This is a genomic window from Agathobaculum sp. LCP25S3_E8, from assembly GCF_052117165.1.
In the GTDB taxonomy this organism is placed as follows: domain Bacteria; phylum Bacillota; class Clostridia; order Oscillospirales; family Butyricicoccaceae; genus Agathobaculum.
Genome location: NZ_JBQKJR010000001.1, coordinates 1 through 56,162 on the forward strand (window position 1 = coordinate 1; position 56,162 = coordinate 56,162).

The following is a 56,162-nucleotide window of genomic DNA, read 5'->3' on the forward strand; positions in this document are numbered from 1 at the left end:
ATCCTCGGATTTCTGCTTGACAAAGGTCTGGCCACCTACGTCATCAATCCGCTGCACACCAACCTTTACCGTAAAAGCCTCAGCCTTCGCAAAACGAAGACAGACCGTGTTGATGCACGAACCATTGCGACTATGCTCATGTCTGATGTGGACCTCAAGTCCTACACGGACACAGCATACCACAATGAGGAACTGAAGTCACTCACAAGATACAGATTCGATAAGGTTAAAGAGAGGGCTAAGCTAAAGCAATCTGTTTCTCGTTTGGTTACCATCTTGTTTCCTGAACTGGAAAAGTTGGTTCCAACTCTCCACATGGCCTCTGTTTACGCACTTCTTAGCGAGTTTCCAGGAGCCAAGCAGATTGCAGGTGTTCATCTGACTCGGTTGAAGACACTCCTGAAAGAAGCATCCAGAGGGCACTACGGACGGGATATGGCAACGGAACTTCGAGATGCTGCCAGACTCTCTGTTGGCTCTGTTATGCCCGCTAAATCTCTGGAGCTACAGCATACCATCCGGTTGATTCGGGAACTGGATGCGGAAATTGACGACATTGAAGCGGCCATTCAGATTATGATGGATGAAATTCATTCTCCCATTACAACCATCCCCGGCATTGGCATTCGCATGGGCGCTATGATCCTGGCCGAGATTGGTGACTTCTCTCGCTTTGATTCTCCGGATAAGATTTTGGCCTATGCCGGTATGTCGCCGTCTACTTACCAATCCGGACAACTCTCCTTATCCGGGACTTACTCGCACATGGAGAAACGCGGCTCCAGATATCTGCGCTATGCGATCTACAACGCTACTAAATACGTTTGCCTTTGGGACCCAACCTTCTCTGCCTATCTCGCCAAGAAGCGAGCCGAAGGCAAGCACTACAACGTAGCGATTTCTCATGCCGCCAAAAAGCTGGTGCGCCTTATCTACGCCATGGAGAAGTCCCAGAGACCCTATGCCGCAGCATAACCTCGTTGCTTTCATAGTTCTGCGGAGGCGTCCTAACGGACGTCAGCTTTGCTATACCTTTTTTGATCCGTCTACGTTTTTTGCCAATCCACATTTTTAGCCTTGACTTTTAATAGTTAGTCTTTCGGTATCTTCAGTATATACTTTAATTTTATTAAAGTCAATCTTTCATTTTATTTTTATCAAAAAGAAAACCACCTCTTTTCAAGGTGGTTTCTTTACGCTTATTCCTGCCGTTTTTGAAAGGCCAGCCGCTCACCGCGTCCATTTTCCAAATCAATCAGTCCACAATAGGTGTAACCCAGTCGCTGGAGCAGCCGCTGCATCGGCTTGTTGTCACGATGCGTGTCAATGCGGATATTGCCGCACTGCTCCAGACACCACTCCAGACAGTACGCCGCCGCGCCGCGGCCCTGCTCGGCTGCCGCGATACGATGCACCACGCCGTAGGGCGCGTCATCCAGCCACGCGCCCTCTCGAATCACCCGATAGGTCGGCTCGCCCGCCGTGGAAAAGCAAAACGTCGCTGCGATACGTCCATCCTGTATACAGACATAGCTGCACCCCGCCGCAATATCCTCCTCTAACATTTCGCGTGTGGGCGTATGGTCGCCCCACTGGTTGGGATTGCCGTTTTCCGCCATAAAACGACGCGCACCCGCAAAAATCTCAAGCAGCACCGGCAAGTCGGATAGCTGCGTGTGTCGTATTTCCATGGTTATAACTCCTTCAGCCACTCCGCGCACAATGTCTGCCACCGGGCCAGATGCCGGTCCGGACGGCGGCCGCGCGCCGGGTCGTAGGTTTCAAAATCCGCCAGCGCCAGCCCGTGCACCCCATGCGGAAACAGATGCACCTCATGCGATACGCCCGCTTTGCGCAGCGCGGCTTCCAACAGCAGCGTATTTTCGACCGGCACGGTCGCGTCGGTCAGCGTGTGCCATAAAAATATCGGCGGCGTGTCCGCATCCACCAGTTTTTCCAGCGAAAACACCTGCTGTCTCGCGGTATCCTCCCCCGCCAGACGCACAAAACTGCCGCGATGGGCATATTCGCCCGCAGTCACGACCGGATACCCCAGCACCGCCGCATACGGCCGGTGTTTTGCAAGGTTGGTGCCTGCGTCAAACCACTCCGGCTTGTTCCAAACCGCCGCCAGCGTACCCGCCAGATGCGCACCCGCAGAAAATCCGCCGACCGCGATGCGGTTTGCATCTACATCGAAGCGCGCCGCGTTCTCCCGCACCCATGCAACTGCTGCGGACAGCGTGTGCACCGGCTGCTTGCCAAGCGGCGCATCCGTGCAGTCATATTCCAGCACAAACGACTCGATGCCGTCCCGCGCAAACGCCCGCGCAACCGGCGCGCCCTCCCGAATCGAGCAAAATTCATAGCCGCCGCCCGGACAGAGCACCAGTGCAAGCTTTTTCTCCCCAGCGGCCACGCCGAAATGAGTCAAAACGCCGCGCGGCAGCTGTACCTGTTCCATCATGCACTGCCTCCTTCTTTGCTGCTGCGCTTACACATTATATCGGTTGCGGATATCAATCCGCGCCAAGATGCGCTCGTTTTCCGGTTTTTCTCCTACCAGCAAATAGTCAAGCAGCAGCTCCACCGGCCGCACACCCTGCAAATGCGCGTCCTGATCAATCAAGAAGTCAATCAGGCCCGCGCGGATGTTTTCCGCGTTGACCTCGGACAGGTCATGACAAATCAAATGCACCTTTCCCTGTAATCCCAGTTCGCGCAGTGCGTCGCATGCGCCAATCTGTCCGTTGACTGAAACATACACACCGCGCAATTGCGGATGCTCCTGCACCGTTCGGCATACAATATCATGGGCAAGCTGCTGATCGTCCCCGCAGGTCTCGGGCGGCAGCAGCTTCAAATCCGGAAAATGCGACGCGGCTTCGTCACAAAAGCCCTCTACGCGCTGCCGGTGCGACAGGTTGTTTTCCTGTCCCGCCACAACCAGCACCTCGCCGCCGCCGGCAAGCAGCAGATTCATCAACCCTGCGCAGGCGCGTCCGCAGGCATAATTATCCGATCCGATATAGCACAAGCGGCCGGATTCCGATAAATCCGTGTTAAACGTGACCACCGGCATCTCACCGGACAGCGACCGCAGACGCGCACGCACCGCGTCATCCTCTACCGGCGTTACCGCAAGGCCGTTCACGCCTTTCTCAACCAACTCGTCAATCGCGTCGAGCTGACGCGAAGCGTCTACCCCCTCCAGCGGGCGCAGCAACACCTCCGCGCCCTCGCTTTTCAAGCGCGCACAGGCGCGGCTGGCTTCCTCATATACCATATGCATAAACATGGTTTCCACCGACTGTACAATCACACCGATTTTAATCGGATGCTTTGCCAATGCCAGCATCCTGCCCGCTCGGTTGGGCCGGTATCCCATTTCCACCGCGATACGCCGCACCCGCGCGGCCACCTTGGGGTCTACCCGTCCGCGGTTGTTCAGCGCACGGTCCACCGTGCCGCGCGAAACGCCTGCCAGCGCCGCGATTTCCGCCAATGTAACTGCCATTCCCTCACTCCTGTTCTTCCATCCCACTCCGGAAAATCCATCCGGTTGCGCCAGTGTATCACATCCGGCTCATACTCCCGCCCAAGGCCGCCGCTATCTCATCGCATGCTGCCAGCAACGGACCGCGCAGCAAGCCGATGCGCTCATCCGACATGCGGCTGATTGGCGCGGAAACCGAAACTGCATAGGACGCACGGCCGCGATAGTCCGGAATCGCAGCGGCAATGCAGCGCACACCCAACTCGTTTTCCTCATCATCGAGCGCATAACCCAGTCGGCGCACTCGCTCCAACTCATGGAAAAAGGCATCCTCGGACACAATGGTATGCGCAGTCCACGGCTTAACGTCGCTCTCCTGCCAGAGGGCATGCACCTCGCTGTCCGGCCAAGTGGCAAGAATCGCCTTGCCCACTCCCGTACAATACAGCGGCCGGCGCATGCCGATACGCGAAAACATGCGAATCGCACCGCGGTCGCTTTCCACCTTATGAATATAAACGATGTCGTGCTCCTCCTGCATCACCAGATGCACCGTCTCCTCGGTTTCCCGGCTTAAACGCTCCATCGGCAGGCGCGCACGCTCCACCACATCCAAATTGTCCATGATAAAACTGCTCAGTTCGCACAAACGCATGCCGGCGCGATAAATACTGGTCACCGCATCACGCTGCACATAACCGCGCGTGCACATGCTCGACAGCAGACGGTGCACCGTGCTCTTGTGCAGGCCGGTTTCGGCCGACAACGCGCCGATGCTCATTCCATTCCTGCTCTTGCACAGCAGCTCCAGCAAATCAAACGCACGGTCGAGCGACTGCACAGATGAGGATTCTGCCATAACGAGGCCCCTTTCGTTCCACATTATAAAACTTTGTTCCATTTTAATGTATTTTCACCAAAAAAACAAGGGAAACTTTGCACAGATTGTTTGTGAAAAACTCTTGCAATCTGACGGTAAAGTTTTATAATAAAAGCATCAAAGAAATTTATGAAACGGCATTTCATAATATGAAACACGGAGGAAGATCGCAATGAATGAAATGGAAAAAAAAGTTCAGTCCATCGGCGTTGTGCCGGTCATCAAGCTCAACCATCCCGAGCGTGACGCAATCCCGCTGGCTAAGGCCCTGATTGCAGGTGGCGTGCCGGTAGCGGAGGTTACCTTCCGTGCGGCAGGCGCGGCCATCGCCATCAAGGCCATGCGTGAGAATTTCCCGGAAATGCTGGTCGGCGCCGGCACAGTGCTCACCACCGCGCAGGTTGACGAAGCCATGGCTGCCGGTGCCCAGTTCATCGTGACCCCCGGCATGGACCCTGAAATCGTTGCTTACTGCCAGAAGGTCGGCATCCAGATCTTCCCCGGCTGCACCACCCCGACCGACTATCACACCGCCTACAAGTTTGGTCTGGAAGTGCTCAAGTTCTTCCCCGCCGAGCAGTCCGGCGGTATTGCCAAAATTAAGGCCATGAATGCACCGTTCCCGATGTTTAAGATTATGCCGACCGGCGGCATCTCGCTGAAAAACCTCGCGGACTATGTCAAGAACCCGGTCATCGCTGCCTGCGGCGGCTCGTATATGGTTACCGCTGACCTCATCGACAACGGCAAGTGGGACGAAATCACCGAGCTGTGCAAGAAGTCGGTTGAGATCGTGAAAGAGGCGCGCAATGGTTAAGTATTCACTGGCACACATCGGCATCAATGCTGCAAACAAGGAAGAGGCGCAAAAAGCTGCCGAGATGTTCCAAACCCTGTTCGGTTTTGCAGTCAAAGAGGGCAACAGCTCCTTTTTTGCCGGCGACATCGAACTGATGAAGGAACCGTATATGGGCAAAAACGGCCACATTGCCATTGGTACGCCGGATGTTGCGGCGGCCAAAGCCGAGTTGGAAACACGCGGCTTTTCCTTCAACGACGCCACCGCCAAATACAAGACAGACGGCACCCTGAATGCAATCTATCTGTCGGATGAAATCTGCGGATTTGCGATTCATCTGGTCGGCAAACAATAATCATAAAAACACGGAGGAAATCACATGAAAATCGTTACTTTCGGCGAGCTGATGGTTCGTCTGCAGCCGTACAACTACGAGCGTTTTGTACAGGCTGACCACCTGGAGTTCACCTTCGGCGGCGGCGAGGCCAACGTTGCCGTTTCGCTGGCCAACTACGGTCTGGACGTGGCTTACGTCACCAAGCTGCCGACACACGCAATCGGTCAGGCAGCTGTCAACTCCCTGCGCCGCTACGGCGTCGACACCAGCATGATCACCCGCGGCGGCGACCGTGTCGGCATCTACTACAACGAGAAGGGCGCATCCCAGCGCGGCTCGGTCTGCATCTATGACCGCGCGCACTCCGCTATTCAGGAAGCGACCACCGCTGATTTCGATTGGAACAAGATTTTTGAGGGCGTGGACTGGTTCCACTTCACCGGCATCACTCCGGCGCTCGGTCCGAATGTGGTGGAAATCTGCCGCGAAGCCTGCCAGGCTGCCAAGGCGCACGGTGTGAAAATCTCCTGCGACCTGAACTACCGCGGCAAGCTGTGGACCCGCGAGCAGGCGCGCGAGGCCATGACCGAGCTGTGCCAGTATGTGGATGTATGCATCTCCAACGAAGAGGACGCCAAGGACGTATTCGGCATCGAGGCCGGGGCGACCGACATTTACGCAGGCGAAATCAACCGCGAGGGCTACAAGTCGGTTGCCAAGCAGCTGGCGGACAAGTTCGGCTTTGAGAAGGTTGCCATCACCCTGCGTGAGTCCCACTCCGCATTCGACAACGGCTGGAGCGCCATGCTGTACGATGTTGCGTCCGACGAGTACTGCTTCTCCAAGAAGTACGAGCTGCACATCATCGACCGTGTCGGCGGCGGCGACTCCTTCGGCGGCGGCCTGATTTACTCCCTGCTGACCGGCAAGACCACGCAGGAAGCGGTCGAGTTTGCGGTTGCGGCTTCCGCACTCAAGCACTCCATCGAGGGCGACTACAACATGGTAACCGTTGCCGAGGTTGAGAAGCTCGCCGGCGGCGACGGCTCGGGCCGTATCCAGCGCTGATTTTTTCTGCAAGCCTTTCCGGCTTTGCCGGAATTGCCATCATATTGATAACCATTCCTATCCTACAAACGCAAAACACCCGTGCCCTCTCCACGCACGGGTGTTTTGCTGTCTGTTTGAAAAAAGTTCCGCAGAATATTGCAAGATGTTGGATTTTCTTCTTGACATACATACAAAACCTGCGTATAATATATTTTGTCGTCAGAATCTGTTGACAGACATTTTGATGGGGGCGTAGCTCAGCTGGGAGAGCGCCACACTGGCAGTGTGGAGGTCATGAGTTCGATCCTCACCGTCTCCACCAAATCAATACAATCCGAACCTTTATCCAATCGGAGATGGGTTCGGATTTATTGTTTATATCGAGGAAATTGAAGATTGGTAAACGCAAAAGCGGGAGGACTGCCGAATATGGCAATCTTCCCGGTTCGTTTATGTAGAATCTTTCGCCGCAGCTTCTTTTTTCTCTTTCCATTCGGCAAATGCCCGCTTGCCCTCATCGCTTTCATAATACTTCTGAATCACCGGCAACAGACTCTTTGCCAGAGACTCATATACAAACTCTGGAATCTCAGCGGAGTTAACATCATTCACATCATAGCAGTTCTTTTTCTTCATTCTATTCCTCCCTTCACGGCGCACAGGTGCTTTTTTGGCGCGGATGAGTAAAGATATGCCCCTCAGCGTTTGCGTCTCTTGTGGAGCATAAAATATCCTATTTTCGACCTTTATCCTGACAGATTTTCGCCCGCCTCCTTCGGGCGGATCAGCTTTGCGTTGGACGGGTAATTGAGCGTGATCAGCGCTGGCTTTCCAAGGCCCTGTTTCTTTCGGTAGATCAATCCGCTATATTCCAATTCTCGGAATATGCGTGTAACACACTGCCGACTTCGATGCAGTTTCTTCTGTGCCTGTTCTACGGTGAAGTAGAGACGGATTGTGCCGTCTGCCTCTATGAATCCGTTAACCTTTGAAATGCTGGCTCTGTCCAGCATAAGCGCATACAGCACCTTTGCATCGTTGGATAGATCCGCAAGGCTGTCCTCCATAAGAAACCGTGGGAACGGTATGTACGATGCCGAAAGGCTCTCTGTAGTAAATCGTAAAAAATTCTGTGTCATTGTGACCTCCTATCCCATCCTATCCATCAAAAAACGGTATTGATTGGATTGATGGATGACTCTATTGAGCGTTAGTTTATTTCTTATTGATTTGGGTATGAATTTCATCCTCTGTGAATGTTCGGAAAACCGACGTCCGGAAATCCAATAACGGTGCGCTCCGGAGCGTCTGGTTATCCACCTTCTGAAAATCCGGTGACGGGAAATCCATACACGGATAATCCCGTTGTGGTCATAGTTCCGCCCTTTGCGACTGCTTGAGTATTTCCCAAATTTCACACTGTTTCGCTTTCAACTCGACGATATCATCCGGATAGAAATGCCCTGTCTGATTGATACGGCGGCAGATCTGGTTGATGTTTCCTGCAACTCGGCTGACGGCAGCAGCCAGTTTCTTTTGCTCGGTGTAATCCACTTTGATGATATAGCCGTCGATCGCCATCTTGCGTAGATAGCCTTGGAGAAAAACACAAGGGGCAATACAGCTGTAATCCTATTCTTGAATGGAATTCCGCTGAACTATTTTGCTACATCTATGCAAACGACTTGATTTTAAATGAAGCATATAAGAAAGGTAACAGAAGAGCAGGATGCTTAGTATGTCCACGTGCTGCTGAGAGAAATGAGTATATGAGTAGGGAATGCTACCCAGATTCATTTGATACCTATGCAAACATCATCAGAGAATTGTATAAACAACACCTGCCGGATAAAGATGTTTTGGAGGATTTCATTGCGAACGGCGGATGGAAAGCTCGCAAGAATGGACGAGATCTTTCAATTAGCATGGGGTATGAAGAAAAAACCACAAAAACAGAGAATGTAATTGAGGTTCACAATCCCAAGGTAGATTGGAAAACATGGATAAAGACCATCGGTGTACTTTTAAATGATGAGTCGCCGTATAGGATGTTGTTCCGAAATGAGGAATTTACCTTTTCCCTGAATCCAATCAAGGATGGCTATGAGGTTCGATATGATAGAGAGTATTCTAAACGTAATCCGTTGTTTGTGAAACTCTTTAAAAATGTTTTTCGTAAATCGGCGTGTTGCATCGGGTGTAGAGAATGCGAAGCTGACTGCCATAATGGTTGCATTTCCATGGTAAATGGTAAAGTAACGATTAGCGAACAATGTGTACATTGCGCGCAATGTCATAAAGTTGAAAAGGGCTGTTTGGTTTATAAGTCCTTAGAAATGCCAAAGGGAGGTTTATCGATGTCTGCAAATAAAAGCCTTAACTGCTATTCACATCACGCTCCAAAAGCTGACTGGTTTAAGCAGTACTTTGAGTACAAAAATGATTTTGATCAGAAGCATTCTCTGGGTTCACAGATGTACAGCTTTTTCAAGCGCTTTCTGAGAGATTCAGAGTTGCTTGATGAAGGTGGATTTAGCAGGACTGCTCAAATAATTGATAAGATTGGTTTGGACGAGCCTGCCGCATGGGGCATCATGCTCACAAACTTATCTTATACGCCTCAAATCAACTGGTTTGTTAAGCGTATGAATATGGGAGAAACCTACAGCAAAGAGTACACTCTTTCTTTGCTTGTTCAGGATGGTGCAAAAGAAAGCTGGGTAAATGATATCTGGAGTTCGTTTGGGCGGTTCATTGATTTGCCTTTCAACGAAGTTGGTATGGGTCACGCATATAAAGAAAAGAATCGGGTTGTATCTATTACAAGATCTCCTTGGGAGTACCCGGAGCCTCTTGTCGTTCTCTACTCTCTCTATAAGTTTGCAGAGGCGTGCGATGGTTACTATCAGTTCACACTGACGCGTCTCCTGAATCATGATATTGACAGTGATGGCGTAAGCCCGACGGAAATTTTCGGAATTGACAGGGATAAGATGGAGAAGATTCTCAACGGCCTGAGTGTAAACTATCCGGAGTTTAGCAACTGCTCGTTTACGATTGACCTGGACAACATATCGCTACGCAGTGACAAGACATCAGCGGATGTTCTTAGTCTGTTCTGATAAGGGGGATGGCAGGATGTTGGATAAATACCGCGACTATTTTGACATTGATCCGGAGTATTTTCCGCAGATCAACGAGAAAGTAATAAATAACAACCCGGATATCTGGAAGAAGTTCTATCCGCATGAAACCTTTGTAAAGCTTCTGAAGGATACTGTAAGTGTTCTCTCCAGAAAGCAGAAAGTATCCATTTGGGTTGAAGGTGCCTATGGTACCGGTAAATCTCATGCTGTATTAACGCTGAAAAAGTTGCTTGAGGCTTCGCCGGAGGACACAAAGGCTTACTTTGATAAATATCCGGATCAGCTTAGCAATGATTTATATAATCAGTTCCAGCAACTGAAAACCGGAGAGCAGAAGATTTTGACGGTTCACCGATATGGTTCTTCCAAGATTCACGGCGATGATAGTCTGGTCTTTGCCATTCAGGAAAGTATTCAGCACGCGTTAAAAGAAAATGGTATGGATACAACTGAGGCAGCATTAAAGGATTCTGTTATTCAGTGGATTAACGATCCTCTGAACAAAGATTTCTTCAACAGTCTGCTTGCCGGACCGTACCGTCCGATATTCGGTGGCGCAGATGCGGATGCTGTTATTGCCAATCTCAAAAGCTTTACCGGTGACAGCCTGATTGAGCTTATGTCGAAGATTACAAAGGTAGCAGAAGAGCGTCATTTGCAGATGCTGCAGCTGGACGCTGATCATCTGACTGCCTGGATTGAGGCTGTCATTCAGGAGAATAATCTGAAGGCAATCATGTTCATCTGGGATGAGTTTACGGAATACTTCCGCAATAACATGCGCAGTCTTACCGGATTCCAGAGGATTGTCGATTTGAGCAGTTCTGCACCTTTTTACATGCTGATTGTCACTCACGATGCTATGCATATCTTCCCTGACGGTGACAAGGAATTCGGCAAGATTAAGGGCAGATTTATTGACCCTATCTGTGAGATCTCGCTGCCTGATAATATGGCGTTCCGTCTGATGGGTTCTGCCATGACAAAGAAGGAGGATCCGCAGATTCTGAAGGAATGGGAGGAAACGGTAGACGAACTCTGTGATCGAACAAAGGGTTCCCGCAAGCTGGTTAAATGTAAAGGAACTCGGCGTAGATATGCTGTCAGCTTCGGCTCATAAGTTTAACGGGCCTAAAGGCATTGGATTTATCTATATTAAGTCCGGGACAAAAATTTTTCCGTATGCTGACGGCGGCGCACAGGAACATGGCATGAGAGCCGGTACAGAAAATATTGCTTCCATTGTTGGCATGGCAGCAGCATTAAAAAAGAACTGCGACCATATGGATCAGACGCAGAATAAGCTCCATCAACTTGAGGATAAATTCTTAGATGTGCTCAAATTGTCGGGAATTGATTTTACCCGTAATGGCAGCGCCAATCATATTCCTGGCAATGTAAACGTGTCTATTCGCAATGTAAGTGGCGAAATGTTACTTCACAGACTCGATCTTAAGGGTATTGCTATCTCTACAGGCTCCGCATGTGACTCAGTTAATACTCAGGTATCTCATGTGATACAGGCGATCCGGGTTCCAAAAGAATATGCTCATGGCACTATCCGCGTTTCTTTTGGACGAGACAATGAAGAATCTGATGCAGTAGAAATAGCAAAGGCTATTGTAGATATTTTGAAAACTAAGTAACAATGACAGGTGTTGAACCGCATATTTCAAAAATGGAGACACCACCATGAAAAAGGATGAACTACATGTATATCTAAAGTTTAAAAGGACCTCCATTTTTTAAATTAGGCATCACTAAAGAGGCAATTGTGGAATTCACAAAAACCACATCGGAGCTTACTGGAAAGTTTAAGTATAGCGAAGATGGGACTAAAATCAGATTAGACACAAAAAAGTCTAAAGATGCATTTTTGAAACTGATGAATGATGCGTTCTTACGGTCTGAACTTACTGAGCAATATTATGAAGCATCTGCAAAAGACAATACTACCCGTACTTCCGAATGACCAAGTGACAACCACACAAAAGTTTACAATCCATCTTCAAAATCCGGGTTGACTTTGGCTCGGATTTTGATTATACTATTGTTAACCCGAAAAGGAGGTTGGCTTCAATGAAACAACTGAGTAACAGACTGCGTGCCCTTCGCGAGAGCATTGGTATCTCTCAGGCGAAGTTTGCCGATGTGATCGGCTCTACGCAGTCCAGCATCAACCGATATGAAAACGGCCAAGCTACGCCTACGGTGGAGCTTTTGCGTAAATATGCGGACTATTTTGACGTTTCGATGGATTACATCTTTGCCCGCTGCGACGAGCCGCAGGGCAAGCTGTATCAGGCGAAGCCCCCGGTTGGCGAGGGCAATCCTGAGCTTGCGCAATTTGTGGAGATGTGCTTTGATCCGTCTTCTCCGATGAACGATAAGCTAAAGAAAACCCTGATACAAATGCTTGGGGAGGCAAAAACATGAGCAAGGAATTAACCCCGAAAACGGGACAGTTCGATGAAATCATCTCCATCATCGACAATGCCCGCACCCGCGCATTGAAAGCGGTCAATGCGGAATTGATTCAGATGTACTGGAATGTTGGCGAATACCTTTCTTCGCTGTGCGCTGATTCCGGATTTGGAGATAAGGTTATTGATGAAGTTGCGGCATACATTGCCGAAGCCAATCCCGGCGTCAAAGGCTTTAACCGTCGCGGACTTTACCGTATGAAGCAGTTTTACGAGACTTACAAGGACGATGAATTTGTGACACCACTGGTGACACAAATCAGCTGGACGAATCACTTGCTCATTATGTCCGGATCAAAGTCTGCGGAAGAACGGCATTTCTACATGACACTGTGCGCAAAGGAACATTATTCCAAGCGTGAACTGGAACGCCAGATGGACAGTGCTTACTATGAGCGTTATATGCTTTCCTCCAAGAAGCTGATACCCGAATCTGTACCGCAGGATGTGCGAGGCAGCATCCTTGATACCTATGTGCTTGAATTTCTTGATTTGCCGGAGCAGTATTCCGAGCGTAACCTTCGCAAGGCGATCACAGGCAATTTGAAGCAATTCATTCTTGAATTTGGAAAGGACTTCACGTTTATCGGCGAGGAATACCGCGTTCAGGTGGGCGGACAGGACTTTTACATTGATCTTCTGTTCTACAACCGTGCGCTGTCCTGCCTTGTGCCGATTGAATTGAAGATCGGGAAATTCAAACCGGAGCATATCGGTCAGATCAATTTCTATCTGGAAGCTCTTGACCGCGACGTAAAAAAGCCGAATGAAAATCCGAGCGTTGGCGTTATTCTTTGCGCCAGCAAGGATGACGCGGTTGTGGAATACGCATTGAGCCGCAGTATGTCACCTACGCTCGTAGCTGATTACAGACTTTGTCTGCCGGATAAGACACTCCTGCAAAACAAACTGCGTGAATTGACCGAACTTGCGCTGGAAAGCGGTGAACGTGACGAGGATGATGAAGAATGAATGCAGTCATTTATGCACGCTATTCGTCGGACAATCAACGTGAGGAATCTATCGAAGGTCAGCTCCGTGAATGCGGCGAATACGCACAACGCAACGGCATAACGGTTGTCGGCAGCTACATTGACCGTGCGTTGTCTGCGAAAACCGCTGACCGTCCGGAGTTCCAGCGCATGATCAAGGACAGCGCAAAGGGACTTTTTGAGATCGTGCTTGTCTGGAAGCTCGACCGTTTCTCCCGTGACCGCTACGACAGCGCACATTACAAGCACATTTTGAAAAAGAACGGCGTGAAAGTCGTTTCCGCCAAAGAGCATATCTCCGACGGACCGGAGGGCATCATTCTGGAATCCATGCTGGAAGGATATGCCGAGTTTTACTCCGCTGAGTTGTCCGAGAAGATCCATCGCGGACAAAAAGAAAATGCCCTCAAGGGCAAGAATAACGGCGGCGGTATACCGCTGGGTTATCTGCTGGACAAGCAGACGCAAAAGCTGGTGGTGGATCCTGAAACCGCACCGTTGGTAGTGGAAATCTTTGAACGATATTCCGAAGGTGCAACAGTACGCTCTATCATCGAAGATTTCAATTCACGCGGGCTGACAACCAAACGTGGCAAGCCGTTCAATACCAACAGCTTCAATGCGCTATTGAAAAATCGCAAATACATTGGTGAGTACAGCTATCAGGATGTGGTCATTCCCGGCGGTGTTCCTGCCATTGTGCCGGAAGATTTATTCTATCGTGTGCAGCAGCGCATGGAGAAGAATAAACGCGCGCCGGCTCACATGAAAGCCAAAGAGAGCGAATTTTTGTTGACTACAAAGCTGTTCTGCGGCAAGTGTGAGCGGATGATGGTTGGCGAGAGCGGGAAGAGCCACACCGGAACCATGCATTACTATTACAAATGCGGTAACGCTAAACGGAAAAAGGGCTGTGATATGATAACCGTGTCAAACATCACAAGGAGGTTTTTCCCATGAAGGTAATCAGTCATGGTATTGTAGACGGAATCATTGAGGATCGCTTCGGCAAGCACGGCGACCATCATAACGAAAACGGCGTACCCAGCTACTCCCTGCCGCTGGAGATTCTCGAAGCACCCGAAGGTGCCAAGAGTTTTGCGCTTTTTCTGGAGGATAAGGATGCCTGCCCCGTCAGCGGCGGCTTTTCCTGGATTCACTGGGTAGCGGCCAACATCACCCGCACCAAGCTGGAGGAGAACGACAGCCAGGCCAATGCAGATTTTGTGCAAGGTCTTAACAGCTGGGTGAGCATCCAGGGCGGACAGCAGCATCCGGAACTCTCGGCTTGCTACGGCGGCATGGCACCCCCGAATGAGCCGCACACCTATGAACTGCATGTCTATGCACTGGACACTCTGCTGGACTTGAAGGACGGCTTCTGGTTCCATGAGATGTTCCGCCAGATGGAAGGCCATATTCTGGAGCAGACCACCATCAAGGGAGTGTACCGAAGTTGAGCGGTTTGGAAGCGCTGATGATGCTGTGCTTTGGGGCGGCATGGCCCTTTTCCATCGTGCGCTCCTGGAAATCCCGCTCCACGCAAGGAAAAAGCCTGTTCTTCCTTCTGGTGCTCATTCTGGGCTATCTGGCAGGAATCGCCAACAAACTGCTCTACCATTTTGACGCGGTTCTCTTTCTCTATTTGCTCAACGTCCTGATGGTTTCCGCCGACGCAATTCTTTGGCTGCGCAACCGGCGATATGAAATCACCAACGCCACTGAGTCTTTCCCCAAATAAACCATCAAACGAGGTTCGAGGTCAACTCGAAGGAGTTGACCTTTCCTCTTTTGGAAAAATAAAATTTTCAAAAAAAGTACTTGACACTCGCGCATTGCCATAGTATAATATACAAGTCGCAAGGACAGAAAGAGAATACAGCCGAATTGTGTAAAGGTAGCACGACAGACTCTGACTCTGTTTGTGAGGGTTCGAATCCTTCTTCGGCTGCCACCGAAAAGCAGCTTTTCTTCGGAAAAGCTGCTTTTTTCATCACTTTTTGCAGCCCTTGGAATTTCCAGATTTCTGATGTCTGTCAAATGTCTGTCAAACGGTTTTTCGAACCCGTTTTCCAGACGGTCAAACAGCCTGCTCTTTGCCCAAAAGTTTTGACAGCAAAGTTGCATAAGAATAGCTAAGCTCATGGCAACGGAAAATGCGTGAACGTCATGAAACCGACAAATTTGAATATGGTATATTAACGACAAAAAGGCTGTGGAGATTTCTCCGCAGCCCTTTCTATGTCGCAATCTGTTAACTCAGTCACACAATATTCTTTATTTTAAAGTGGTTATTTCTAAGTGTTATATAATTTATGCGTTTTCTCTTTTTTCATCACTTTTCTTTTCATTCGTACAATCCAATATGTCATTACCGACCAAGATAATATCATGCTCAAATACATACAGGTATCTGCTATTTTTTGAGAGATATTTGTTCCCAACATCAAATTGGCATTGTTTCTTTCATCGTTCTTATCCTTACGAATCATATTAGATGGATACGATACATCTTCTTGAAGACCGGAATCCTGATCTTTCTTTATATCACCGTGTGATGCTTTATTTTCTCTTGGATTATCAGAAGAAACAGCGGTGGAAAACGGTATGCTAAGCCAGCTTATTTGTTTGGAATGCATTACACCATAAACACCACCGCACAAAACAACAAATGAGAGCAAGACAGAGGCTATAATCGGGAATTTTCGATAGCACAAATGCAAACCTATGTGAATCCCTAAAAGAATAATTGAGACACCCCCGGCAAACATATGTCCCAATTTAAAAATCAATTGATCTGATGATATGCTGGTCAAAATTGTACGCGAAATCATAATCCCGCTAACCGCAATCCAAACAAAACATACAATTAACAATAGGTCTACTGCCATACCTATTTTTATCTCAGTTGGAATTATTTCGAATCGCTTGCACAAAGCAGAAATGATTCTGATGTTGAGCATGATATGCACTAAAAGCAAACCAATCAAGACAAGGCCAGCAATTTCGTGATAGGCAAGGCTGATTAGGCTTTTATCAAAAAAAGTAATTGTTAAAAGCAACATAATAATGTCCAGTGCTATTTTAAATCTGCGTTTTGTCTTCACAACCAAACTTCCTTTCCAGAGACATAAAATAATAATGACAAATAAACCTGCTCTAAATTTTAACAAGTTTTCGAGTTATATTTTATCAAATTAAATTACACTGTAAGTGTAGAGTTGGTGTAAAGTTCGTGAATCTCCTGCCACGCAAGCACCACATGTTTAGCGAGAGCATAGTCCATCAAGATTTACCGCTTCTATTGCCGCTTTCCGTTCCATTCAAACCAAAAGTGGCTTTTTTGTTTTATCTTGGCACAGACATATATTTTTAATGCTAATAAATATTTGCTTTTTACTTTCTCCTTGACGGCGCCCTGCTGCAAACTAAAGGCTTGTTTTCCAAAGAAAACAAGCCTTTTCCATCTGTGCCGCGTGCAATCCGTCAGCACCGTTCCAATTTTGCACGGAAGGAGATTTTGCGCGGAGTTGGCATATCGTCAAACTGCACCAGATGCGCTCCGTTGTCCCTATCCACTTCGAGCACGGTTCCCTCGCCAAACAGCAGGTGTTTGACCCGCTGGCCAACCGGAAACACGGTATCGCTGTCCTGCGCCGGGAAAAAGCGCTGCGTAGCCGCGATATAGTCCTCTGTTTCGCGGATCAGCCCTTCCTGCGGTGGATGGGTGAAAGCCATGCCGTCGCGGCCGATATCCAGCACAAACCGCGACGGATACCGCGGCGAACCGTCAAAGTTACGCCCATCCGCCTCGGACAGATAGAGCCGCCGCTCCGCACGCGTAAGTGCTACGAACGCCAGCCTGCGTTCCTCCTCCATGCCCGGCAGCGTGCGTACCTTACGCGAAGGAAAAATCCCCTCGTTCATGCCGCACAAAAAAACATAGGGAAATTCCAGCCCCTTGGCGGCATGCACGGTCATAAGTTTGACCTTGTCCCCCTGCTCCGCGGTGTCGCTGTTGGTCAGCAGCGCCACATGGGACAGGTAATGCTCGAGCGTACACTCCTCGCCACAGGTGGTTTCATACAGATATACCGACTGCTTTAGCTCCGCAAGATTATCCAGCCGCTCCTGACTGCCTTCGGTGCGCAGCATGGCCTCATAGCCGCTTGCGTTCAGCACCGCCGACAAAACCTCGGACACGGGCCGTCCCTCATATCCCTCGGCAAAGGACTGCACAAGCGACACAAACTGCCGTGCGCGCGTGCCCTTGAACAGCGCATCCTCGATATTGTCCTGCAAGGCGCGATACAACGTGCAGCCGTGCTGCTCCGCATACTCCTGCAAAAAGGCCATGCGACGCTTGCCCAAATTGCGCTTGGGTACATTGGCAATGCGCCGGAAGGACAAATCATCCTGATAGACAATCATGCGCAGATAGCTGAGCGCATCCTTAATTTCCATGCGGCTGAAAAACTGTACGCCGCTGTAAATGGTATACGGAATTTTTTCCCGCAGCAGCACTTCCTCCACCGCGCGCGTTACATAATGCGCCCGATACAGCACCGCCATGTCCCGGTACGCCGTCCCCTCCTCGTGCAGACGCTGCATCTCCTCCGCCATCCACTCGGCTTCCGCCTCCTGCGTCTGCGCGAAATGACACAGGACCGGCATGCCGTCCGGCAGTGTGGCCAGCAGCGCCTTTTTCATACGATGTTGATTTTTGTCAACCAGGGCGTTCGCAGCCGCCAAAATCTGTGGTGTGGAGCGGTAATTCTGCATCATCATAATGGTTTTCGTACCCGGAAACGCTTTGTCAAAGTCCAGCAGGTATTTGACGTTCGCGCCGCGCCAGGTGTAAATTGTCTGGTCGGGGTCACCTACGATAAACAGGTTTTTGTGATATCCGCAGAGCACCTCCATCAGCTCATATTGCAGCTGGTCGATGTCTTGAAATTCGTCAATCATGATGTATTCCAGCCGCTGCTGCCACTTGCGGCGAATATCCGCATGCTCATGAAAGATATACAGCGAAAACTTGATTAAATCATTGTAATCCAGCCCGAAACACTTTTTCTCCTGATACAGATAGCCGTAGAAAATGATGTCCGTGGTGGAGGTCGCCCGCTCGTACTTCTCCCGCAAGGTATCCAGCGGCAAGGTAATCATGTCCTCGTAATACGTCGGGTCCTTGAACAGCTTGCGTATCTCAATCATATCCCGCGCATCGGAAAAGGTCATGTTGCGCAGCGTCAATCCACGTTCTTCATAGATGATTTGCAGCATCGCATCGATATCCGTGTTGTCCAGCACCAGAAAGTTCTTGGGATACTGCACCGCATAGCTGTCCTCCTGCAAAACCGAAACGCAGAAGCCGTGAAAGGTGTTGATAAAGCCGGTGTCGTTATCTCCGGTCAGCTGATGGATGCGCTGCCGCATCTCGGCCGCCGCTTTGTTTGTAAAGGTGACGCACAGAATATTCCCCGGCAGAATCCCCAGCTCACACACCAGATAGGCGAACCGATGGGTCAGCGCGCGGGTCTTACCCGAACCGGCCCCCGCAATCACGCGCACAAAGCCCTCCGTCGCGGTGACCGCCTCCCGCTGCGCCTGATTGAGCCCTTGCAGCAAATCCATCACGTCCCCACTCCTTTATAGAACATTTGTTTTCTTCATTATACAATGAATTGCCGCCGCACTCAACAGAAAAAGCAAAACCGTACTGCTGTCGAAGCAGACGGCTTTTTGTTGCTTTTTTCACTTAGCTATGCTAATATTTAGGTTAGCTTAGCGAATTATCAGAAAGGCGGTGCGGATATGGCCAGCGCGGAACAGCTCAACTCCTTTCTGGTCGATGTATTCGGCCGCATCAACAAAATTGAGGAACGCGCCATGGCGGGCGGTCTGGGCAGCGCCATCTCGATTACCGAAATTCATATCATCGAAAAAATCGGCGCGATGGAGCCGGTACGTATGAGCGAGGTCGCCCGGTCCATCGGCGTCACGCTCGCCACGCTGACGGTCGCCTGCGATAAGTTGGAGGCGAAGGAGCTGGTCAGCCGCGCACGCAGCAGCACCGACCGGCGCGTAGTCAACATCACACTTACGCCAAAAGGCCGCGCTGCCTATGAATATCACAAGGCGTTCCACGAGCGCATGATTGCGTCCGTGATGGAAACACTGTCGCCCGAACAGGCGGCAGTACTCGCGCAAAGTCTGGAAAAATTGCAGGATTTCTTCCGGCAGGAGGAGTCCGCCATGGGAGGGGAATACAACGGATAATCTGATTTTCTGCCTCAACGCAACCGTCCCTATTTTTGCAATCATTTTGCTGGGCCGTGTGCTGCGCGGCCGGCATTTTTTTCGCAGCAGACGCTAGCCGACCTCGACCGACTTTCGTTCAAGGTACTGCTGCCCGTTCTGCTGTTCCGCGACATTGCAGCAGGACGCATCACCGAGCAGTTCGACCTTCGGTTTTTCCTGTTCTGCGCAGGCGTCACGGTAGTTTACTTTTTCGCTATCTGGTTCGGCGCGGCAAAGCTGCTGCCGGATAAAAGCATGGTTGGTGCGTTCACACAAGGTGCGTTTCGCGGCTCACAGGCGATTCTGGGCGTAGCATTCGTGCAAAACCTGTACGGAGACGCGGGTCTGGTACCGCTGATGATTGTCGCAAGCGTACCGCTGTACAACATCTTTTCCGTGCTGGTGCTGACCGTCACCGCGCCGGACGCCAAAAATGCCCAGCGCAAGGGCATCGTGTCGCGCACACTGGGCGGCATCATCACCAATCCAATCATTCTGGGTATTCTGGCAGGCCTGCCGTTTTCGCTGCTGCAAGTGGATTTCCCGCCCATGTTGTCCAAGGGGCTGGATATGCTGGCCTCCTGCGCCACGCCGGTCGCACTCATCAGCATCGGCGCAGGCTTTGAAGGCGCCAAGGCCATCAAAAAACTTGCACCGACGTGCGCCGCAACCTTTATCAAGCTGATTCTGCTGCCGGTTATTTTCCTGCCCATTGCGGCATGGATGGGCTTCCGCGACCAGGCGATGGTCGCACTGGTCATCCTGTGCGGCGCGCCGAGCACAGTATCCGGCTATGTCATGGCCAAAAATATGGGCGGCGACCATGTGCTGGCTGCGTCCATCGTCGTACTCAGCACGGCGCTGAGCGCAATTACGCTGACCGCCATCCTGTTTATCCTGCGCACGGCAGGTTTGATTTGACATTATCCCTCCATACTGGTATTGTAAAAACAGCAATGCCAGTTTGGAGGGATTTTTCTCTCTCGCTTGCCCCATCACGGAGGAATGCATCATGCTCACCTATCATCTTGACCCGCACAGCAAGACCCCGCTGTACGAACAGCTATACCGTGCGGTGCGCGCGGATATCATGTCGGGCGCACTGGCAGGCGGCGACCGGCTGCCCAGCAAGCGCCAGCTCGCCGCCAACCTGCATGTCAGCCAAATCACGGTCGAAACCGCCTATGGCCAGCTGCTGGCTGAAGGATATCTCGCCTCTGCGCCGCGGCGCGGCTACTTTGTGCAGCGGCAACTGGCCGTGCCCGCGCAGACGCAAGCACCCCGCGCCGCAGTACAGCCGCCTCCCGCAGAAGAAAAGCACTATCTTTACGACTTCCGCACCAATATTGTGGACAACGGCTGTTTTCCGTTCTCCACATGGGCGCGGCTCAGCCGCAGCGTGCTGAGCGAATATTCCGACCGCCTGCTGCGCGCGACCGACCCCTGTGGTGCACTCGAACTGCGCGAGCAAATCGCGCGCTATTTATATGACTTCCGCGGCATCAACGTTTTACCCGACAACATTCTGGTGGGCGCCGGCTCGGAATATCTCATGCAGCTGGTCATCCAGCTTTTGGGGCGCGACCGGGTATATGGGCTGGAAAATCCAGGCTACCGCAAGCTATACCAGATTTTCGCCGCGGGCGGCGCAGCGGTACGTCCCCTGCCGCTGGACAAAAGCGGTCTGCGCGCGGACGCACTGACGGCATCCGACGCATCAGTCGTGTACCTGACCCCCTCGCATCATTTCCCGCTCGGCACGGTCATGCCCGCCGCACGGCGACTGGAAATTTTGCGCTGGGCGTCCGCTGCGCCCGACCGCTATATCATTGAGGACGACTACGACAGCGAATTCCGCTATGCCTCGCGTCCCATCCCCGCTCTGGGCGAGCTTGACCGTGCAGGACGGGTGGTCTACGTCAACACCTTTGCCAAAAGCCTTGCACCCGGCCTGCGTATCGGCTATCTGGTGCTGCCGGACGCGCTGATGGCGCGCTACCGTGAGCGGTTCTCGCTCTACTCCTCGACCGTACCGAGTTTCGAGCAGCACACACTTGCAGCCTTTCTGCGCACCGGCGCCTTTGAGCGGCACATCAGCCGTAGCCGCAAGGTATATCAGGCGCGGCGCGATGCGCTTCTGGCGGCGCTTGCACGGGAACTGGCCGACCTCCCGCATGAGGTGTCCCGCTCGGAAGCAGGCCTGCACCTGCTGCTGCATATGCGAAACGGCATGCTGGAACGTGAGCTGATGGAACGGGCTGCGGCCGTCGGTGTACGAGTGTACGGCCTGTCCGCTTATTACACGCCGCCGGTTCAACCGCCCAAGGCGACGCTGGTGCTCGGTTACGCCGGTATGACTGAGACGCAAATCGACCAGGCCGCAGCACTGCTGCGTCAGGCATGGACAAAAAAAGAGCCATGATTTTTTCATGGCTCTTTTTCATCTTTTTTCTTATTTTCTTTTGGTTTATAAACAGAATTTGCAAAAATGACCGAGTGGTTTCCAAACCGCTGCCGCAATGCGTCCACGGTCTTATCCAGCTCACGCTGCTTTTGCCGCGTCTGTGTCTGCTGCGGACTGTCAAACAGGGAAAGCTGTTCACAAGCCTGATTCTCCGACAGCAGGTTGGCCGCCGTAACCGACAGCAGCCGCACCGGCTTGTCCATCGGCCAATGCGCGCGCAGCAGCGCAAGCGATGTCTCGAACAGCACGCGGGTGGAGTTGGTCGGCTGCGCCAGCGTCATCTGCCGTGAACGGTTGTGAAACTCCGGGTCGCGGATGCCAATCTGCACGGTCTGGCACACCATCCCGCGCGCCCGCAGGCGGCGGCCGACGTTATCACACAGCACGGTCAATCCCATGCGGCACGCCTCTTCGCCCAGAAGATTGTGCGCAAAGGTCATGCCGTTTCCCACGCTCTTGACCTCACGCTCGGCATAAAACGAACGCACCGGCTCATCGTCCTCACCGCGGGCATAGCGCAGCAGCATATCCCCCTGCTTGCCGAAAATGCCGTGCACAAATGCAGGCTCACACGCGGCTAAGTCGCCAATCGTATGCACACCCAGTCCGTCGAGCCGCGCCGCGGCACGCCTGCCAACATACAGCAGCGTATTGACCGGCAGCGGCCAGACGCGCTCCCGGAAGTTCTCGCGCGAAAAGACGGTCGTTGCGTCCGGCTTTTTGTAGTCGCTGCCCAGCTTGGCGAACGCGCGGTTGAATGACACGCCGACCGAAATCGTCAGCCCAATTTCCTCTCGCATACGGCGGCGCAGTTCATCCGCAATCTGCTCACCCGTACCGAACAGGTGCATCGAGCCGGTCACGTCGAGAAAGGATTCATCAATGCCGAATGGGTCGACCAAATCGGTATATTGCAGGTACAGCTCGTTGCAGCGGCGCGAATACTTGACGTATTCCTCGCGGTGCGGTGGTACCAACCGCAAATCAGGACATTTGCGTTTTGCCTGCCAGATGGTTTCCGCCGTCTGCACACCGAATGCCTTGGCCTTTTCGTTTTTGGCAAGGATGATACCGTGGCGGCTCTCCGGGTCGCCGCAGACCGCACTCGGTCCTTCCGCCAGCGTCGGGTCAAGCAGCGTCTCGACCGATGCGTAAAACGAATTGCAGTCACAGTGCAAAATCGTGCGCTCCACGGCATCCCCTCCCATCGAACATTTGTTTTCTTTTATTGTAGCAGAGAATTTGCGCCTTGACAACCACTTTTCACTGGTCTATACTGGATTTGCAAGCAAGGGTGCCGTGATGAGCGGCTGAGAGGGCGAGAGCCTAACCTTTTGAACCTGTTGGTTAGCACCATCGTAGGGAAGCTGTCGCATCGCAAAAACTCAATGCCCCGGTTTTACCGCATGGTGGAACCGGGGTATTTTTATTGCCTGAAAGAAGGGATTTTATGAAGATAAACGGCGAAGTATGCACCTGTTCCCCAGGTATGACTGTGCTGTCTCTTCTGGAGCAGCGCGGACACGACCCGCAGCGCGTCGCGGTCGAGCGCAATGGACAAATTGTGCCGCGCGCACGCTTTGCACAAGAGGAACTGCACGAGGACGATACAATTGAAATTGTACAGTTTGTCGGCGGAGGCTGAAATCATGCATTTGACCAAAGAAGAACTGCACGCCGCGCTCGTCGAGCGGCACGGCGCGGACATCCAGCAAAAGCTCGACCATGCTACGGTCGGCATCGCGGGACTGGGCGGACTTGGCTCCAACATCGCCGTGCATCTGGCGCGGCTGGGGGTAGGACGGCTGGTGCTGGTGGATTTCGACACGGTGGAAATCAGCAACCTCAACCGGCAGCACTACACGATGAAGGACATCGGTATTCCCAAAACGCTGGCGCTGCTCGAACAACTGGAAGCCATCAACCCCTATCTGCAATACGAACCGCACACCGAGCGCGTCATTCCGGCCAATGCCGCGCCCCTGTTTGCAGACTGCGATGTGGTCTGCGAAGCGTTCGACCGCGCGGACCAGAAGGCCATGCTGATTGAAACACTGCTGGAGCGTTTGCCGGACACGCCTATTGTTTCGGGCAGCGGCATGGCGGGCTGCGGTTCAGCCAACCTGATGCACACCGAGCGCCGCTTCGGTCGGCTTTACGTCTGCGGCGACGGAACAAGTGACATTGCGAACGGTATTGGCCTGATGGCGCCGCGTGTCGCCGTCTGCGCTGCGCAGCAAGCGACTATGGTGCTGCGACTGCTGCTTGGATATACCGAACCATGAGCATAAGATATGATAAGAAGGAGAGAAAAAACAATGGAAGATAAGCTGATTCTGGGCGGACACGAATTCACCTCCCGCTTTATTCTAGGCTCAGGCAAATATTCGCTCGATTTAATCAACGCCGCCGTACACAATGCAGGCGCACAGATTATCACGCTCGCGCTGCGCCGCGCCAACGAAGGTGGCACAGCGAACATCCTTGACTATATCCCGAAGGGCGTTACTCTGCTGCCCAATACCTCGGGGGCGCGCAACGCGGACGAAGCGGTGCGTATCGCACGTCTCTCGCGCGAAGTCGGCTGCGGCGACTTTGTCAAAATCGAAATCATGCGCGACAGCAAATACCTGCTGCCGGACAATCAGGAAACCATCCGTGCAACCGAAATCCTCGCAAAAGAGGGTTTTGTCGTCATGCCGTACATGTATCCCGACCTAAACGTTGCGCGCGACTTGGTCAGCGCGGGCGCGGCCTGTGTGATGCCGCTCGGCGCACCCATTGGTACCAACAAGGGACTTGCTACACGCGAGTTCATCCAAATCCTGATTGACGAAATCGACTTGCCGATTATCGTAGACGCCGGCATCGGCCGTCCCTCGCAGGCGTGCGAAGCGATGGAAATGGGCGCGGCGGCTGTGATGGCCAATACCGCAATCGCCACGGCGGGCGATATTCCGGCGATGGCAGAAGCATTCAAAAAGGCAATTGAGGCCGGACGCACGGCGTATCTGGCAGGACTCGGCCGCGTGCGCGAGAGCGCCTCGGCATCCTCCCCGCTGACCGGTTTTTTGCGCGACTGACGCCCCCGGGGCGGCAGCCGCCCTTGCTGTTCTAACCAGCAAACCGGGCGGCAAGCGCAAACCGGAACCCTGCTCTGCGCGCGCAGCGCGCCCTCAAGGGAAAAGGGTTGATTCACAAGAAGGGGAAAACCGCAGGTTGTCTCCTTTTTGTGCGCCCGCCGCGCGCAGCGGCATGCCTCCCGCTGTCTGAAAGGCAGCACAAAACAGGAAAGGATAATGATGATGCAACAAACCAAAACCGAGGCCATCTCCGCAAAATATATCACCGCCGAAACCGACCACATGGCCTACCAGCCGGGCATGGACAACATCGGCTCGGAAATCCAGGACGAGGTTATCGCCCGCATGAACGCCTACGATGCAGAGCGTTACACCGCCGCCGACGTACAGCGCGCTTTAAACCGCGATGTGCTCCAGCCCGAGGACTTCGCCGCGCTGCTCTCCCCTGCTGCCGCGCCCTTCCTTGAACAGATGGCGCAGCGCGCACAGATGGAGACGCGCAAGCATTTCGGCAACTCGGTGCAGATGTTCACTCCGCTGTACATCGCCAACTATTGCGAAAACTACTGTATCTACTGCGGCTTCAACTGCCACAACAAAATCCGCCGCGCCAAGCTCGACATGGATGAAGTCGAGCAGGAGCTTCAGGCTATCGCCGCAACCGGCCTGCAGGAAATCCTGCTGCTGACCGGCGAGAGCCGCACGATGTCGCCGGTGGAATACATCGGCGAAGCGGTCAAGCTCGCGCGCAAGTACTTCCGCGTTATCGGCATTGAAATCTATCCGCTCAACGTCGACGAATACGCCTATCTGCACGAGTGCGGCGTAGATTACGTCACCGTGTTTCAGGAGACCTATGATGCGGATAAGTATCAGACCCTACATCTTGGCGGACACAAGCGCATTTTCCCTTATCGCCTAAACGCGCAGGAGCGCGCCCTGATGGGCGGTATGCGCGGCGTGGGCTTTGCGGCGCTTCTGGGCCTTTCCGACTTCCGCAAGGACGCCTTTGCAACCGGTCTGCACGCCTATCTCCTCCAGCGCAAGTATCCGCATGCGGAGATTGCCTTCTCCTGCCCGCGTCTGCGCCCGATTATCAACAATGACAAAATCAATCCTAAGGATGTGCATGAACCACAGCTATTACAGGTTGTATGCGCCTACCGTATCTTCATGCCGTTCGCATCCATCACCATCTCAACACGTGAGCGCGCAGGCTTCCGTGACCACATTATCGGCATCGCCGCGACCAAGATTTCCGCTGGCGTGGATGTCGGCATCGGCGGCCACTCGGGCGAGGACAAGGGCGATGAGCAGTTTGAGATTTCGGACAGCCGCTCGGTCGACGAGGTTTATCAGGCCATTCAGTCCCGCGGCTTGCAGCCTGTCATGGCGGACTATCTGTATGTATGACAATCCCTCGGCAAGCGCGGCTTTTCTCTCCCCGCAGCTTTGCCCAGCCAAGTGAACAAGAGCCGGACGCATCTGCGTCCGGCTCTTGTTATATGTTCCACAGCAAGGCGAAGGTCACGCGCAGCAGCGCGCCCGCTGCCGCCAGCAACAGGCACACCGCAAACGGTGCGCGGCAGGCGCGCAGCGAATACCGTCCCATTGCCTCCCCGCTCTGCCACACCATTGAGCAGGCAGCGAGCAGCGCTGGCACGCCCAGCATCGCGGGCAATGCCGCCATGCCGAGGGACAGCAGTGCTCCTTCCTCCTGCCCCAGCCCGACCGCCATCGTCAACGCGAGCACAAAGCCGCGTGCGGCGACCACCGCGGATAGGAACAGCGGTGCAGGCCGCAGCAGCGCGCACAACGGCGCAAGCACGATCCACAACAGCGCACACAGCACGCTTTTGAGTGCCTGTCCCGGCAGCTGCGCCAGAAACACCGTCAGCTCCACTGCACTGTCCCCTTCGCTGGCACGCAGACCGGTCAGCCCGCCCGCGACCGCACCGCACAAAAACATCGCGCACAGAAAAAGAAATGCGGGCGTGCGCACCAGATCATCAAAAAAACCGAGAATATGCTGCTTATTCATCCGTCTCCCCCTCGTGGAAGGTCATGATACAGCATATTCCCGGTTTGACCGTTTTAGAACTCAGCCCATTTCATTGATCCGATCACACATGGCGTTGACCAAATCGCGGCACGGCTGATGCAGGAACAGGCGTGCCTTCTGGCTGATCTCATAGGTTGCGTACAGCTTTCCATTTTCGTCCCGATGCAGCACGGCGGCAATCAGCTCGGTTGCGGCTGCAATGCGATCGGCCAGATAAGCCAAGTCAACCTTTTCGCTATCGCACACGCTCACCACCAAACGCTTCTGCGAACTGCTGGAGATCATGGCCAACTGGGTTGGCATTTCACGCTTGGACGCCGTCACCAAAACGATTTCGCTTTTAATCACAGCGGAAAGGTCATCCTCACAGATGCGCACATCATAGCCCTCGGCCGCCTGACAAGCCACCTGATTTTTAGAGGACAGAAACAGGTTGCGCGCAGGGATTACCTCTTTTTCCAGAATGGCACGAACCAGATGGGGCAGATATTCCCCCTCACCCAGCACGGACACCAATACGTTCTGCGGCATATCATCATCTCCTTCACAGAGGGACATTGAAAATACAGTAGTCATTATACGGCAGCTTTGCAGGTGTCCGCAACGACTTTTACGGTTTCTTGATACATTTTTGGAGCAATGACTAATCTGCGCAAATTTTCTCCGCCGCTTTCAGATAAATTGCACATTCTAATCGCTTACGCTCCATTTCGCAGCCGAGGTCATAAGAATCATTCATATCATGATTCATGTTGTAGTTTGCCGCCGAGCAGCCGCCCGAACAGTAGAACTTCGCCCAGCACTTCTGGCACTTCGGGCGGGTATAAATGTTCATGCCCGCAAACTTGGCCGCAATGTCCATATCGAACGACTGGTCAAGCACGCTGCCCTGCTTAAACTCGTCCTTGCCGACAAACTGATGACAGGGATAGATATCGCCATCCGGCGTAACGGCCACATATTCGTAGCCTGCGCCGCAGCCGCGCAGACGCTTGACCACGCATGGCCCCTGATCCAAATCCACCATGAAATGGAAGAACGAGAACGGCTTGCCCGCCTTTCTACGCTCAAGCATAATTTCGGTCAGGCGATCGTATTCCGCTTCAATTTTGGGCAGGTCCGCTTCGGTTAAATCGTAGCCGCAACCGGGATCCGCCGTTACCGGCTCAACCGACAGGCGGTCAAAGCCCGCGTCGGCAATGTGCACCACATCGTCGGCAAAGTCCAGATTATGCGAGGTGAACGTGCCGCGTGCATAGTAATCCTTCTTCGGGTCGCGCGCATCAACCAGTGCCTTAAACTTGGGCACGATGACATCGTAACTGCCCGCGCCCGACACAGTCTTGCGGAACTCGTCGTTGACTCCGGGACGGCCGTCGAGCGACAGCACAACGTTGTCCATATTTCCGTTGATATAGGCGCGCTTGTCCTCATCGAGCAGCAAACCGTTGGTGGTGATGGTAAAGCGGAACTTTTTATCGAATTTCTCCTCCAGGCTGCGTGCATAATCCACCGTCTGCACAACCGTATCCCACGCCATGAGCGGCTCGCCGCCGAAGAAGTCCACCTCGATATTATGCCGCTTGCCCGAGCGCGCGATAACAAAATCTATCGCCTTTCTGGCAATTTCCGGCGGCATGATCTTGCGGCCCTGACCGAAGTCACCCGTGGATGCAAAGCAGTATTTGCAGCGCAGGTTGCAGTCATGCGCAACATGCAGGCACAGCGCCTTGACCGGTGCGCCGACCGGAATATATTTGCTCACATCGATGTAATCATCCTGCGCGAACAGCTGGCCCGCTTTTTTCAGCTCCGCCAGCTCGCTGTACGCCTCGCGCACTTCGTCCGCCGGATACTGCGAAAGCTCGTCCACAATCTGCTGCGGGCAGGTATCCGCCATATTCTCATCAATCAGGCCGGACACCGCATAGCTGATATCGTCCAGCACATGCACTGCGCCCGAATTGACGTCCAGCACAAAATTCAAACCGTTTTTTTGATAACGATGAATCATTTCTTCAATCTTCCTCCGATACGCAACAAACAAGGCGCGCCGCAACCGGCACGCCTTGCGATTGACTTCATAAAACCCGCGATTACTTCGCGTGCTCGCACTTCTGGTTGGCCACGGTGCAAGAGGTCTTGCACGCGGACTGGCAGGAAGTCTGGCACTCGCCGCAGCCGCCGTGTGCTGCAGTCTGCTTCAGGGTTGCAGAGGTCAGCGTAGAAACATGCTTCATGGAAATTTCCCTCCTACTTTTTTAAATGACGATATTTTTTCCGTTTACGCATATTGGCGCCGGCAAAGCCGCCGATCGCCGAAGCTGCCAGCGCACAAAGCAGGCTGACCGCCATACGCACAACATCGATCGGCTGGGCGAGCGGAATAATGCTCACCAACAGCAGAATCAGAAAAACCAGAATACCGGCGCCCATCGCCCACAGGAATTTTCCTCCCGGAGCGCGCTTTGCCGAAATAAGCGCCGCTATTGCACAGCCGACTGCTAAAAAGATTAGCGCGCACGGCGCGATTGCCGGTTCCGCCAGCACTCGACGATGCACAAAAATCGCACCAACCAGCATCAGCAGCAAGGTCGCCAGCAGGCCGACCACTGCCGCCGACAGCAACACGCCGACGGGCGAAGGTCCTTCATTGGTTTTTCTCATAACTTACGCATCCTCCCGCCGAATGATTTTGCTTTATCCTATTCGGCAAGAAACCGGTTTATTACTTTGCGTTCTTATCCGCATCCTTGGGCGCCTCGACCGTTTCCGTCGCCGGAGCCTCCTTGCCGCGAATCGCCCAACGGTAAATCTTGAGCTTGGTACGATCGCTGGACGTTTCGATTACCAGCACATCATCCTTCACGCTGACAACACGGCCGATAAAACCGCCGATCGTGGAGATTTCATCGCCCACATCAATCGAACTGCGCATCTCGCGTTCGGCCTTATCGCGCTTACGCTGCGGACGGATCATCAGAAAATAGAACAAAACGATCAGGACAACAAGCGGCGCGAATTGACCTATCGCTGTCAGGTATTCCTGAGCACCTGGCATTGCTTACACCTCCTCGTGCATTTTTGCCATGAATACTACCATATTATAATGGATTCGCATCAAAATTACAAGCCCTATTTTCTGCGTCATAGGACAGCCATCGACATGCATAACGTAACGGTATCCTGAAAAAAGTGAGGTGCGTTTGCATGCTGTTTCCCGCCCTGTTTGCGCTGGGCGGCGCATTCTTTTTTCTCGTCCTGCGCGTGCAGGGCGCGGACGGGTCGTTCCCCAAGCCGCTGCCGCCGGACAAAGAAGCCGAGCTGCTGCGAAAAATGCAGCAGGAAGGAGACGAAAAAGCACGAGAGCAGCTGATTGAGCACAATCTGCGGCTGGTGGCGCATATTGTCAAGAAATACTACGCCTCCAGCGCCGAACAGGATGACTTGATTTCCATCGGCACCATCGGACTGATTAAAGCGGTCAGTACCTTCCGCCCGGATAAGAGCATCCGTCTGGCAACCTATGCTTCCAAATGCATTCAAAACGAGTTATTGATGCACTTCCGGCAAAAGCGGAAAAATGCGGGAGAATTATCGCTATCCGACACCCTCGAAACCGACGGCGACGGCAATGCGCTGGCCTTGCAGGACATCATTTGCTGCGAGGATGACGGCCTTGCCGCAGTGGAAGAACACGACCGCTATCTTGCCATGCACCGCGCGCTCGCCGTATCGCTTTCCCCGCGCGAAAGGGAAATCATACGGCTTCGGTACGGACTCGGCATGCCCGCACCGCTGCCGCAACGCGAGATTGCCAAACGTTTCGGCATCTCGCGGTCGTATGTATCCCGCATTGAAAAACGAGCGCTGGAAAAGCTGCGCGACGCACTCCGTGAAAACGCATAGCTACGCCGCGCGCATGCCCCCCGCTTGATTGCAAGCCGATGCTGTGGTGTGTCGTAATCACAGCATCGGTTTGACCCGCCTTGCTTGGATTTCTCCGGCCTGATATTGCGGCGCGATTGCAAACATGCTATAATCAACATAAAAAAGTGAGGGGAACACCGATGAAAACGTATTTAAACCAAATTTCGGGTATCGACGATGCAATTGTTTCCATGTTTATGAGCAAGCGTTCATGGACGCGCGAAAAGGAATTGCATATTCGTGAAATTTGCCGCACGGTACTGCGTGCGGACGGCGGCTTGCGGGAATACGACAGCACACAGGACGAGGCTTTTTCCGAATTTGCGGACTGGATGGACAAGCTGACCAAATGGGGCTGGAAACATACCACCATGCTGCGGTTTATCGACATGTCTGTCACCGTTGAGGGACTGCACCGCGCCGGTCAGGATGACTGGGACGCGCATGCCAAGCGATTTAACAACCGCATCATCCGTTCGAGCACGCGCCTGGCCTCCTTTTCCTATGAAATGTCGGCATGGTATCAGGACAAAATCCTACCCACCGATCTTGCCTTGCAAGAGCTTGGCCTTGCGGTGCCGCAGACCATCGAGCACGATGGTGTCAAATACGTCAAGGCGGTCAACGGGTATATCCGGGAGGATATGGCGGACAACCCGGACGTCAAGCGCGGGCTATATATGCTGAGCATTCCGAGCAACTTCATTTTCAAAATTGACCTGACCGAGTGGGGACATGTTTTCAAAGAGCGCAACGCCAACGGTACGGCCAATCCCGAAGTCAAGCAATGCTGTGAGAGTATTGCCGACCAGATCGAGCAATTCCACAAGCAGTTTAACCGGGATCTGTTTCTGAAGATTCTCAACTGAATGCAAAAGAGACGCCCCACGGCGTCTCTCACCAGAACTAGTATTATATTAGATACCAACGGCATAGCTTTTCGCTATGCCGTTTTCTGTTTTTCCCTATCGGCACTCCTGCTTCATGGCGAAATAGCCCATCAGTACGGCCCATACATAAGCGCAGGTCTTGGGAATCATCAGCATCCCGACCGCAGGCACAACATCGGCCCACAAAACCACCGGAATATAGAACGCAAAGCTCAGCACGATGGTCAGCCACATCCAACGGAAAGCACGGTCTTGATGCTTTTTTGCCGCCTGATAGAACAGTACGATTACCAGCAGCCCCAAAAGCGCAAACGGAATGTTCCGGTAAATCCCCCACGAGAGCGGCGCATCCGCGCGCAGCCACTGATTCTGCGGCATCAGGCACAGGACAATGCGCAGTCCCGCCAGACCGTACACCGCTGCCGTTAAACCACCGTGTCCGGCAACCTGATACCGCTGCCGCCAGACATGATACAGCAGCACATAGAAAATGGTCATAGTAATGGAAGTGACGCACTTTCCAAGCCCCAGCGCAGCCGTATAGTTTTCCAGACCTGTCGTGCAAAGAGCCACCGCACGCGGCACCAGATGAAAGGCATCGCCGCTCCCCAATATGACAGCCATCCATCCGTACAAACGGAACTGGCGGTTACCCTTACTGCCCCGAATCATTAAAATCCCAACGATGATAACCAAAGACAAATATACAATATCAAAAAGTGTTTCCATAATTGCCTGCATGTGTTACACATCCTTTCCTTCCGCTCGTTCCTGCACCCTGACAGCGGCCAAGGCTGCTTTGCCATAGTTGCAGCCAAACCAAACGCCGGCCAGCAGCAGCGCGGCGCCGAGTCCAGAGTAAAAGACGGCAATAAACCGGTCAGGCGCGATGCCGGACACCCGCAGACCGATTCCTCCGGTCATCATCACCGCCATAATACCGAAAGCCTTTCCGTCAAAGAACTTGAGGAAAAACTGCCGCTCCTCTGCATAACCAGTGATCCGCGCCGTATGTTTCTGCACCAGTTTCCCAAAGATAAACTTTTGAAAAATGGCGAAAACCAGCACAGACAGCAGCAAATTCCATACCGTGACATACGCCGGGTAGGCCAAAACGCCGATACGGAAAATATTAAATCCCGCTGCGCACCATACCAGGCAGGCAATGAGCAGCAGTGTATTGCGCTTCACTTTCATATCTTGTCTCCTTTCCTATGAACACGGTTCAGTTTTCCGTACAAAAACTCGACGGAGTGGAGTTTCATCAATAAAGCGTCCTGCGAACAATTTCCAAAACGACCGAGGAGTCATATTCCTGCCGCTGCAATGCAGACAGCATCAGGGAAAACAGCACATCTGCGAACTTCTCGGCTGTGAACTGTTCATCGAAGGCATCGGGCCGAATATTGACATCCCGCTTCAAAACCGCGCACAATCCGTCTAAAATATGCTGCCAGGTTTGCTGCATCCGCCGCCTTCCATCCGGTTTATCCTCCTGCATAAAGCCCAGCGAATGCATCGCAAAGAAACCGGGATATCGTTTGCAGCCATATTCCATGCGCTCATACATCCAGGCAATACATGTCCGGATATCCTGAAATACCGCCTCATCCTCCGGACGATGGAAGATCTCGCACCAAACGCTTTCTACAATAGCGCCGACCAATTCTGTTTTGCTGGAAAAATAATTGTATATTGACCCGACCGAAACACCACATGCCGCCGCGACCGAGCGAATATTGACCGCTGACCATCCTTGCTGCTGCATCAGTTCCCGGCTCGTTTTCAGAATTTCTTCTTTGGATGTTACGACTGTATTCATTCCATCACCTCAATATGAACATTGTTCATTATAGTCTGTCTCTCTCTGCATGTCAAGCGAAATACTGCACAAAAAGCGTATTCGTTCAGCAAATTATCCGTGTGCCAGCTGTCGCTCATTTTCCAGTCAAAAAGGGTGCTGACGATTCCATCAGCACCCTTCTCGCTGCCGCTATTTAATCTTCACACCGCGTTTTTGCGTCTGAATACACTGTCAGTCTGATGTGGCGGCGGTATCCGTCTCCGCAGACGCTGTGGTTTTGCGCGCAGATTTGCGCAGGTCCACCGCGGGGTTGAATGCATAGTAGTTTTTGCTGTCCAGATGATCCTGTACCACACGCAACGCATCGCCGAAGCGCACAACAGGGAATGGAATCCCCGTTATATTTTCCAAGTGATTTTCAATCCATTTTTGGATGCATAAATAGACTCAATTAAACAATCTACTACGGAAACTTTATCACTGTTTGATAGCTGATCCCAGCATTGCAAATATTCTGTTATTTCCTGTGTATCTACCTGTGGTTGATGTTCCAGATCATATATACGAGCACAAAGGTCTTTCTTTCGTTGCTCAAGTTCTGTGATGCGTAAATTGATGTACTTCATCAGCTCCGCGCTTGCCAAAGAAACCTGCTGAACAAGCGCCTGTATTTCCTGATCGACTTCCTTTATTTGCGATTGCAAACGACAAACACCTTGGTTTGTTTCCGGTTGTTTCTTTGACAAAACGGAAAATTCAGAAAGTTTATTTCGCATTTCTTCATAAATCAACGCATCTATATCGTCCGCTCTCAACGAACCGAATGTACAATCACCTTTGGTAGCATATTTATAACTACACAAGTAATAGCGTACATCCGGCTTATGCTTACGCGGCTGTACTTTAGCAACAAGAGCGTGTCCGCAGCAACCACATTTGAGTTTACCCGCAAGCCATGTTCGGTGTGCTTTCATTGGTTTGGCAACAGATTGATTATGCAAGCATTTTGTACGACATTGAATCCAAATGTCAGAATCAATAACGCCCTCATGTGGCGCAAGCACCAATGTATGCCCGCTCAGGGAAACGGTTTTCCGTTTCGTTGAATCGCCCGAATACAGATATGCACCGTTTGTACCGATAAAATCCTCTGCCGGATTGATGATTTCTGCCCCTTGTGTTTTAAAGAAGCTGTAAATACTGTAATCAGATTTTACATATACAGGGTTTACAATCAAGTCCCGTATTCGAGATCGATTAAAAGGCTCGCCCTTACGGTTCTTTATATTGTGTGCTTTTAGGTAATCTACAACGTCACCCAAAGAAACCTGCGGCTGTGCATACAATGAAAAGATTTGCCGGATGACAGTACTTTCCACTTCGAGTGGAGTATAGCAATGCGTCCGAATACCGTCGATTGTAATTTCTTTGAGCGTAAAACCATAGGGGATACGCCCGCCCATATAGAATCCGCGTTTACTTCTGGACGCATAAGCATCAATCACACGCTGCTGTATGGTTTCTCTTTCGAGTTGGGCAAAAATCATTACAATCATCAACATTGCTTTACCGATAGGGGAGGCAGTATCAAACTTCTCCATGGTGCTGGAAAAACTGACAGAATATTTTTGGAAAACATCAATCACATTAGCAAAGTCTAAGACGGAGCGACTGATACGGTCAAGCCGATAAACAATAACGCGCTCAATTCTTCCTGCAACAACGTCTTGCATCATTTGCTGAAAGGCAGGTCGGTCCGTGTTTTTACCACTATATCCTTTATCGGTATATATTTTATAGTTGTTTCCTATCAACTCCCTTGCACAATATTCTGCCTGACTTTCCACGGAAATGCTATCTATCCGATCGACAGACTGGCGTGTATAAATAGCTTCTATTTTCACGGTTGTACCCCTTTTCAATAGAAACGGGGCTGCTTATGATTTAATTATAAGCGGCCGCCAAGTACAAAGCAATGCTATCCCTGATTGTATTTGAAAAAAATATCAAACAGTTTGTTTTCAATATCCTTTTTGATGATTTCACGTTCTTCTGTGAGATAACAAGGAGAAAGATTATCTATTGTAAAAGGAAGGCCATCCACAAGTACTTTCCTTTGTGTGCTCTCATATCCTACATTCATGGGCTTTCCTCCTGAAAGAAATAGTTTCTATTAGCATATTTCTTTTCTTTTCAGTACATGTCAAAAAAGCGAATTACCCATTGGCGCAAACATCATTTTGTTTTACAATAGTAATAGTTACAAATAAGCGGGTGATTAGATGAAAAAGAGATTTGTTTCCGTTTTATGTGCGGCAACCATGGCTTGTTCTATCCATGCTACCGCCCTAACGAGTTTTACAGATGTCCACCCTGAAGATTGGTATTACGATGCTGTGAACTATGCTGTCTCAAACAACCTGTTCAACGGCACTTCGGCAACTACATTTTCACCGTCCCAACCCATGACGCGGGGAATGTTTGTCACCGTACTTGGCCGTCTGGCAGAAGTGGACACCGAAAGCCATACCGGCACGTCCTTTTCAGACGTACCAGCAACCGCCTACTATGCGCCTTATATCTCATGGGCGAACGGTGAAGGTATCGTTTCTGGCATCGGAAACGGCCGGTTTTTCCCGGACACGCCGGTCACGCGCGAGCAAATTGCAAAAATGCTGTTCACCTACGCACAAAGTCTACACATCGATACAAACACCGATTTCATTCCTGATAAATATTACGACTACACAGATTACCACACCGTATCGCGGTATGCGTCCCAAGCGGTGAGCTGGTGCGTCAATAAAGGCATCATCAACGGTTCAAACGGTAAGATCAACCCGCAGGACACCGCTACCCGTGCCGAAGTGGCAACAATGCTGATGAACGCTGAACCCGTTCTAAATGACATCAACACAAATGAACCAGACAAACAGCCAATACCGGATATCGAGCCGGAGGATACCGCCAACAGCGAAAACACAAGTGCTGCCGAGATCGTCACAAACGAAATAGAACAACGCCCAACCGGGCACTCTGCCGTGGACGAATACGGCGGTTACTGGGATTACGATCTATCCAACGCCACCTTTGACGCCATCAATGACCTGCGCGAGCAAAACGGCTTAGACCGCTTCGCCTACTCCCTTCAAGTACAGGAATGGGCGGATATACGGTCAAAAGAACTGGTCGGCGCCTATGATGATAAACTATATGATGCACACATGCGCCCGGACGGCAGTGTTTTTGCCACGGTCGGCAAAGGCTGCAATACCGAAAACGCACTATTGACCATCCTTCCCGGCTATGCCCAAGAAAATCTAAATATGTGGTATGCTTCAACCGGACATAGGGAAAACATGCTGAACACCCGTTCCAAAACTGCTGCTGTATCCGCCTATGTTCGCGGACAAAAAATCTACGTTATCCAACTTTTCAATATCCTTACCGCCGAAGAACTGAACAATCTTTGACAAAAGAGGAATCCCCCGTTTTCGCAAACGGGGGATTTTCCTATTGTTCTACCGCTTAAATCCAGTATTCGTTTCCGTCTGCATCCAGCATATAGTCATGCTCATGCGAGACCTCGGTCACCAGATTGACAGACGAAGTGACATCCGGATAATACTGAATATTGCCGCTGTAACCCATGGTATCCGGGCTGGTGTCGCGTCCGGTGAGCTGGCAGATCACCTTGGCAAACGTCAGTCGGGACACATCGCCACTCACACCGGCGTTCGTACCCGTGACGTACTTCACCAGCGCATTGAGCTGCGCCGCCGTCGCCCAAATGCGAAGATAGCCATTTTTCGTGATGTCATAGTTCACTTCATAGTCTGTATCCTCGGTCATTTGCGTCGTGTCAAACACACTGGCAGGCAGCACACCGATGGACACGAAATACTTCGCTTCCTCCGGGATGGTGTACGCATAGTCCGGTACCATCACCGTGCCGCGTTCCAGCCAAGTGTTGCCGCCGTTGGCAATCAGGCGGTACGCCACAAGGCATGCTTCCTGCAAGGAAATGCGATCGTCTGGCCGCCAGTTACCGTCGCCGTAGCCGTTGAATAGCTGGTAATGAATATCTGTCACCGGTTCATCCACCGCGCTTACGATCTCGATTTCCGGGGACTGGCCGGTCGCATTGCCGTTATCGCCTGCACCGGTCGCGTAGTTGGCATAGGTTTTGCCGCCCGCGTCCGCTTTGAACTGCACGGTCAGCTTGACCTCGTGGAACGCACCGGGCGCAATGTCGCCCAGCTCCAAGGTAAATACCTTGTCTGCAAGGCTCCACTTATTGTTCAGTACGCCGTCCACATAGACGTTATCCTGCAATACAGGCGTCACCACCGACGTATCCAGCGTGTCTTTCAGCACAACGTTTTTCCACGTCTCCTTGCCGTTGTTGCCAACCTTGATCGTGAAAGTCGCCGTTTTCTGCTCGTCGGCCGCACCCTTGCTGACATTCACCACCGTCTTATCTGCGTCTTTCGTGACATAAAAGCCGGTGGGGTCAGTAGGGTTTTGCGCCTCCACCTCCGGGACGGTCACGCCGTCGTCGGTCGCCGTGCCGCTGCCGTTATCGCCGGATACGACCACGCTGTTTTGCAGCGTCGTTCCGGCCGCTTCATCAAGCACCTGTACATCAAAGGTTACAGTCATGTTCTCGCCTGCCGCAAGGTCGCCCACCAAAACAGACAGCGCATTACCGCTCAGCTTGTGCAGTGCAACCTTACCGTCCAGATACACATTGCCAACCAGCTTCACACCCGCCGGAAGCGTGTCATACGCCACGACGTTTTTCCAAGGTGCAGTCGCATGATCGCCGTTCTTGACGATGATCTCATACGAGATTGTGTCGCCTACATTTGCTTCGGTCACGCTGGCCGTTTTAGTCACAACCGGGTCAGCTTCGCCCTCGTCGATCTGCACACCCGCATCCGGCAGCGGCGTGGTATCTTCACCATCATGCAGTACCGCCGTATTGACGATCAATTTGCCCTGCATACCCTCATCCACCGTCACATCAAAGGTGTACACCACCTGCGTGTCCGGCGCGATCGCGTAAGGTGTGAGCGTCAAGGTGCGCAGAGCGGCATCATAGGAATATTCTGTGGTGGCCTGCCCGTCCTTCTGTACGTTGCCTGCGAAGGTCACGCCCTCCGGAATCACATCGAGTACGGTCACGTCCATCCAGTCCGCCGTTGCCAGCGCGCCGTTTTGCAGCGTGATCGTGTAGGTGATCGTCTCGCCCACGCGCGCCGTCGTCTTGTTGGCCGACTTGGCACCCACGCGGCCATCGGCGCGGCCTTGCTCGATGGTAACCCCCTCGTCCGTCGCTTCGGCATCGGGCGCGTTGCTGCCGCTGGCAATCGCCGTGTTCTTGATCGTCATACCGTAGGCGTTGCTGTTCACCAGCACATCAAAGCAGACCGTCTTGGTCTGGCCGGGTGCGATGCTGTCCAGCGGGACGGTCAGCATGCCGCTGGCGTTGTCGTACTGATAGGCCGCCGCATAGCTGTCCACCGTAACGTTGCCGTAGAAGGTTAGCCCATCCGGAATCGTGTCGCACATTACTGCATCCCGGATATTGACCTGCGCGCCAGCACCGTTGGACACCTGCACCGTGTAGGTCAGCTTGTCGCCCACCTTGGCGCTGGATTGGTTCACTGTTTTCACAACCGACAGGTCGGTGCGGCCATCCGCGACCACAACCCCATCGTCCTTGTCCTGCACCGGCTCGGTGTTGTCTGCGGTCAGGGTCGCAAGGTTCTGGATTGTGGTGTTATAGGCATCCTCGTTCACCGTCGCCACGAAAGAGACTGTACGGCTGGCGTCCGGGTCGATGCTGCCAACCTCGACGGTCAACAAGCGGCTTCCTTGCTCATAGGTGTACGAACTGGTCGTACTGCCATCTACCATGACCGAACCGTATTCAAACGTCAGACCGTCCGGGAGCACATCGGTCACCACCGCGTTTTGTACCGGCACGGTCGCAGTCTCGCTGTTGGACAGCGTCAGCGTGTAGGTGATCTTGTCGCCCACGCTGGCAAAGGACTTGTCTGCCGTCTTTTCAATGCTGGGACGGGCTTTGCCGTCGCCCACCAAAACGCCGTTGTCCTTGCCCTCGGTGTCCGGGATATTATCGCCGGAAAGCACTGCCGTATTGTAAATCGTCTTGCCGTAGGCGGCATCATTGGCCGTCACCGAAAACGTGACCGTCTTTTCCGTCGCCAGAGCGATCTTGTTCAGCGGCACAGTCAGGGTGCGGCTTGCATGATCGAAAGAATACTTCGTTGTCACTCCATCAAGCTGTACGCTGCCGTCCACGAAATCCAGCCCGGCCGGAATCGTATCGGTCATGGCAGCGTTTTCGATCTCATAGACCGCACTTTCCGCGTTGCCAAGCGTGACCGTGTAGGTCAGCTTATCCCCGACCTTGGCAGCGGACTTGTCCGCTGCTTTGGTGACATAGGGCGCAGTGTCGCCCTTGTTGACATACACACCGTCGTCCGTGTCCTCATACTTGCCGGTCGCGTTGCCGTCCTCGTCTTTTACAATGCCGTTCTTGCCCTCAGCAACAGCGGTGTTGTAGATCGTCTGATTGTACATATCCGCATTCACCTTGGCTTTGAAGGTCACCGTGACCGTCTGACCGGTGGCAATATCGCCCACCGGCACGGACAGCACGCCATCCTTGAAGCTGTGCTCCGCGGACTTACCATCAACATACACGCTGCTGTCTACGAACGTCAGGCCGTCCGGCAGCGCGTCGGTCAGCACGACGTCTTTCCACGCGGACGAAGCAGCTTTGTTGTTGGACAACTTGACCGTATAGGTCACAGTGTCACCAACATTCGCCGTTTTCACGTTCGCCGTCTTTTCGATGGACGGAATCGCATCACCGTTCGTGTACTGATACACCACCGTGCGAATATAGCCGCGGTACTCATAGGCCGGAATCGACTTGGGTGCAGTCTCGGCCTTGCCTTCCGTCGTCACGGTCTCGGCAAGCTCCATACCGCTGGCGTCTACAAACTTCTCGATGATGATATTGTACTTGCCGTCGCGGTAAGACAGGCCGTGCCATTCCTCCGCACTGTGCGATACCGTCGCTTCCATCAGGTCACAATAGCCCCAATGGGTTTCCGGCAAGTCGTTGTACGGGCATTTGACACCAAGCGCTTTCAGCTTGTCCAGCGTTACGCTGCGGTTAATCATGCCGTTTACCAGACGCACGACCTCGGCACGGCTGATCGGCTCGTCCGGCCGGAAGCTGCCGTCCGGGTATCCCTGAACCCAGCCAGCGTTTGCTGCTGCATTGATATAGCTGTACGCCCAATGGCCGACCGAAACATCATCAAAGACGTTGCCGCCCTCATAATCCAGACCGGCAAAGCGCGCAGCCATGACCGCAAACTCAGCGCGGGTCACCGGCGCGTCCGGCGAAAATTTGTGTTCGCCCGTGCCGTCCACAATGCCGCTGTTGTACAGCGTTTCCACTTCCTTGTAGAACCAATGGCCGGTTTGTACGTCCTCAAATGTGCTGCCGGACATCCGGCGCTCGAACGCCGGATACTCGCCATCATACAAGCGGTAGAACACGGTCGCGGCTTCCGCACGGGTCATGGGCGCGTCTGCACGAACGCTTTCGTCCGGGTAGCCGACGATATAGGTCAGGTCCTTGTGCGAGTAGACGTACTCGACACTTTCCGTGTAATCGACGTAGGTGTAGTTCTCAATCTCCTGCGGCGACTTTTCTTCATGCGTGACACGATAGGTTTCCGGCGCGGTGATCTCCTTGCCGTTTTCCGCGTCAAGAAACTTGGCTGTGACCTCGGCCAGCGTGCTTTCCGACGCGGCAAAGGCCGCGGATGGGAACGCCGACACCGCCAGCAGCAGCGCAAGCCCCATAGAGGTCACCCGCTTGAAGCGTTTTTTCAAAAATGCCATTTTCTCAGTCCTTTCCGTTTTGATTTTGTTTTTGACTTACCGCATGGCTAACCCATGCGCTGAACAACACACGAGAACCACCTCCTTCGCAAAACCCGTATAAATAGCAAAACCGCATGGCTAACCACACGGTACAAGCTGGGCTATTCATCGAAGCCCTCGATCTTTAATTGTCCGACGATATTGCGGTCTTGCAGCCACCAGCGGAATACATCTTCGCCAGTTGTCCCAATACGCCACGAACCGTCCAATTTGCCGCGTACAGCACGCATTTTCAACATTTTATCAAACGCACGGAGATAAGCGCGCTGATAGGTTGGATAACGTCCAAACTCACGCAGCCGCATTTTGCGTCCGGCCATCGGGCAGCCGATACAACCGACACGGTGGTAACCGCAGGCATAGAGTGGGTTGACCGAAATCTTTTCTGCAAGGATATATTCCCACACGTCCCGGTCTGTCCAGTCTATAATCGGATTGCAGATGCGCTTTGCCTGCAATTTGCAGTTTTCAAACAATCGCCGTTTATCATCATTGTCGTTATTGATAATGACCTTTTTGCTCATATCGTGCGGCATACTCTCGTAAATACCGCGTTTACTTCGACGGCTTGCACTTTCCGTCCACCGCACACCGGTCGTAATCATACGCCCAGTACCGCCCTGCTCTTTGAGCACGGCACAGCAGTATCGCACCGTTCGCGTAGGCGGCATCAGCTTTTGCGGAATCAGCGTCCACATATTGACCGGCACACCCTTGTAGACCGGATGGTTGATCGTGCATTTTACACCCGCCAGCTCCAAGCGCCGGAACTGCTCCCGTACATGATACACGGTTTCGGGCGCATCCACGCTGGTATGATTGTGCTGCACTTCGTAGCAGATACCGGAAACGGCGGCAAGGTACAGACATACATCACTGTCCTTGCCGCCGCTTGTTGTTATAATCAATGGCTGACCGTAATAGGTTTCACTCATTTGCGCCGCGAGCCGCAGCCGTTCAACTGCTTGCTGCTCCTTGTCCAAAGTCAATGCTTGCGCCCATAAAATGCTTTTGGCTTGGGCGGTGTCTCTGCCCAAAAGATGCAATCTCCGTAAAGTTCATGCCGGAAGCTGTCTTTTCCGAGAAATAGCTGAACATCCATTTTTCCGTTGGGGTACAGGCAGAGCACTTTGGAATACCGCTCCGGCAGTTTTTGATTTGCACTAATCCATTTCATTGTATATCCTCAAAACCGTATGGACGGAAACAGGCCGGGAATATGAAACACTCCCGGCCTGTCCTGTATTTACCTGTCATCAGTTTATGCAATCATATCTATCATCACGCACCTTTCTGGTTGGAAGAAAAACTCCCTCTACTTATAGGGTCAGATACAGAGAAAATGCGAATACCCTGAATACAGAATCTTCAAAAATATTTTCGCATAGCCTTTAACCCTCGTTTGATAGAAGCCTGCACTGCCCGGCAGGTAACACACTCCTTTTCAGCGATTTCCTGCACCGACAAACCTAGCAGGTAATGTGCTTCGATGCGACGTCCCTGTGCATCCGGCAAAGCATTCAGAGCACAGCACAGCCGCTGGTACTGATCCATCAGGACAAGGCACAATTCCGGCGAAGGTTCAAATACGCAAACAGCACGCTCAACATGATCTCCGGCATCCAGAGAATTTACCTTGTTGCGCTTCATGCGACGACGATATGCAGCTTCATACCGTTTGCCTGCACGAAGCTCCGCAGCAACTTCGTCTGAAACCTCCACAAATTCATCCGTTATGCACCAGTAATAATAGTCTTTCAAGTTGATTTCCACCATGTTATCCTCCATTTCGATTGTTTTTTGAAATCGAAATGGAGTTGGTGGACCGCGGCAGTGACATTCAACACTGCTAATATTTTTACAACATAATATGTATACAGGCTTATTTCTGCGTTGGTTCGAGCGGCAAGTAGTATGAAATTTTTGAGGGCAAAAGCGATAATAACAAAAAAAAGACAGAAAAAAAGAGAGCCTTACATATAGCTAAAAAACTAAATGCAAGACTTATGCGCCAAAAGATCGTCTTATCCAATCACCATTGTGGACTGTTGATTTGATTCAATATAACATAGCATAAAATACAGTTCGAAATCAGTTAGCGCAATGTGGCTGACGAAAATAGCAGGATTTTAGACGAAATTAGCAAACTTATAATATATTTTCCTGTGATACGATAGAATAAAGAAAAATCCGACAGCAAAATTGCTGCCGGATAGTATCTCTATGTTGTTAGTGGTTTCTGAGATCATCTACTAATGCTTCTATATGGGCAATTTGTGTTGGACTGAGGCCTGTGACATCCAGTATATATACACCACTTGTCGATTTACCTTCGCGACCCAACAAATAATCGGTACTAACCTTAAAATAATCTGCTATGCGCTCCAACATATCAACGGAAGGCATAATATTATCATTTTCCCAATTACTGATGCTCTGTTTTTTCACGCCGAGCTTGTCTGCAAGCTGAACTTGATTCAGCTCTTTGGACTGCCTTAAATTTTTTAGCCTTTCGTTGAATATCATTCCGTTCACATCCTTTGCCATGATTATGAACGAATACGCAAACAATTATAAAATATCGGTATTGTAATTTCTGACCACAAGGGATATACTGAACATGACAGACTGCAATTTTACTTTATTCACCTAACGTGTTATAGTATATCCCAAATATAGACAACCAACAGGGGGTTAATTTATGCGCGTTATTGTCTGTGATGATGATAAATTGTTTTTACAACAATTCCGCAATATATTAGAGAAGGCATTTAATACTCGACGACAAGTAGTTGAAATAGTATGCGTTGAATCTGGTACCGATTTGTTCCTTGCATTAGGGCAACAGGCAACTGATGTAGTGTTTCTCGATATTGAAATGCCGAATGAAGATGGGTTTTCTGTTGCAAAACGTTTATCCAAATTGGCGAATAAACCTTTACTTGTTTTCACAACCAGTATAGAAACATTGGTTTTTGAATCTTTTGAACATGAACCAATATGGTATTTGCTTAAAAGCAATATGAATCAACTGCCTGCGGTTATCGATAAAATAATATACAAATTGAAACATACGAAAAAGTATCTTGAATTTTTGAACTCCAATACGCAGCATCGAGTTCCATTATCTGATATTTTATATCTTGAAAGTAAGGATCATTACATTACCCTACATACTCAAAATGAGATTTACCGTTTCCGCGGAAAACTAAGCGATATAGAAAAACAAGTAGGCAAAGAATTTTTTATTCGCTGCCATGCCAGCTACCTTGTGAATTTTCAATATGTCAAGGCGCTCGGAAAGAGTAAGCTCCTTTTAAGTGATAACAATATTATTCCAATCAGCAGGAACAAATTGGAGGAAACACAAGATACTTTCATGAATTACAAGGGGAGTCTGAGGTTATGAATTTTATCTTTGAAACAGCAGTAAACGCGCTCGAGGCTTTTCTTATTCTTGAATTTCTCGCACAGTATTTTGGCTTTCGAATTCAAGCACCAATACGCCACATAGGATTTTGCATATTTGGGATTGTTTCAACTGTTGCCATTACTCTTTTTTCTTGGAATGAGTCCTTTGAGATTTTTTCAAGCTTATCACAAATCTTAATTAACTTTATTTTCTGTCTGATACTGTTAAAAGGAAATATTGGTGCAAAAATCTTTATATCAACATTTACAATGGTTGGTATTGTACTGCTTAGCAGTTTCACTGCATTTATTGTAGGGCATGTTACTAAAGAAGAAATAAACGAAATATATACCCAGTTTGATCTTGTGCGTATCACCGCTATCTTCATGTCCAAAGTTTTATTCTTCCAAATTACAAGGATTATTCTTCGGATAAAAACAGATTCAAATTTTCTTAAACTCGATACGATTCCTTTGGTAATTATTCCCATTATATCAATCTGTTCGGTTTCACTTCTAACTGATGTCGCCCTTTGGTATCCCGGCTCACAGCAAATGATTTTTTATGTAATATGTTTAATCATCTTGCTAAGCCTTTTAACCTATTGTTTGTTTATCCGGCTGAGCCGGAGTAGTCAGCTTAAACACGATTTTGAACTATTGAACCTACAATATGATTGTGCAAAGCAAAATGCAGAAGACATACAAAATATGTATGAGAATATCCGCTCTATCCGGCACGATATGAAAAACCATTTGCTTTGCATTGAAAATTTGTTAAAGGATCATCCCAATAATAATCAGAAGGCACAAAATTATATCCGAACACTCCTTAAGGAACAGGCAATTACACAGCGAAAAATTATTTTTTCTGGGAACGATGCTTTGGATGCTGTTTTAAGCGCTAAACAAACCGCCGCACATCAATATGGCATCAATTTTGATATGGTAATTGCAGACTCACTGCAATTCATGTCTGCGGATGATATTTGCGTATTATTAGGCAACCTACTCGATAATGCAATCTCTGCGGCCGGGCAGACGGATACAAAACAGATAAACTTAAACATCCAGCCCCAAGACACCTATGTTTCCATTGTCCTTGCCAATAGTGTTAAGGATGATATACTTGCCAATAACCCAACATTAAAAACAACAAGGCAGAAAAAGGATGGTCATGGATATGGGATAAAGAATGTCCGAAAGGTTGTCCAGAAGTATCATGGCCTTATCCGTTTTTATGAAGACAATGGAATGTTTTTCAGCGACATTCTGCTTTTAACAATCCCTATATTAGCGTAAAAGGAGGACAATTGTTGATAGAGAATTGTTATAGAGAGAAATTTTTCTCAACGCTTTGCTAATTTCGTCTAAAATCCTGCTATTTTCGTCAGCTCCCTTGAAATTTAATTTAAAAGCAGTTATTTTACAGACATACCAAGTGGTACCAAATGAGACACGACGAAAGGTATCTCAGCCATGTATATGTCTGCAAAAATAACTGCTTTTTTGATTGAGCAAAAAATTATATCCAACGAAGACCGAGAAATTTATGAATATGGTTTCGAACTGCTATTGGCAGATTTGTTTAATTTTTCTGTCATACTACTTACGGGTGGTATAGCACATCAGCTCTGGCCCACGGTACTGTACATCCTGATTTTTGTTGGGTTGCGCAGCGTGTGCGGCGGATACCATGCCAAGACACATTTACGATGCCATATCGGTACGATAGGTGTATATATCCTATTCTTACTGCTACTGAGCATGCAAACAGTTGTAGAGAACAAGTGGCTTCTCTTGTGGGGGGATTTTTTTGCAGCCATTCCGATTATCCTGTTTGCACCAATTCCGCACGCGAATAAGCCGCTATCTAAAACAGTCCGCAGACGGAATCGTATCCGGTCAATCATTTTATTCTTTCTATTATTTCTGTTTGCACTCCTGTTAGGATACTTCGAACGACAGGAAAGTGCCGTTATTTCTTTGACGCTATGGATTGTGTCTTTGTGCATGATCCCAGCGATAAACATCCACTCATTCACTCAAAGGAGGAAAAAGACATGAAAAAGATCATTAATCAGGTATGCACAAAACTTGCTAAATGTGCATTCCATGCAGCAGAGGTATCCACAGGAACTGCATCATGCGCAGGACTGTATCAGCCTACAATTCCCCAAAAAGTAATTGAATTCAAAAAGCATGTTTAAATCACATGACTTTGAAAATACACCAAATAAGGGAAGATAGCATTAAAGTAATAAAGAAGGAAAAAAGATTTGATTATTTTTACGAGGTGATTTTTATGAACAAATATGCCACCAAAATTGTGGCCTTGGGAATGCTTGCTACTTCGCTGCTTACAAGCACTGCTTTCGCTGCTACCCCTGATATGACAGCTAATGAAGTGCCGAATGTAGGCACTTCTGCTAACGATGGCATTCAACCTTATTACATCTGGACAGACCAGTATAAGTGCAATGGTGACTATGTTAACGTACGCGAAGGCCCGGGCACTGATTATGATTCCTTCGACCAGTTGATGAAAGGAGATATCGTAGGCGTGCATCGCTTTACGACCAACGATAAGGGCGAGAAATGGGCCAAGGTTGATCTGGGGAACTGGGAATCCGGTTGGGTACTCGCAAAATATCTGGATTATTTTGCTCCTCATCCGTGAGGCATTACCTTATTAAGACGGCAGAGCATTCTCTATTTGAGAATGCTCTGCCCTAATCCAATATAAGGGCAGACAGCAGATATGCACACTTTAAAAATCAATACATATTGGCTAAAGGTCATCGCACTTGTAGCAATGACCTTTAGTCATATTGCAACAATATTTTTTGATATTTTTCCTCATTATATTGTTATCCTTTGCGCAATGGTCGGTGGAATCACGTTTCCCATCATGGCCTTCCTACTGGTACAAGGTGCAAATTCCACAAGAAACATACAAAAATATTTGTTAAGAATGTTTGTTTTCTGGATTATTTCAATTATTCCATTTCATGTGGCAACCTCTATTAGAGTAATGCACAACCATTCTTTCTTTGATTTGTTCAATAATGTAGGATGTACATTATTTTTTTCACTTCTAATGCTACATCTCCTCATAAAATTTGATAAAGTTAAATCAACTGCTAAATGGTTTATTGTATCACTTTTTTTTGGCATCACATTATCATCTGATTGGGGAGGAATTGGAATTATTGTCATATATTGTACTTATGCTTTTAGAAATTCTAAGTTTAAGATTTATTTAGCTCCATGTTTAATATCCGCAGAAATTATTTTATTAGGATTTATAAAATATTTCTTTCTTGGTTTTCGATTGGTGGAACCATTTTATTTAATGGATTCGGTTTTACGAGGCTTAGGACCATTACTTGCTATACCACTTCTGAAATCATACGATGCCACTTCTACCAGACCATCTGTCTTGTCAAAATATCTATTTTATGTATACTACCCACTGCATTTATTAGTTATTGGAATAGTAGCGTATATTACTTTCTGAGACTATCCACAATTAGTGGGCAACGTGCAGCAATTTTATTCATGATATAATTTCCCAGTTCTTATCTGATTTTTTTAGTTCAACAACAAACTGCGATATCTGTGTCATACCCGTCTGCTGATCGAGATATTGCACTGACACATTTGCCGTCACAGTATCACCGCTCTTGGTAAAAACCGTGTTCACCAAAGCAGCGAACACATAGCTGTCATTTTCAATCACCGGCAGTGCACCGCTGCTGACATAGTAGGAAAGCTCTTGTTCGCTGGCAGACGGATACAACGTAAAGAACGTGGTCAAAAACTCCGTGATCTCTGTACTCTCCTGCGCAGACACCGTACCGTCCGGCTCGGCCGCCTTGGGAGAATAGTCAGACTTTGCAGGCTTGCCCGTGATCGTCGGGCTCTGGATAATGACCATATCGCCAGCATCGTCCACATACACAGAAACCTCATAAACAGACGTTACAGTGCTGCTTTCCTCCCCATTTACGACCTTTTGCGACACAGAATATACCACTTTATACACTTTATCCCCAGTTTGTTCCACAGACCAAATCTGTACATCTTCCACTTTAGAGGATACCGGCACATCGCTGCGCACCGTATCCGCGTTCAGAGCTTGCAATTCATCCGTCAGGTAATATTTGAGGTTTTCCGTCCGCTGCTCGATTGAAGCCGCAGACTGCTCCCAAGAGTAATACACTTTGGCAAAATTCGTGACAAAACTCTCGATTGCGTTTGTGTCCGTCACTTCCTGCTGCACCACGGTCGTTTCATGGACAGTGTGCGTATCCACCGCTGTAAAGTTCTTATACACAGCGAACGCAAACGCGCAGATCAGCAGCGCCCACAGCGCAGCCACCACCGGCCGCCGCGTCCCGATATGCAGGACGCGCGGCTTTTTCTGTTTCTCCTGATTACGGTTTTTCTTCTGGAACATTTCGTTTCCCTGCCTTTCCAAACTCATTGCGTCACCCGCCCGGCGCAGACCAAATGGGACTGCCAATAGTCCGTCGTCAGATCTGCAAGACCGATCGGATTGCCCGCATGGTACATCTGATTGTTGCCGACATAAATGCCGACGTGCGTGATATAATCACCGCAGCTATACGTCCCCTGAAAGAACAAAAGGTCGCCCGGCTCGGCATTTTCCAGCGGAAGATGCTGGGTCGCTTCATACTGCGCCTGCGCCGTGCGCGGCAGGCTGATGCCCGCCACACCATAGCACCATTGCGTCAAGCCGGAACAGTCAAAGGAAGTCGTCGGGGACGCACCACCGTAAACATAATCCCAGCCCTGATACTTGAGTGCTTCATTCATAATGGCCTGCACCGTCGCATCATCAAACTGCGCCGCATAAAGATACTGCGCCACCAACCGAACGTAGAACATATTGCCGTAGTTATACCGCCAGCCACCGTTTTCCTCTACGGCAACCGGGTTTGGATAATCCACCCATTCACCACCGGATTTTTCTTCTGCGAACGCCTGTGCGAGCGTAAAGCTGTACTTGCCGCCATGCGACGCGACATAATCCAGAAAACCGCTGCCGTAGTTGTACGCCTGAATCACGCTGTCCAGATCGCAGCCAAGCCGGTCTGCCTTGTCGATCAATTCCGCAAAATACTTGCAGCCTTGCCGGATAGAACTTTCCGTATCCAGCGAATTAGGCGGCAATCCCATAGACTCTGAGGACTGCATTACGTCCTCGAGCACGCCGCCGGACTCCACTTCCATAATGGCAAGCAGGACATTGACATACTCGGAAATATCATACTGCGCCGCGTACCGCTCCACCGTCGGCTTGTGCGCCAGCACCGCCGCAGACAGGTTTGCACCGCCATACAGCAGCCCGCCGCCGCCGTCGCTGTCGTCCGATATGAACAGGATAAGCGACACCAACAGTAAAGCGAAAAACATGGCGATCATGGCCGCTATACCAAGCGCGATCTCCCTGAGCTTCATTTCTTACCGCCCCCATTCTGTGCGCCGCCCTTTGTATTGGCGCTGCCCGGTTGGTTTGCAACCGGCTTACTTTGCACCGTGTTTTTCCGCTGCAGGGGCTTGCTTTCTGGTTTGGCAGATGCCGTCTGCTCCACCGCAGGGCGTGGCTTTGCAGGCTTGTCCTGCACCCGTGCTGTAGGCTTTATCGGCTCGGCTTGCTGCGTGACCGGGCGGTTTCCTACTTCCGGTCGGCGGGTCTCTGCGGAAACCACAGGACGCTGCGCCGTATCCGGTCGCCGGATTTCTGTCATTGCAGCCGAACGTTCTGCTGTAGCTTGTGCTGCCTTATTTTGCAGCACCTCAGGCCGCGCCGCATTGTCCTGCTGCACCGTCGCCGGGCGTTCATGCTGGGATACCATCGGCCTGTGCGCAGACGAAGTCCCCGCAGGCGGTTCCTGCTGCTGTGTCACGGGCTTTGCTGCTTGTCCCGTACCCGGATTGGATATTGCCATCACAACCGGCCTGTCACGCACCACAGCCGGAGACGGTCGCTGTGTCCCCGCTGTCTGCTCCTGCGGCACTTCCATTGAAGCAGACGCAGCTACCACAGGCGCAGACGCAGTTTCCGGTCTGCTGTGTACCGCCGTATCCGCAGGCGGTTCCGTCCCACTTTCCGGCATGGACGGCATATCTGTCTGCGGTGAACCATCCGAACCGCCGCCTGCCGTCCCGCTGGGCAAACCTCGTGCGGAACTGCTGGACAAACTGCGCGGCTGCCCGCCAGCCGTTGTACTGCCGTTTTGGTTACTCGGCCTGCTGCTGCGCTGACTGCTATACGCCGCGCCGGATGTATCGCGTGCGGAACGACCGGACGCTTTCCCGCTGCTTTCCGCTTGTCCCTTGGAAAATGCCCGCACAGAACGGTTCAGACGGTGCAGCTGATGATATAGAAACATGCCCGGCCGTCGTGCGATATGCCGTCCCATGCTGCGCGTGCCATCGTCCCGCAGCGAAAACAGGCTAAGCAGATCGCCCAGCTTGAAATACGTCCCCGCGAACAACACCACCTGCAAAAATGCAATGATGAAGAATGGGTAACGATCCGCGATCTGATACAGCATGGTCGAAACACTGAACGCCACCGTAATCACGAGCGTAATGCCCGCGCGGGCTAAGATCGTGTTGAACAGCTTGATTACCGCACGCCTGCTGCTGCTCTCAAACGTCGGCACCATACTGAGCACGAACGACACTGGCAGGAACATCACATAGATAATAAAAAGCACCTGCGAGAAGATCATCATGCCGGTAAGCAGGAACACGAACACCGAAATGCCGATATTAAACAGGAACAGGAAAAACACCGTCCCCAGCCGGTTTACCGTCTTGGTGACCGTCAGATTGGTGTTGCCGTTGTCCTCGATCTCGGTTTTCACGACGTTTTCCCGATCTTCCCCGTTGTTTTCGCTGGGACTGGCAGAGAGCAGGCTTTCCACGCGATCTTCGCCTAACGCTTCGGTATCCGTATCCCCAAATTGCAGCAGCAGCCACGGCTGCTTGACCTGAATGGAAAACAGACTGTCCCGAATGAGCGAAACACTATCCCCGCCGCTGCTTTGCGCGCCCGGCGTTACGATCTTCGTCCCCACGGACAAACTCGCCGTGCTGACGTCCTCGGAAAACTCGTTCAAACGCTTCACGCAATCCGGCGCATAGGCAATGACCGCACCGGACAGAACAAAAACCAGCACCATATTGAGCACCGCCCGCACCGCTTTGGTGGTTTCTCGCTTGATGATACCCGTGTACGCGACATACGCGCCCACAATCAGAATGATAAGCAGCAGAAACCCAGCATAAAAGCCGTCCGTAGAAAGGCCGCTGGGCGAGATACCGGCAATCGTCTGTATATTTTTCCCGATTGCGTCCGCCGCGCCCGAAATAAAATCCAAGCCATAGGCTTCCTGCACCAAAAAGCCGGACGCATTGGACAGGTACAGGTTGATCGTCCAGATAAAGTTCGTGATGCAGTACAGGCCGTACATGACCTGCTTGCCGATGCCGTCCACCCAGTTCCACGGCAGCCAGTCCCAGCCGTTGTCAACGTAGAAATCGAGCTGGTAGTTTTCCAGCGGATAACGGCTGTACTCGTGCGCCGTGTCCACCGTATCATCCACCAGCCCAACCGCACCCGCAGACGGGCAAAAGGCCGCAAACAGCAAAACGGCAATCACAAGAAGCAAAATGCCCGTGATTGCCGTCTTTTTGGCTGTATTCATATTCCATTTTTCACACATCAGGGTTCACCTCTGCTTTCAGCGGCGGTCTGGTGTCGAACCCGTGGAACAGGTCTGCGAACACCGGGTGGAACTGCACCACGCCCACATGGCCGTACAAATCCTGCATCAGACATTGGCCGTTTTCCAGCCCCCGCAGCCGCTTTTGGTTGCCCTCGTCCTCCGGGTCAAGGCCGAAAAACATGAGCGTCTTTTTGATTTCCACCGTATCCGTACTGCGGAACGCAAATTTCAGGCCGATGTTGTTTTTCAGACTTTCGTCCGCGAGGTCTGCCGCGTTCTGCGTCACGAAGTAGACCGCTGCGTTCATAGCGCGTCCTGCGCGCACCAGCTTGTTTGCCAGTGTCTTACCCTGCGCGACGTTCAGGAACGACCATGCTTCGTCAAGGTCAACGATTTTGAACACGCTCCTGTCCATGTGGATAAAGTCGAGCGCAAACGTGCTGATTACGATAAGCATAGCGACCGAAAGCAGCTCCATCGTGGTAAATTCCTCAAAGCGCGTGCCTTTGTCCGGCAGCACGAGATCTGCCACCTGCACGATATTGAGCTGTTTTTTCAGACTGATCGAACGCTTTACATCCCCCGCAGAGAACAACAGGTGTGCGAAATCATAGTCCGTGAAGCTCTCAATATGGTCTGCGATACTGACCGCCAGCGACGAACCCTCCTTGCGCAGCTCGTCAATCACGCAAAGCAGACCGCGCCGCTTGCTGTTTGTCACCGTGCGTACCGCCCGCCGCAGGATGGGGAAACGCTCGCCGTCCCGCGAGGAAATACCGGTCAGGAAGGTCAAAATGTCGATCACAAGGCTTTCCGCGTCCTTGGGGCGGCGCATGATAACATAAGGGTCGAGCATACCCTTGTTCTGCTCGTCCGAGGTCAGGTTGACAATATTGATCTCGTCCGCGATCTCCGGCAGGTCGCGCTTCCAGTTCCCGCGTTCGGCTTTCGGGTCTACGATGAGCGTCCGCGCACCGTTCAGCACCGCGTAATACACCAGCAGGTTATTGGCAAAGCTCTTGCCACCGCCCAGCGAGCCGAGGAACGCCGCAGACAGCGCGTTCGTGACCGAACCCTTGACGCCTTGGCTGGCAAGCGCAGGCTGCAAGTACACGTTCCGTCCGGTATCCACGCCATAGCCGATATAGATACCGTCCTTTTCGCCCAGCATCTGCGCCGCACCGAAGCCGAGACCGGCAAGGAAATCACTTGTGACATACTGGATATAGTCGTTCATATACCGACGGCTTGCCGGGATAAATTCATGGTGCAGGCCGATCATATCGCCCACCGGGCGCACCAGCTTGACATTCATATCGTCGTAAAAGTCGCGCACCGCATTGCACCGGCGTTTGAGTTCTTCCGCGTCCGGGGCGGTGACACGCACCACATAGGACAGCTTGTACATGGCTTCCTTGCTTTGTCCCAACTCGGTTTCCAGCTCATTCACGCTTTCCAGCGCTTCCGCAACCGACGTGCTGGTCTCGTCCCCGCTTTCCCACGCATGGTTGTCCAAGTCTTTCAGTTCCTTTTTCTTGTTCCGAACCGTGGACAGGGCTTTTTTGTTGGCAATGATCTCAACATTCATGCTGGTATCGACCGGGAACGTAAATTGCTGCTGCTGATAATAGAAAATCTCGGACGACGGGAAATCCAACTCCCCGACCACGTCCGAGATTGTGAAATAGGCGCTGTACACCTCACTGTCGTCATGCGAAATATGCAGATACCGCCCGTGTTCTTCCAGCAGACAGCGCGTAGGTTTGATAAGGTCATACCGCTTAACCAGAGTTTCACCTTTGAGCTTTTTCTTCGGCAGGTGAAATTCATAGTCCTCATAGGCCGTACCCGAACGGCCATAAAGGTGTTCCAGCAGATAGCCAAAATCGTTTTTATCCAGCCGACGCACCTTGAACCGGCGCGCAATCTTGCTTTCCAGCAGCTTTTCCATCTTCTGATACCGCAATATTTCATCGTTTGGCATGGACGCAAAATCGCCCATCAAGGTATGGTCCACATCCCGCAGAAAGCCGGAAAACAGATTTGCCACCTGACGGCCGATATTCCCGCTGTCCTGCTCGTTCAGCAGCAGCTTGAAACCGATATAAAAGCGGTAATCCACCTGATTTTCCCCGATCATGGACACCAGCGCGTCCGTCTGTCCGTCTATGCGCCGCAGGGCAGCTTCGCACAGCTTACCGGAAGCGTGCGCCTTAGAACGCTCCTGCGCTGCGCGGATACTGGACTCTGTGCTGATCTGCAAGGCGTGTATTTTGCCGTCCCGGTTCTGGGCGATAAGCTGCCGGAACGCATCGTGTACGACCTCTTTCTGCTCTACACTCAAAAACGAGTAGTTGTAGGGAACAAGCTCATAGTAAGCGAAACACTCCCCGTCATGGTTCCAGACAAGGTTATTTTCGATATATTTCATCGGATACTGCATTTACCATCACACTCCTAACCGCAGTAATGGGCTGTCCGCTTTTCTCCTTGCGGAATTTCACCGGCTTGCCTGCAAAAGTCTGCTTGGGACGCAGCAAGTAGGCCGTATAGGATTTTACAAAGCTGAACGGCTTTTTGCCGTCCCATGTCTTTTGGCTCATAAACCATGTGATGCCGACCGGGATACCGAAATATTTGAGCAGCGCACCGTCTATCATGGAAAGCGGCGGCAACTCGCCCAGCGCCAGCACCGCAAGCTCGGACGCAACGAACCACGCCATTTGCGAAAACGTGATCGGGAACGGCAGGCGCATATCGTTAATGGCGTAAATCACCTTTTCCACCGACCAAATGCTGCTGTAACTGCGTATTTTCTTCAATATATCAACTCCAATCTGAATATATGGGTGGGGGCGAGGAACGAAGCCCATGCCGCCCGTGTCTTTCCTCGCCCCCTCGTCCGGTTATGGATAACTGCCATGCAGTTACCCACAGCCGGACTTCACCCCCACACCATGCTCACGGCGGCGGTCGAAAGAGAGAAACGCTTAAACTGCAATCTCAAACACACCGTCCCGCGTCTCCACAAACGTACCCTCGAAGGACAAGTCCCGGCCATAGGTTTCATAGTCTATATAGTTTTGCAGGTGCTCCGGTATCTCACCGAGCGCACCTTCCTCTACCATCTGGCGCGCCACGTCTGCCATGTCCTCACAGCCCGACCACAGGATAATATCATCCTGATGCTCACACAAATCTTCAAGACTGCTGAAATAGCCTTGCAGCTCTTTCAGGTTATCCTGAATATACTCCGGCAAATCCGCCACCA

Annotated in this window: 60 protein-coding genes, 2 tRNA genes, 2 pseudogenes and 1 riboswitch (1 of these 65 running past the window's edge); of the genes and pseudogenes, 32 read left to right on the plus strand and 32 right to left on the minus strand. The window is 51.2% G+C overall.

Features of this window, described 5'->3' with window-relative positions; genetic code table 11:
• Positions 1–975, plus strand: a 975-nt coding sequence (locus ACTQ34_RS00005) for an IS110 family transposase (RefSeq protein WP_441361921.1), incomplete at its 5' end; no start/stop codon positions are given.
• 224 nt (positions 976–1,199) lie between these two features.
• Here the strand turns inward: ACTQ34_RS00005 and ACTQ34_RS00010 are convergent.
• Genes ACTQ34_RS00010 through ACTQ34_RS00025 form a run of 4 tightly spaced genes read right to left on the minus strand, consistent with a single transcriptional unit; the run spans position 1,200 to position 4,355 of the window.
• Positions 1,200–1,691 carry a GNAT family N-acetyltransferase gene (locus ACTQ34_RS00010; protein WP_441361922.1) on the minus strand — a complete coding sequence of 164 codons (492 nt, stop codon included), beginning with the start codon at positions 1,689–1,691 and terminating at the stop codon, positions 1,200–1,202.
• 2 nt (positions 1,692–1,693) lie between these two features.
• Positions 1,694–2,467, minus strand: a complete 774-nt coding sequence (locus tag ACTQ34_RS00015; protein ID WP_441361923.1) for an alpha/beta hydrolase — start codon at positions 2,465–2,467, stop codon at positions 1,694–1,696.
• A gap of 27 nt (positions 2,468–2,494) precedes the next feature.
• On the minus strand, positions 2,495–3,517 hold the full coding sequence (locus ACTQ34_RS00020; RefSeq protein ID WP_441361924.1) for a LacI family DNA-binding transcriptional regulator: 1,023 nt from the start codon (positions 3,515–3,517) through the stop codon (positions 2,495–2,497).
• Between the two features lie 58 nt (positions 3,518–3,575).
• Positions 3,576–4,355, minus strand: a complete 780-nt coding sequence (locus ACTQ34_RS00025) for an IclR family transcriptional regulator (RefSeq protein ID WP_441361925.1) — start codon at positions 4,353–4,355, stop codon at positions 3,576–3,578.
• 193 nt (positions 4,356–4,548) lie between these two features.
• Here ACTQ34_RS00025 and eda point away from each other — a divergent pair, with 193 nt between their 5' ends.
• From eda to ACTQ34_RS00045, 4 genes are all read left to right on the plus strand, one after another.
• Positions 4,549–5,193, plus strand: a complete 645-nt coding sequence (gene eda / locus ACTQ34_RS00030; RefSeq protein WP_373164454.1) for a bifunctional 4-hydroxy-2-oxoglutarate aldolase/2-dehydro-3-deoxy-phosphogluconate aldolase — start codon at positions 4,549–4,551, stop codon at positions 5,191–5,193.
• Positions 5,186–5,530 carry a VOC family protein gene (locus tag ACTQ34_RS00035; protein ID WP_441361926.1) on the plus strand — a complete coding sequence of 115 codons (345 nt, stop codon included), beginning with the start codon at positions 5,186–5,188 and terminating at the stop codon, positions 5,528–5,530. Before eda ends, ACTQ34_RS00035 begins: the two co-directional genes overlap by 8 nt.
• Before the next feature lie 24 nt (positions 5,531–5,554).
• Entirely contained in the window at positions 5,555–6,580 is a 1,026-nt protein-coding gene (locus tag ACTQ34_RS00040; RefSeq protein ID WP_441361927.1) for a PfkB family carbohydrate kinase, read from the plus strand.
• Between the two features lie 228 nt (positions 6,581–6,808).
• Positions 6,809–6,884: transfer RNA gene (locus ACTQ34_RS00045), tRNA-Ala, on the plus strand.
• 128 nt (positions 6,885–7,012) lie between these two features.
• Here the strand turns inward: ACTQ34_RS00045 and ACTQ34_RS00050 are convergent.
• The 3 genes from ACTQ34_RS00050 to mobC form a co-directional block, all read right to left on the minus strand.
• The gene (locus ACTQ34_RS00050; RefSeq protein ID WP_441361928.1) at positions 7,013–7,198 is read right to left on the minus strand and encodes a hypothetical protein; all 186 of its coding nucleotides are present in this window, start codon (positions 7,196–7,198) and stop codon (positions 7,013–7,015) included.
• A gap of 110 nt (positions 7,199–7,308) precedes the next feature.
• A complete protein-coding gene (locus tag ACTQ34_RS00055) occupies positions 7,309–7,701 on the minus strand; it encodes a replication initiator protein A (protein WP_441361929.1) in 393 nt (130 codons plus the stop codon).
• 232 nt (positions 7,702–7,933) lie between these two features.
• A complete protein-coding gene (gene mobC, locus ACTQ34_RS00060; RefSeq protein ID WP_441361930.1) occupies positions 7,934–8,143 on the minus strand; it encodes a plasmid mobilization relaxosome protein MobC in 210 nt (69 codons plus the stop codon).
• Positions 8,144–8,175: 32 nt separating this feature from the next.
• Here mobC and ACTQ34_RS00065 point away from each other — a divergent pair.
• The 11 genes and pseudogenes from ACTQ34_RS00065 to ACTQ34_RS00115 all read left to right on the plus strand — a co-directional run.
• Positions 8,176–8,298 (plus strand): annotated as a pseudogene (locus ACTQ34_RS00065) (phosphoadenosine phosphosulfate reductase domain-containing protein); the annotation flags it as partial.
• 33 nt (positions 8,299–8,331) lie between these two features.
• The gene (locus tag ACTQ34_RS00070) at positions 8,332–9,684 is read left to right on the plus strand and encodes a hypothetical protein (protein ID WP_441361931.1); all 1,353 of its coding nucleotides are present in this window, start codon (positions 8,332–8,334) and stop codon (positions 9,682–9,684) included.
• A 16-nt stretch (positions 9,685–9,700) separates the two neighbouring features.
• Positions 9,701–10,828 carry a P-loop NTPase fold protein gene (locus tag ACTQ34_RS00075; RefSeq protein ID WP_441361932.1) on the plus strand — a complete coding sequence of 376 codons (1,128 nt, stop codon included), beginning with the start codon at positions 9,701–9,703 and terminating at the stop codon, positions 10,826–10,828.
• On the plus strand, positions 10,806–11,354 hold the full coding sequence (locus tag ACTQ34_RS00080; RefSeq protein WP_441361933.1) for a cysteine desulfurase family protein: 549 nt from the start codon (positions 10,806–10,808) through the stop codon (positions 11,352–11,354). The genes ACTQ34_RS00075 and ACTQ34_RS00080 overlap by 23 nt, the downstream gene beginning before the upstream one ends.
• Positions 11,355–11,464: 110 nt before the next feature.
• A complete protein-coding gene (locus tag ACTQ34_RS00085; RefSeq protein ID WP_441362089.1) occupies positions 11,465–11,680 on the plus strand; it encodes a Kiwa anti-phage protein KwaB-like domain-containing protein in 216 nt (71 codons plus the stop codon).
• Positions 11,681–11,787: 107 nt separating this feature from the next.
• Positions 11,788–12,144, plus strand: coding sequence for a helix-turn-helix domain-containing protein (locus tag ACTQ34_RS00090; RefSeq protein WP_441361934.1), 357 nt, complete (start codon positions 11,788–11,790; stop codon positions 12,142–12,144).
• Positions 12,141–13,163, plus strand: coding sequence for a PDDEXK nuclease domain-containing protein (locus tag ACTQ34_RS00095; RefSeq protein WP_412315882.1), 1,023 nt, complete (start codon positions 12,141–12,143; stop codon positions 13,161–13,163). The genes ACTQ34_RS00090 and ACTQ34_RS00095 overlap by 4 nt, the downstream gene beginning before the upstream one ends.
• A pseudogene (locus ACTQ34_RS00100) lies at positions 13,160–14,104 on the plus strand (recombinase family protein); the annotation flags it as partial. The gene ACTQ34_RS00095 and the pseudogene ACTQ34_RS00100, both read left to right, overlap by 4 nt.
• Positions 14,105–14,139: 35 nt before the next feature.
• A complete protein-coding gene (locus tag ACTQ34_RS00105) occupies positions 14,140–14,643 on the plus strand; it encodes a YbhB/YbcL family Raf kinase inhibitor-like protein (RefSeq protein ID WP_441361935.1) in 504 nt (167 codons plus the stop codon).
• Positions 14,640–14,924, plus strand: coding sequence for a hypothetical protein (locus ACTQ34_RS00110; protein ID WP_441361936.1), 285 nt, complete (start codon positions 14,640–14,642; stop codon positions 14,922–14,924). The genes ACTQ34_RS00105 and ACTQ34_RS00110 overlap by 4 nt, the downstream gene beginning before the upstream one ends.
• A 139-nt stretch (positions 14,925–15,063) precedes the next feature.
• Positions 15,064–15,137 (plus strand) — tRNA-Gln (locus tag ACTQ34_RS00115).
• 343 nt (positions 15,138–15,480) lie between these two features.
• On the opposite strand, the gene ACTQ34_RS00120 is transcribed toward ACTQ34_RS00115, so the two are convergent.
• Together ACTQ34_RS00120 and ACTQ34_RS00125 are read right to left on the minus strand one after the other, a co-directional pair.
• Positions 15,481–16,290 carry a DUF4405 domain-containing protein gene (locus ACTQ34_RS00120; protein ID WP_441361937.1) on the minus strand — a complete coding sequence of 270 codons (810 nt, stop codon included), beginning with the start codon at positions 16,288–16,290 and terminating at the stop codon, positions 15,481–15,483.
• Between the two features lie 379 nt (positions 16,291–16,669).
• Complete coding sequence (locus tag ACTQ34_RS00125; protein ID WP_441361938.1) at positions 16,670–18,823, minus strand: ATP-dependent helicase; 2,154 nt, start codon at positions 18,821–18,823, stop codon at positions 16,670–16,672.
• Positions 18,824–19,000: 177 nt separating this feature from the next.
• Here ACTQ34_RS00125 and ACTQ34_RS00130 point away from each other — a divergent pair, with 177 nt between their 5' ends.
• From ACTQ34_RS00130 to pdxR, 3 genes are all read left to right on the plus strand, one after another.
• Complete coding sequence (locus ACTQ34_RS00130) at positions 19,001–19,465, plus strand: MarR family winged helix-turn-helix transcriptional regulator (protein WP_441361939.1); 465 nt, start codon at positions 19,001–19,003, stop codon at positions 19,463–19,465.
• A 9-nt stretch (positions 19,466–19,474) separates the two neighbouring features.
• On the plus strand, positions 19,475–20,407 hold the full coding sequence (locus ACTQ34_RS00135; RefSeq protein ID WP_441362090.1) for an AEC family transporter: 933 nt from the start codon (positions 19,475–19,477) through the stop codon (positions 20,405–20,407).
• A gap of 91 nt (positions 20,408–20,498) precedes the next feature.
• Positions 20,499–21,908 (plus strand): MocR-like pyridoxine biosynthesis transcription factor PdxR, encoded by a 1,410-nt coding sequence (pdxR, locus tag ACTQ34_RS00140; protein WP_441361940.1) that lies wholly within the window; start codon positions 20,499–20,501, stop codon positions 21,906–21,908.
• Positions 21,909–21,913: 5 nt separating this feature from the next.
• On the opposite strand, the gene dinB is transcribed toward pdxR, so the two are convergent.
• Positions 21,914–23,143: a DNA polymerase IV gene (dinB, locus tag ACTQ34_RS00145; RefSeq protein ID WP_441361941.1), complete on the minus strand. Its 1,230-nt coding sequence runs from the start codon at positions 23,141–23,143 to the stop codon at positions 21,914–21,916.
• A gap of 87 nt (positions 23,144–23,230) precedes the next feature.
• A riboswitch (TPP riboswitch) is annotated at positions 23,231–23,333 on the plus strand.
• Between the two features lie 67 nt (positions 23,334–23,400).
• On the opposite strand from dinB, the gene thiS reads away from it, so the two are divergent.
• The 4 genes from thiS (at position 23,401) to thiH (ending at position 26,446) form a co-directional block, all read left to right on the plus strand.
• The gene (thiS, locus tag ACTQ34_RS00150) at positions 23,401–23,595 is read left to right on the plus strand and encodes a sulfur carrier protein ThiS (protein ID WP_441361942.1); all 195 of its coding nucleotides are present in this window, start codon (positions 23,401–23,403) and stop codon (positions 23,593–23,595) included.
• Positions 23,596–23,599: 4 nt separating this feature from the next.
• On the plus strand, positions 23,600–24,235 hold the full coding sequence (gene thiF, locus ACTQ34_RS00155; RefSeq protein WP_441361943.1) for a sulfur carrier protein ThiS adenylyltransferase ThiF: 636 nt from the start codon (positions 23,600–23,602) through the stop codon (positions 24,233–24,235).
• Positions 24,236–24,268: 33 nt separating this feature from the next.
• Positions 24,269–25,033 (plus strand): thiazole synthase, encoded by a 765-nt coding sequence (locus tag ACTQ34_RS00160; protein ID WP_441361944.1) that lies wholly within the window; start codon positions 24,269–24,271, stop codon positions 25,031–25,033.
• Positions 25,034–25,255: 222 nt separating this feature from the next.
• Complete coding sequence (thiH, locus tag ACTQ34_RS00165) at positions 25,256–26,446, plus strand: 2-iminoacetate synthase ThiH (RefSeq protein ID WP_441362091.1); 1,191 nt, start codon at positions 25,256–25,258, stop codon at positions 26,444–26,446.
• A gap of 88 nt (positions 26,447–26,534) precedes the next feature.
• Here thiH and ACTQ34_RS00170 read toward each other — a convergent pair whose 3' ends face one another.
• From ACTQ34_RS00170 to yajC, 6 genes are all read right to left on the minus strand, one after another.
• Positions 26,535–27,074, minus strand: a complete 540-nt coding sequence (locus tag ACTQ34_RS00170; RefSeq protein ID WP_441361945.1) for a hypothetical protein — start codon at positions 27,072–27,074, stop codon at positions 26,535–26,537.
• Positions 27,075–27,134: 60 nt separating this feature from the next.
• Positions 27,135–27,626 (minus strand): hypothetical protein, encoded by a 492-nt coding sequence (locus ACTQ34_RS00175; RefSeq protein WP_441361946.1) that lies wholly within the window; start codon positions 27,624–27,626, stop codon positions 27,135–27,137.
• Positions 27,627–27,738: 112 nt separating this feature from the next.
• Entirely contained in the window at positions 27,739–29,109 is a 1,371-nt protein-coding gene (gene scfB, locus ACTQ34_RS00180) for a thioether cross-link-forming SCIFF peptide maturase (RefSeq protein WP_441361947.1), read from the minus strand.
• A gap of 82 nt (positions 29,110–29,191) precedes the next feature.
• Positions 29,192–29,335, minus strand: coding sequence for a six-cysteine ranthipeptide SCIFF (gene scfA / locus ACTQ34_RS00185; RefSeq protein ID WP_078096990.1), 144 nt, complete (start codon positions 29,333–29,335; stop codon positions 29,192–29,194).
• A 13-nt stretch (positions 29,336–29,348) separates the two neighbouring features.
• On the minus strand, positions 29,349–29,762 hold the full coding sequence (locus ACTQ34_RS00190; protein ID WP_441361948.1) for a TIGR04086 family membrane protein: 414 nt from the start codon (positions 29,760–29,762) through the stop codon (positions 29,349–29,351).
• 61 nt (positions 29,763–29,823) lie between these two features.
• Positions 29,824–30,156 (minus strand): preprotein translocase subunit YajC, encoded by a 333-nt coding sequence (yajC, locus tag ACTQ34_RS00195; protein WP_441361949.1) that lies wholly within the window; start codon positions 30,154–30,156, stop codon positions 29,824–29,826.
• 149 nt (positions 30,157–30,305) lie between these two features.
• Here yajC and sigK point away from each other — a divergent pair, with 149 nt between their 5' ends.
• The gene (gene sigK / locus ACTQ34_RS00200) at positions 30,306–31,004 is read left to right on the plus strand and encodes an RNA polymerase sporulation sigma factor SigK (protein WP_441361950.1); all 699 of its coding nucleotides are present in this window, start codon (positions 30,306–30,308) and stop codon (positions 31,002–31,004) included.
• Between the two features lie 161 nt (positions 31,005–31,165).
• Positions 31,166–31,894, plus strand: a complete 729-nt coding sequence (locus ACTQ34_RS00205) for an FAD-dependent thymidylate synthase (protein ID WP_441361951.1) — start codon at positions 31,166–31,168, stop codon at positions 31,892–31,894.
• A gap of 96 nt (positions 31,895–31,990) precedes the next feature.
• On the opposite strand, the gene ACTQ34_RS00210 is transcribed toward ACTQ34_RS00205, so the two are convergent.
• The 6 genes from ACTQ34_RS00210 to ACTQ34_RS00235 all read right to left on the minus strand — a co-directional run bounded on the left by ACTQ34_RS00210 (position 31,991) and on the right by ACTQ34_RS00235 (position 35,862).
• Positions 31,991–32,656, minus strand: coding sequence for a hypothetical protein (locus ACTQ34_RS00210; protein ID WP_441361952.1), 666 nt, complete (start codon positions 32,654–32,656; stop codon positions 31,991–31,993).
• A gap of 3 nt (positions 32,657–32,659) precedes the next feature.
• On the minus strand, positions 32,660–33,112 hold the full coding sequence (locus tag ACTQ34_RS00215) for a hypothetical protein (RefSeq protein WP_441361953.1): 453 nt from the start codon (positions 33,110–33,112) through the stop codon (positions 32,660–32,662).
• Between the two features lie 67 nt (positions 33,113–33,179).
• Complete coding sequence (locus tag ACTQ34_RS00220) at positions 33,180–33,737, minus strand: TetR/AcrR family transcriptional regulator (protein ID WP_441361954.1); 558 nt, start codon at positions 33,735–33,737, stop codon at positions 33,180–33,182.
• A 213-nt stretch (positions 33,738–33,950) separates the two neighbouring features.
• Positions 33,951–34,130, minus strand: coding sequence for a hypothetical protein (locus ACTQ34_RS00225; RefSeq protein ID WP_441361955.1), 180 nt, complete (start codon positions 34,128–34,130; stop codon positions 33,951–33,953).
• The gene (locus ACTQ34_RS00230; RefSeq protein WP_441361956.1) at positions 34,118–35,623 is read right to left on the minus strand and encodes a recombinase family protein; all 1,506 of its coding nucleotides are present in this window, start codon (positions 35,621–35,623) and stop codon (positions 34,118–34,120) included. Before ACTQ34_RS00230 ends, ACTQ34_RS00225 begins: the two co-directional genes overlap by 13 nt.
• 74 nt (positions 35,624–35,697) lie before the next feature.
• On the minus strand, positions 35,698–35,862 hold the full coding sequence (locus tag ACTQ34_RS00235; protein WP_441361957.1) for a hypothetical protein: 165 nt from the start codon (positions 35,860–35,862) through the stop codon (positions 35,698–35,700).
• A gap of 139 nt (positions 35,863–36,001) precedes the next feature.
• Here ACTQ34_RS00235 and ACTQ34_RS00240 point away from each other — a divergent pair, with 139 nt between their 5' ends.
• Positions 36,002–37,192: an S-layer homology domain-containing protein gene (locus tag ACTQ34_RS00240; RefSeq protein ID WP_441361958.1), complete on the plus strand. Its 1,191-nt coding sequence runs from the start codon at positions 36,002–36,004 to the stop codon at positions 37,190–37,192.
• Positions 37,193–37,247: 55 nt separating this feature from the next.
• On the opposite strand, the gene ACTQ34_RS00245 is transcribed toward ACTQ34_RS00240, so the two are convergent.
• The 4 genes from ACTQ34_RS00245 to ACTQ34_RS00260 all read right to left on the minus strand — a co-directional run bounded on the left by ACTQ34_RS00245 (position 37,248) and on the right by ACTQ34_RS00260 (position 44,240).
• The gene (locus tag ACTQ34_RS00245; protein WP_441361959.1) at positions 37,248–41,672 is read right to left on the minus strand and encodes an S-layer homology domain-containing protein; all 4,425 of its coding nucleotides are present in this window, start codon (positions 41,670–41,672) and stop codon (positions 37,248–37,250) included.
• 143 nt (positions 41,673–41,815) lie between these two features.
• On the minus strand, positions 41,816–42,751 hold the full coding sequence (locus ACTQ34_RS00250; RefSeq protein WP_441361960.1) for a phosphoadenosine phosphosulfate reductase family protein: 936 nt from the start codon (positions 42,749–42,751) through the stop codon (positions 41,816–41,818).
• Positions 42,752–43,082: 331 nt separating this feature from the next.
• Complete coding sequence (locus tag ACTQ34_RS00255; RefSeq protein WP_441361961.1) at positions 43,083–43,490, minus strand: sigma factor-like helix-turn-helix DNA-binding protein; 408 nt, start codon at positions 43,488–43,490, stop codon at positions 43,083–43,085.
• Positions 43,491–43,943: 453 nt separating this feature from the next.
• Positions 43,944–44,240 (minus strand): helix-turn-helix domain-containing protein, encoded by a 297-nt coding sequence (locus ACTQ34_RS00260; RefSeq protein WP_441361962.1) that lies wholly within the window; start codon positions 44,238–44,240, stop codon positions 43,944–43,946.
• Between the two features lie 175 nt (positions 44,241–44,415).
• On the opposite strand from ACTQ34_RS00260, the gene ACTQ34_RS00265 reads away from it, so the two are divergent.
• The 6 genes from ACTQ34_RS00265 to ACTQ34_RS00290 all read left to right on the plus strand — a co-directional run bounded on the left by ACTQ34_RS00265 (position 44,416) and on the right by ACTQ34_RS00290 (position 48,645).
• Positions 44,416–45,123: a LytR/AlgR family response regulator transcription factor gene (locus ACTQ34_RS00265; RefSeq protein ID WP_441361963.1), complete on the plus strand. Its 708-nt coding sequence runs from the start codon at positions 44,416–44,418 to the stop codon at positions 45,121–45,123.
• Positions 45,120–46,427 (plus strand): sensor histidine kinase, encoded by a 1,308-nt coding sequence (locus ACTQ34_RS00270; protein WP_441361964.1) that lies wholly within the window; start codon positions 45,120–45,122, stop codon positions 46,425–46,427. Before ACTQ34_RS00265 ends, ACTQ34_RS00270 begins: the two co-directional genes overlap by 4 nt.
• Positions 46,428–46,610: 183 nt before the next feature.
• On the plus strand, positions 46,611–47,192 hold the full coding sequence (locus ACTQ34_RS00275) for an accessory gene regulator B family protein (protein WP_441362092.1): 582 nt from the start codon (positions 46,611–46,613) through the stop codon (positions 47,190–47,192).
• A complete protein-coding gene (locus tag ACTQ34_RS00280; protein WP_441361965.1) occupies positions 47,189–47,335 on the plus strand; it encodes an AgrD family cyclic lactone autoinducer peptide in 147 nt (48 codons plus the stop codon). Before ACTQ34_RS00275 ends, ACTQ34_RS00280 begins: the two co-directional genes overlap by 4 nt.
• A 5-nt stretch (positions 47,336–47,340) precedes the next feature.
• Complete coding sequence (locus ACTQ34_RS00285) at positions 47,341–47,805, plus strand: SH3 domain-containing protein (RefSeq protein ID WP_441361966.1); 465 nt, start codon at positions 47,341–47,343, stop codon at positions 47,803–47,805.
• 81 nt (positions 47,806–47,886) lie between these two features.
• Positions 47,887–48,645, plus strand: coding sequence for a TraX family protein (locus ACTQ34_RS00290; RefSeq protein ID WP_441361967.1), 759 nt, complete (start codon positions 47,887–47,889; stop codon positions 48,643–48,645).
• Between the two features lie 39 nt (positions 48,646–48,684).
• Here the strand turns inward: ACTQ34_RS00290 and ACTQ34_RS00295 are convergent, their stop codons facing one another.
• The 6 genes from ACTQ34_RS00295 to ACTQ34_RS00320 all read right to left on the minus strand — a co-directional run.
• Positions 48,685–49,614 (minus strand): conjugal transfer protein, encoded by a 930-nt coding sequence (locus tag ACTQ34_RS00295; protein WP_441361968.1) that lies wholly within the window; start codon positions 49,612–49,614, stop codon positions 48,685–48,687.
• Complete coding sequence (locus ACTQ34_RS00300) at positions 49,611–50,612, minus strand: bifunctional lytic transglycosylase/C40 family peptidase (protein ID WP_441361969.1); 1,002 nt, start codon at positions 50,610–50,612, stop codon at positions 49,611–49,613. The genes ACTQ34_RS00295 and ACTQ34_RS00300 overlap by 4 nt, the downstream gene beginning before the upstream one ends.
• Positions 50,609–52,888 (minus strand): CD3337/EF1877 family mobilome membrane protein, encoded by a 2,280-nt coding sequence (locus tag ACTQ34_RS00305; protein WP_441361970.1) that lies wholly within the window; start codon positions 52,886–52,888, stop codon positions 50,609–50,611. Before ACTQ34_RS00305 ends, ACTQ34_RS00300 begins: the two co-directional genes overlap by 4 nt.
• A complete protein-coding gene (locus ACTQ34_RS00310) occupies positions 52,881–55,334 on the minus strand; it encodes an ATP-binding protein (RefSeq protein WP_441361971.1) in 2,454 nt (817 codons plus the stop codon). Before ACTQ34_RS00310 ends, ACTQ34_RS00305 begins: the two co-directional genes overlap by 8 nt.
• Entirely contained in the window at positions 55,303–55,713 is a 411-nt protein-coding gene (locus tag ACTQ34_RS00315) for a conjugal transfer protein (protein ID WP_441361972.1), read from the minus strand. Before ACTQ34_RS00315 ends, ACTQ34_RS00310 begins: the two co-directional genes overlap by 32 nt.
• 168 nt (positions 55,714–55,881) lie before the next feature.
• Positions 55,882–56,162: the 3' portion of an antirestriction protein ArdA gene (locus ACTQ34_RS00320; protein ID WP_441361973.1), read on the minus strand. 214 nt of this gene lie beyond the right edge of the window; the window shows 281 of its 495 coding nt (coding positions 215–495); its start codon lies beyond the right edge, outside the window; it ends in the stop codon at positions 55,882–55,884.

Excerpts from the sequence above, each read along its gene's own strand:
- ACTQ34_RS00010 (WP_441361922.1), bottom strand. The coding sequence starts at position 1,691 with ATGGAAATACGACACACGCAGCTATCCGACTTGCCGGTGCTGCTTGAG.
- ACTQ34_RS00015 (WP_441361923.1), bottom strand. The coding sequence starts at position 2,467 with ATGATGGAACAGGTACAGCTGCCGCGCGGCGTTTTGACTCATTTCGGC.
- ACTQ34_RS00020 (WP_441361924.1), bottom strand. The coding sequence starts at position 3,517 with ATGGCAGTTACATTGGCGGAAATCGCGGCGCTGGCAGGCGTTTCGCGC.
- ACTQ34_RS00025 (WP_441361925.1), bottom strand. The coding sequence starts at position 4,355 with ATGGCAGAATCCTCATCTGTGCAGTCGCTCGACCGTGCGTTTGATTTG.
- eda (WP_373164454.1), top strand. The coding sequence starts at position 4,549 with ATGAATGAAATGGAAAAAAAAGTTCAGTCCATCGGCGTTGTGCCGGTC.
- ACTQ34_RS00035 (WP_441361926.1), top strand. The coding sequence starts at position 5,186 with ATGGTTAAGTATTCACTGGCACACATCGGCATCAATGCTGCAAACAAG.
- ACTQ34_RS00040 (WP_441361927.1), top strand. The coding sequence starts at position 5,555 with ATGAAAATCGTTACTTTCGGCGAGCTGATGGTTCGTCTGCAGCCGTAC.
- ACTQ34_RS00050 (WP_441361928.1), bottom strand. The coding sequence starts at position 7,198 with ATGAAGAAAAAGAACTGCTATGATGTGAATGATGTTAACTCCGCTGAG.
- ACTQ34_RS00055 (WP_441361929.1), bottom strand. The coding sequence starts at position 7,701 with ATGACACAGAATTTTTTACGATTTACTACAGAGAGCCTTTCGGCATCG.
- mobC (WP_441361930.1), bottom strand. The coding sequence starts at position 8,143 with ATGGCGATCGACGGCTATATCATCAAAGTGGATTACACCGAGCAAAAG.
- ACTQ34_RS00070 (WP_441361931.1), top strand. The coding sequence starts at position 8,332 with ATGAGTAGGGAATGCTACCCAGATTCATTTGATACCTATGCAAACATC.
- ACTQ34_RS00075 (WP_441361932.1), top strand. The coding sequence starts at position 9,701 with ATGTTGGATAAATACCGCGACTATTTTGACATTGATCCGGAGTATTTT.
- ACTQ34_RS00080 (WP_441361933.1), top strand. The coding sequence starts at position 10,806 with ATGCTGTCAGCTTCGGCTCATAAGTTTAACGGGCCTAAAGGCATTGGA.
- ACTQ34_RS00090 (WP_441361934.1), top strand. The coding sequence starts at position 11,788 with ATGAAACAACTGAGTAACAGACTGCGTGCCCTTCGCGAGAGCATTGGT.
- ACTQ34_RS00095 (WP_412315882.1), top strand. The coding sequence starts at position 12,141 with ATGAGCAAGGAATTAACCCCGAAAACGGGACAGTTCGATGAAATCATC.
- ACTQ34_RS00105 (WP_441361935.1), top strand. The coding sequence starts at position 14,140 with ATGAAGGTAATCAGTCATGGTATTGTAGACGGAATCATTGAGGATCGC.
- ACTQ34_RS00130 (WP_441361939.1), top strand. The coding sequence starts at position 19,001 with ATGGCCAGCGCGGAACAGCTCAACTCCTTTCTGGTCGATGTATTCGGC.
- pdxR (WP_441361940.1), top strand. The coding sequence starts at position 20,499 with ATGCTCACCTATCATCTTGACCCGCACAGCAAGACCCCGCTGTACGAA.
- thiS (WP_441361942.1), top strand. The coding sequence starts at position 23,401 with ATGAAGATAAACGGCGAAGTATGCACCTGTTCCCCAGGTATGACTGTG.
- thiF (WP_441361943.1), top strand. The coding sequence starts at position 23,600 with ATGCATTTGACCAAAGAAGAACTGCACGCCGCGCTCGTCGAGCGGCAC.
- ACTQ34_RS00160 (WP_441361944.1), top strand. The coding sequence starts at position 24,269 with ATGGAAGATAAGCTGATTCTGGGCGGACACGAATTCACCTCCCGCTTT.
- thiH (WP_441362091.1), top strand. The coding sequence starts at position 25,256 with ATGCAACAAACCAAAACCGAGGCCATCTCCGCAAAATATATCACCGCC.
- ACTQ34_RS00170 (WP_441361945.1), bottom strand. The coding sequence starts at position 27,074 with ATGAATAAGCAGCATATTCTCGGTTTTTTTGATGATCTGGTGCGCACG.
- ACTQ34_RS00175 (WP_441361946.1), bottom strand. The coding sequence starts at position 27,626 with ATGCCGCAGAACGTATTGGTGTCCGTGCTGGGTGAGGGGGAATATCTG.
- scfB (WP_441361947.1), bottom strand. The coding sequence starts at position 29,109 with ATGATTCATCGTTATCAAAAAAACGGTTTGAATTTTGTGCTGGACGTC.
- scfA (WP_078096990.1), bottom strand. The coding sequence starts at position 29,335 with ATGAAGCATGTTTCTACGCTGACCTCTGCAACCCTGAAGCAGACTGCA.
- ACTQ34_RS00190 (WP_441361948.1), bottom strand. The coding sequence starts at position 29,762 with ATGAGAAAAACCAATGAAGGACCTTCGCCCGTCGGCGTGTTGCTGTCG.
- yajC (WP_441361949.1), bottom strand. The coding sequence starts at position 30,156 with ATGCCAGGTGCTCAGGAATACCTGACAGCGATAGGTCAATTCGCGCCG.
- sigK (WP_441361950.1), top strand. The coding sequence starts at position 30,306 with ATGCTGTTTCCCGCCCTGTTTGCGCTGGGCGGCGCATTCTTTTTTCTC.
- ACTQ34_RS00205 (WP_441361951.1), top strand. The coding sequence starts at position 31,166 with ATGAAAACGTATTTAAACCAAATTTCGGGTATCGACGATGCAATTGTT.
- ACTQ34_RS00210 (WP_441361952.1), bottom strand. The coding sequence starts at position 32,656 with ATGCAGGCAATTATGGAAACACTTTTTGATATTGTATATTTGTCTTTG.
- ACTQ34_RS00215 (WP_441361953.1), bottom strand. The coding sequence starts at position 33,112 with ATGAAAGTGAAGCGCAATACACTGCTGCTCATTGCCTGCCTGGTATGG.
- ACTQ34_RS00220 (WP_441361954.1), bottom strand. The coding sequence starts at position 33,737 with ATGAATACAGTCGTAACATCCAAAGAAGAAATTCTGAAAACGAGCCGG.
- ACTQ34_RS00235 (WP_441361957.1), bottom strand. The coding sequence starts at position 35,862 with ATGAATGTAGGATATGAGAGCACACAAAGGAAAGTACTTGTGGATGGC.
- ACTQ34_RS00240 (WP_441361958.1), top strand. The coding sequence starts at position 36,002 with ATGAAAAAGAGATTTGTTTCCGTTTTATGTGCGGCAACCATGGCTTGT.
- ACTQ34_RS00245 (WP_441361959.1), bottom strand. The coding sequence starts at position 41,672 with ATGGCATTTTTGAAAAAACGCTTCAAGCGGGTGACCTCTATGGGGCTT.
- ACTQ34_RS00255 (WP_441361961.1), bottom strand. The coding sequence starts at position 43,490 with ATGGTGGAAATCAACTTGAAAGACTATTATTACTGGTGCATAACGGAT.
- ACTQ34_RS00260 (WP_441361962.1), bottom strand. The coding sequence starts at position 44,240 with ATGATATTCAACGAAAGGCTAAAAAATTTAAGGCAGTCCAAAGAGCTG.
- ACTQ34_RS00265 (WP_441361963.1), top strand. The coding sequence starts at position 44,416 with ATGCGCGTTATTGTCTGTGATGATGATAAATTGTTTTTACAACAATTC.
- ACTQ34_RS00270 (WP_441361964.1), top strand. The coding sequence starts at position 45,120 with ATGAATTTTATCTTTGAAACAGCAGTAAACGCGCTCGAGGCTTTTCTT.
- ACTQ34_RS00275 (WP_441362092.1), top strand. The coding sequence starts at position 46,611 with ATGTCTGCAAAAATAACTGCTTTTTTGATTGAGCAAAAAATTATATCC.
- ACTQ34_RS00280 (WP_441361965.1), top strand. The coding sequence starts at position 47,189 with ATGAAAAAGATCATTAATCAGGTATGCACAAAACTTGCTAAATGTGCA.
- ACTQ34_RS00285 (WP_441361966.1), top strand. The coding sequence starts at position 47,341 with ATGACTTTGAAAATACACCAAATAAGGGAAGATAGCATTAAAGTAATA.
- ACTQ34_RS00290 (WP_441361967.1), top strand. The coding sequence starts at position 47,887 with ATGCACACTTTAAAAATCAATACATATTGGCTAAAGGTCATCGCACTT.
- ACTQ34_RS00295 (WP_441361968.1), bottom strand. The coding sequence starts at position 49,614 with ATGAGTTTGGAAAGGCAGGGAAACGAAATGTTCCAGAAGAAAAACCGT.
- ACTQ34_RS00300 (WP_441361969.1), bottom strand. The coding sequence starts at position 50,612 with ATGAAGCTCAGGGAGATCGCGCTTGGTATAGCGGCCATGATCGCCATG.
- ACTQ34_RS00305 (WP_441361970.1), bottom strand. The coding sequence starts at position 52,888 with ATGTGTGAAAAATGGAATATGAATACAGCCAAAAAGACGGCAATCACG.
- ACTQ34_RS00310 (WP_441361971.1), bottom strand. The coding sequence starts at position 55,334 with ATGCAGTATCCGATGAAATATATCGAAAATAACCTTGTCTGGAACCAT.